This window comes from Kitasatospora arboriphila, from assembly GCF_039528095.1.
Lineage (GTDB): Bacteria > Actinomycetota > Actinomycetes > Streptomycetales > Streptomycetaceae > Kitasatospora > Kitasatospora arboriphila.
Genome location: NZ_BAAALD010000046.1, coordinates 8,841 through 64,704, shown reverse-complemented (window position 1 = coordinate 64,704; position 55,864 = coordinate 8,841). Strand labels below are relative to the sequence as shown.

The window sequence follows — 55,864 nt, the reverse complement described above, 5'->3', positions numbered from 1 at the left end:
ACCACGGGGGCGGCGCCCGCCCGGTCCGCGTCCGGCGGCAGGGCGGCCCGCATCGCCCCGGCGATCGCCGCCGCGTCGACGGCGGCCTCGACCCGCAGGTAGCGGGCGACCCGCCCGGCGCCGTACTGCAGCACCGCCTCGGTGATCAGCGCGCCGATGTGGTTGCAGAACGAGCCGCGGGCGCCGCCGCAGGGCCGGTTGTTGTTGGTGCTGCAGGCGAACGCGAAGTCGCCGGCGGCGACCGAGGACACGTAGACCCGCTCGATGTCGGAGCCGCTGGACACCACGCCCTGCAGCCGGCCGTCGGCCAGTTCGACGAACGGGACCTTGGCGAGCTTGCGCGGCCGCGCGGGCGGCACCACGCGTGCCGTGCTCGACTCCTCCCAGGCAGACAATGCACCTTCTCCTTGCGTCCGGGGGTGTGCCGCGCCGGATCGGCGGGACGCTGAGAAAGCTAGTGGCGATCACTGACAGCCCCCGGTGCGCCGGCCGGGCGCACCGGGGGCCGCCGGTGTCAGCCGGCCAGGTGGACGAGTTCCCCGCCGACGTAGGTGCGTTCGACCCGGGCGTCGGCGATCTCCGCGGGCGGTGCGGTGAGGATGTCGCGGTCCAGGACGACCAGGTCGGCGAGGTGGCCGGGGCGCAGGCTGCCGGCGTCGTCGTGGCCGTTCACGTGGGCCGAGCCGGCGGTGTACGCGGCGAGGGCGGTGGCCGGGTCGAGGCGCTGCTCGGGCAGGAAGACCCGGCCGTCGGTGGCGCCGGGCTCGGACCGGTTCACGGCGACGTGCAGCCCGGCGATCGGGTCGGGGCTGCTGACCGGCCAGTCGCTGCCCGCGGCGAGCGTGGCGCCGGCGCGCAGCAGCGAGCCGAACGGGTACTGCCAGGAGGCGCGTTCGGGGCCGAGGAAGGGGATGGTGAGTTCGTCCATCTGCGGCTCGTGGGCGGCCCACAGCGGCTGGACGTTGGCGATCGCGCCGAGCCGGGCGAAGCGCGGCAGGTCGTCGGGGTGGACGACCTGGAGGTGGGCGAGGTGGTGCCGGTTGCCGCGCCGGCCGTTGGCGGCGACGGCGGCCTCGACCGCGTCCAGCGCCTCGCGCACGGCGCGGTCGCCGAGGGCGTGGAAGTGCACCTGGAAGTCGAGGGCGTCGAGGGCGGTGACGTGCTCGCGCAGCCGCAGCGGGTCGACGAAGCTGATCCCGCTGTTGGCGGTGGCGCAGCCGCAGCGGTCGAGGTAGGGGCTGGTCATGGCGGCCGTGAAGTTCTCCGCGATGCCGTCCTGCATGATCTTCACCGCTCCGGCGCGGAACCGGCCGCGGCTCAACTCCTTGCGCCGCGCCTCCAGTTCGGGGATCTGCTCGGCGCCGCGACCGCGGTCCCACCAGAGGGCGCCGGTGACCCGGGCGGTGAGCGTGCCGTCGAGGGCGGCCGTCCGGTAGGCGTCCGAGACGTCGGGCTGGCCGTTGAAGACGCCGAGCAGGGCGTCCTGCCAGCCGGTGATGCCGAGCGAGTGCAGCAGCTTCTGGGCGCGCAGCAGGCCGGCCAGCCGGTCGGCGGCGGTGCTCGGCGGGACGTGCCGCGAGACCAGGCCGGTCGCGCCCTCCTGCAGCACGCCGCTGGGGGTGCCGTCGGCCTCGCGCTCGATCCGGCCGTCGGCCGGGTCCGGGGTGTCGGCGGTGAGCCCGGCGAGCTCCAGGGCGCGGGTGTTGGCCCAGGCGCCGTGGTGGTCCCGGTTCAGCAGGAACACCGGGCGGTCGGCGCAGACGGAGTCGAGCAGCTGCCGGCTCGGCAGGCCGCCCTCGAAGCTCTCCATCGACCAGCCGCTGCCGGTGATCCACTCCCGCTCCGGGCGGGCCGCCCCGTAGTCGCGGACGCGGCGCAGGTACTCGTCGACGCCGGTGGTGCCGGACAGGTCGCACTCGGCGAGCTCCGTCCCGCCGTACACCGCGTGGACGTGCGCGTCCTGGAAGCCGGGGATCAGCAACCGGCCGTGCAGGTCCACGACTCGGGTGCGCGGCCCGATCAGTTCGCGGACCTCGTCGTGGCCGACGGCGGTGATCCGCCCGGCGGTGACGGCGAGGCCGGTGGCCCGGCTGCGGGCCGGGTCGTTGGTGTGGACGGGGCCGTTCGTGAAGACCAGATCGGCCTGGGCCATGGGTGGTGCTCCAGTGCTCGGGCGGCGGCGCCGCGGGTGGAGAGGGGGTGGTGCGGTCCGGGCCTGCGGCGGGCAGGCCCGGACCGGGATCAGACGGTCGGTTCGAGGAGCGGCTCGGCGGCGGGGTCCGGCGAGCGGCGGTCGAAGTACGGGGAGCGGCGCACCCAGCGCGCCCACGCGGCCGCCAGCAGGCCGGTGCCGACCATCAGGCCGGGCACCAGCAGCTGGAACCAGCCGTTGTCGGCGCTGAGTTCGAGGTGGTCGGCGGAGGACCAGAAGGTCCACACCAGGTAGCCGCCGACGGCGAGCAGCACGACCGCACCCAGCAGCGGCGCCACCACCGCCCGCAGCCCCTCCCACGGCGCCGTGCGCAGCAGGCCGCGGAAGCGCACCGCGGCGGCGAGCGCGGTGAGCGCGTAGTACAGGGCGACCAGGATGCCGCTGGCGTTGACCGCGGCCGAGATCAGGTCGCTGACGGTGGGGATGGCCGGCGAGAGCAGGGCGAGGACGGTCGCGACCGCCGCGATCAGCACGGTGCCGACGGCCGGGGTGCCGTGCCGGGGGTGCAGCCGCGTCCACACCGGGCCGAGGGTGCCGTCGCGGCCCATCGCGAACATGCCGCGGGCGGTGGGGATGATGCCGGCCTGCAGCGAGGCCGCGGCGGAGAACAGCAGCGCCACCAGCGGCAGCGCGGCCAGCGGCTGGTCGGCGAGCTTCGCCCCGAAGTACGTCAGCCCCTGGGCGCCGTTGTCGGCCAGTTCGGAGAGCGGCAGCACCCGCTGGAAGGCCGTCCCCGCGAGCAGGAAGAGCAGCATGACGACGGTCAGCGCGACGAAGCCGCCGCGCGAGGCGTCCCGCGGGTCGCGGACCTCCTCGCCGATGCTGAACACCGACTCGAAGCCCCAGTAGCAGAACACCGCGAGCACCATGCCCTGGGCCAGCGCGGAGAGCGAGGGGATCGTGAACGGGTTGTACCAGTCGAGCGAGAACGGCTGGTCGCCGGCGAAGAGGCCGTATCCGCAGAAGACCAGCAGCACCGCGTACTCGAAGATCAGCAGGTACTTCTGCAGCCGGGCGGAGAGGTCCAGCCCGCGGACGGCGACGGCGGTGGCCGCGGCGAGCACGGTCAGCCCGATGACGGTGGTCTGCAGCGTGGAGTCCGGGTCCAGGGCGAGACCGCCGATCCGGTGCAGCCCGGCGAGACCGAGCAGTTGCAGCACCGCGGAGCCGGTCACGGCGGTGGTGTAGGCGAGGAAGACGACCGTGCCCACGATGTTGACCCAGCCGGAGAGGAAGCCCAGCCACGGGTTGAGGGTGCGGCCGATCCAGCTGTAGCTGTTGCCCGCGTTCGGCTCGACCCGGTTGAGGCGGCCGTAGCCGCCCGCGATGGCGAGCACCGGCAGGAAGGCCAGCAGCATCAGCGCCGGCAGGTGCAGGCCGACCACGCCCGCCATCAGGCCGAGGCCGATGCCGATGCTGGTGGTCGCCGCGGTCGTCGAAGCGGCGATGACGACGCCGCCCTCGATGCCGACCGACCTGCGCATCGTCGTACGGGGGGCGGCCGCGGTGGGGGAGCCCGCGGTGCGGCCGGAGGGCTTGAGCGGTGATGCCAAGGGAGTACCGCCTCAACTGTGGGGGTGTGACCGGCGGGGAGGGAGGACGCCGGAGGCCCGGCAGAGCCGGTGACCGGTGGCGCTGTGCCGGTGGCCGGAATGAAACCGGCCGGGCACTTCACACGTCAATGCTGTTGTCATAAGCTCCCCGGCCATGACCGAACGCGTGGTACCGGAAGACCGCCGCCGGCGCAGGCGCCCCACCCGCCAGGGCACCGTGCTCTCCGAGCGGACGATCGTCGAGACGGCCCTGCACCTCGTCGACCAGCAGGGCGCCCAGGCCCTCACCGTGCGCAAACTCGGCGCCGCCCTCGGCGCCGACCCCAGCGCGATCTACCGCTACTTCCACAGCTCCGACGCCCTGATGCTCGCCCTCACCGACGAGATGATCGGCCGCGCCCAGCAGGGCTACCGGGCCACCGGGGACTGGCGTGCCGACCTGCGGGAGATCGGCCGCCGGATCCACGCCTGCTACCAGGCCCACCCGCAGGCCGCCGTGCTCGCCGCGCACCGCACCACCGGCCGCGAGCACGAAGTCCGGGTGGTCGAGGCGATCCTCGGCGTGCTGCGCGCCGCCGGACTCCCGGACGGCGAGGCGGTGCGGATCTACCACGCCTTCGTCGACCAGGCGCTCGGCTTCGCCGCCCTGGACGCCGCCGCCCTCGCCCTCCCCGCGGCCGCCCAGGCCGCCGACCTCGCCGTCTGGCACGCCAACTACGGCACCCTCTCCGCCGACACGCACCCCAACATCGCGGCGACCGCGCCCCTGCTCGCCGTCGACATGCGGCGCAGCGGCTACCCCACCGCGCTCGAACTCCTCCTCGACGCGATCGCCGCCCGCCTCGACACCGCCGCCGGCTGAGGCCGGCCCTCGGGGTGCGCCGGTGCGTCGCGGCGGAACAGCGCCGTCCACAGGAACGCCTCGCCGAACAGCGGCGAGTCGGCCGGTTCGTCGTTCATCCGGCGCAGCTCGACCTCCGTCAGGTCCGCGAAGATCCGGCGCAGCGACTCCGCGGTGTACGCGAGGCCGCCGCCCAGCCGGCCCTCCCGGTAGAGGTCCGCGTCGGAGAGTTCCGAGCCCATCGCGCCGGCGGCGAAGCAGGTCAGCGCGAGGTGGCCGCCGGGCGCCAACACCCCGGCGAGGAGCGCCAGATAACTCACGCGGCGGTGCGGCGGCAGATGGTGGAAGCACCCCGAGTCCACCACCAGCTCGTACGGGCCGGTCAGTTCCGTTCCCGCGAGCCGGAAGGCGTCGCCGCAGAGGAGGCGGACCTCGACGCCGGCCTCCCGCGCCCGGTCCCCGGCCCACGCCAGAGCGGCGGGGGAGAAGTCGACCGCGTCCACCTCGAACCCCCGGGACGCCAGGAACACCGCGTTGCGCCCCGGCCCGCACCCGAGGTCCAGGGCCCGGCCGGGAGCGATCGGCCCCCGGTCGACGTGGGCGGCCAGGCTCTCGTCCGGCTTGTCCGCGAAGAACGGGACGGGCTTCGACCGGTCGGCGTAGAAGCGGTCCCAGTAGCCCGCGCCGTCCCCGGTGGCCAACCGGCCGTCCCGGCTGGCGAACAGCCCGTCCAGGAGAGCGAGAACGTCATCCACAGTACGTACGGTCCGGTCCATCCGGCCCCCTTCCGACAGGTCGTCAGATTACTCCCGCGGGCGAAGAAAGGCCAGGTCAGGGCAGGTGCGGTGGGGTCGCGTAGGGCTCGTGGCGGGCCCGCGGAAGGGCCGGCCGGGGCGGCACCCCGCCGCGCCCGCCCGCTGCCGTTCACGCCCCCGCGAGGGGCCTCGAAGGGGGCGTTCGGGGCCGGGCCGGGCGGACTTTTTGAACGGATTTTCCGGTGCTGCCGTGCCGCGGCGGCGGGTCGGGAGAACGGCGGATTCCGGGCCGAGCTTCCCGGCCGGCCCGCGGTCGCCGCGCCCGGCGCCTCAGCGGCAGATCCAGTGGCTGTCCCGGGTCGGGTGCCTGCGTTGCTCCCCGCAGGGGCGGGTCACCGCGAGGTCGCCGTCCTCGTGGGCGAGCCGGTCGCCCGCCGCGACGAACACCGCCCGGTCCAGTACGACCCGGAAGTCGGCGTGGAGCAGGAACTCGCTGATCAGCATCATGCGCGGTACCGGGGTGACCCCGTCGAGTTTCAGGTGCACGGGCCGAGCTCCCCGGCCGGTCCGCGGTCGCCGCGACCGGTATTCACGTTCCGGCCGGGTGGGGCGGGTCAGCCGAGGGGGATGTCCTTCTCGCGGAGGGCGGCCAGGGCGGGGCCGTACATCCGGGTCTTGATGGTGCCGACGGTGGGGCCGGCCTTGGTGGTGTGGGTGGCGGCGAGGTCGAGGGCGGTGCGGCGGAGGGAGTCCTCGTCGGCGGTGCGGTCGACGATGCCGGCGGCGAGGGCGTCGTGGCCGCCGTAGCGGCGGGCGGTGACCATCGCCTCGTGGGCCGTCCCCGGGTGGAGGCGGGCCTGGATCAGGGCCGACATGCCGGCCGTGAAGGGGATGTTGATCTCGGCCTCGGGCAGGCACCAGTACCCCCGGTCGCCGCGCATCACCCGGAAGTCGTGCGCCAGCGAGAACATCGCCCCGGCCGCGAAGGTGTGCCCCTGCAGCGCGGCGACGGTGACCACGGGCAGGGTCAGCATCCGGGCCAGCAGTTCCTGGACGGAGGACACGTACTCGAGCGCCCGGTCGGTGTTGGCGAACAGCCAGTCCAGGTCGAGGCCGTTGGAGTAGAACTTGCCGGTGGCCGTGGTCGCCAGGGCGCGCGGGCCCTCGGCCTTCTCCACCTCGTCCAGCAGGCCGTCGACGGTGGCGACCCAGTCGGGGTGGAAGCGGTTCTCGCCGTCGCCGAGGTCGAGGACGAAGACGTCGTCCTGGCGGTCGAGTACGGGCATGGCAACTCCTTCGGGCAGTCGCGGTGGACCGAGCCGCAAGGGGACCGGGCCGGAAGCTACTGACTGGTAACTACGGTGTCCGGGATCGTACCCGGCGGTAGGCGCGCTGTCTGCCCCCGTGCCCGCGGTGATCGGATGACGATCCGTGAGAACCCGGCCCGGGGCACGTCCGCGAAGGTCGCGGGTGCACCACGAGGGGTGCAGGTCAGGCCGGCCCCGCGGCGAACGCCCGGCGGCACGCGCGGACGGCCTCGCGGACGGCCGGGCCGTGCGCGGGCCGCCAGACCAGCGCGAGCAGGGCCGGTTCGGTGGCGTCCTCGATCGCCAGGGCGGTCAGCCGGTCCGCGTGCGCGGCGGCCATCGAGGCGCTGAGCACGGCCACCCCGAGGCCCCGCGCGGCCAGGTCGGCGACGGCGTCCGCCGCCCCGGCCTCCAGCGCGATCGCCGGCCGGACGCCGGCGGCGGCGCACGCCCCGTCCAGCACCGTGCGGATCCCGGTGCCCCGTGGCATGCAGATCACCGCGTGCTCCGCCATGTCGGCCAGCGCGAGGCGGCCGAGCCCGGCCAGCGGGTGGTCCGCGGGGACGGCCGCGACCAGCGGTTCGCTGACGATCGTCAGGGCCTCCAGGCCCTCCGGCGCGGCGGTCGCCGTGCCGACCAGGGCGAGGTCGACGGTGCCGCTGCGCACGGCGTCGGCGAGCCGCTCCGAGTTGTCCTCCTGCAGCGTGATCTCCACCCCCGGGTGGGCCCGGTGGAAGGCGGCGAGCGCGTCGAACAGCGGGGTGACCGTGCAGCCGACGACCATGCCCACCGTGAGCCGCCCCCGGATCAGGCCGGTCACCTCGCCCACCGCCTGCCGGACGGCCGCCGCCGACGCCAGCGCGGCACGGGCGTGGTCGAGGGCCGCCTTGCCCGCCACGGTGAGCGTCGCGGCCCGCGCCGACCGGTCGAAGAGTTCCGCGCCGAGCGCCCGCTCCAGCTGTCGGATCTGGGCGCTGACCCCGGACTGGCTGATGTGCACCCGTTCCGCCGCCCGGGTGAAACTCTGCTCCTCCGCCACCGCGACGAAGTACTCCAGCTGCCGCAATTCCATGACTGCTGATTCTAGCTTCCAGCAGGTCCAGCTGTTGGACTTCTGATCACTGCGGGGCGAGGCTGGAAGCACCGGGCCGGAGGGCGGCCGCGGAACCCAGGAACGGATCAATCACCGGGAGGGCGTCATGCCGGAGACCGAGCAGCAGCGGACCGACCACGAGGGCTGCGAGGGCTACGAGAAGGCCGCGCGGCCCGAGGACATCACCCGTCTGTTCGTCGAGCGCTCCAACGCCGGCGACGCCGCCGGGGTCGCCGCGCTGTACACGGAGGATGCCGTGCTGGCCTATCCTCCGGGGTCGTTCACGGTTGGCCGGGAGGCGATCCGGGCACTCTGGGAGAGGGTGCTGGCGAACCGCCCGCACTTCGAGCCGGAGGCGCCGCTGCCGACCCTGGTCAGCGGGGACGTCGCCCTGACCTCGACCCCGCCGCGGGACGGCGCCGGGGCGCGCGCCCAGGTGGTGCGCCGCCAGCCCGACGGGAGCTGGCTGCGCGTCCTCGACCAGCCGGAGTTCGTCGACCCGGCCGGCTGAGCGGCCGCCGCGGCGGTCTGTTCCGGTGATCGGCCGCGACCCTCTGTCAGAAGTGTTGACCGTCCGTCACAGTAGTGCTCTGATCGGCGCAACACTCCCGGGAGGATGCACATGGACCTGAAGGACACCTGGTGGGCCTGGGCGCTGGCGCTCATCGGACTCGTCGTACTGGCGATTCTCGGTTCGACGAGCTGACCCGCCGGACCGGCGCCGAGCGGGGCGGCGCCGGCCCCCGACCGCACCCGCCGGACCGATCCGGGCCGGCGGGAGGGCAGCGTCGCTCCCCGGAATGTCCGGTTCGCGCGCCTATGTTGGGTCGGGTGACCAGTACTCCCGCCCCGACCGGGCGGCCCGTGCACGAGGAACGGCCCCACGCCGGACGGACGGACTATGCCGGTGCGGTGTACGGCTCGCTGCTCGCCGCGTCCGTCGTCGCGACCGCCGGCACGGCCGGGGACTTCCCGCGGCTGCAACTGATCGGACTGCTGCTGGTCACCGGCGTGGTCTTCTGGGCGGCCCACGTCTACGCACAGGTCGCCGGCGAGCGGATCGTCGGCAAGGCCATCGACCGCCGGGAGCTGCGGAGGGTGGCCGGGCACGAGTGGTCCATCGCGGAGGCCGCCGTACTGCCGGCCGTGGCGGTGGCGGTCAGCCCGCTGCTCGGCCTCGACCTCGCCGGAACGGCCTGGCTCGCGCTCGCGGTAGCGGTGGCGCAGCAGGTCACCTGGGCGACCCTCGGCGCCGTCCGGGCCGGCGCGTCCCGCCGGATGGCCGTCGGCGAGGGCGTGGCCAACCTGCTGCTCGGCCTGATCATCGTCGCGGCCAAGGCCGCCCTCGGGCACTGAACCCGGGCACTGAACCCGGGCACTGAACCCGGGCACTGAACCCGGGCACTGGACCCGGGCACTGGACCCGGGCACCGGACCCGGGCGGGAGCCCCGCGCGGTCTGCGGGGAGCCGGGGCGTCAGCCGGCGGACTCGCGCGGCGGGAAGGCGATCTCCCGCAGCCGCCGCCAGTCCAGCGGCGGCCGCGCGCTCGGCACGCCGGGCCGGTGCCGCGGCACCCGCACCCGCAGCGCGGCCGGACGGATCCGGCAGACCACCGGGGTCGGCAGGACGAGCGCCTCGCCGTCCACCCCGACCGGGATCTCGGGGGCGTCGGCGTCGACCACCACCTCGCGGGCGGCGAGCGCCGTCAGCCCGGTCGCGCTGCCGCCCCGCAGCAGGCCGACCGCCTGGGCCGCGTTGTCGACCTTGACCCCGAGCACCCCGAGCGCCCCGGTGTCCAGCCGCGGACGCCGCCCCAGCCCGCCCGCGTCGCCGGGCGCGTACGGGTTGTTGCTGACCAGGACGGCCTGCGGGGCGTCCACCGCGGTGCCGCCGGCGCGCAGCACCAGCCGGGGCCCGCTCTGGTGGGTCAGCAGGTCGGGCAGCATGTCGAGGACGGTGCGCACCTTGTCGTCCCGGTAGGCCGGGCTCTGCACCACGGCCGCGTAGGTGCCGAAGGACGCGTTGTTGACGAAGACCCGGTCGCCGATCAGGCCGAGGTCGATGCGCACCTCCACGCCGTCGGTGAGGGCGTCCAGGCAGGTGCCCGGGTCGGTGCGGTCGAGGCCGAGGTCCATCGCGAAGTGGTTGCGCGTCCCGGCGGAGATCACCAGGAAGGGCACGCCGTGCTCGGCGGCGACGCCCGCGACCAGCGCCTGGGTGCCGTCGCCGCCGGCGACCCCGAGCAGGTCGGCCCCGCGGGCCACCGCGGCCCGGGCCAGCTCGGCGACGTCCTGGTGGTGCCCGGGGTCGAGCAGGACGACCTCCGCGCCGAGCGCCCGGGCCCGCTCGGCGAGCCCGAACCGTTCGACCTTGCCGCCGCCGGAGCGCGGATTCATGATCAGGAACGGTCGGGCGGGCGCCGGCGTGCGGTGCTCGACCGGCTTGCTGGTGCCGCGGGACAGGGCGGACCTCCCGGCCGCCACCGCGACCGCCCACAGCGCCAGCACCAGCAGCACGGCCCACAGCAGGTCGACCAGCGCGTACCCGACCAGGACGGCGGCCACCGCGCCGGCGGCCAGACCGAGCGCCAGCAGGCGCCGGGTGCCGCGGTGGGTGAGCGCCCACCAGAGGCCGGCGACGGCCACGGCCAGCGCGGCCACTCCGGCGATCATCAGTGCCAGCGACTTCAGCCCGCCGACGATCAGCAGCACCACCGCCGCGCTGCCCACGGCGGCGAAGGCCAGGCGTGCCGCCCAGCGCCGCCGGGTGCCGTCCCCGTGCCCGAACGCGTCCGGTGATCCCGTCATGACCCGATGATGGCACCGCCGGGCGCCGGAGGGGGGCACTCCGCAGCAGTGTCCGGGCCCCGGCGCGGCCGCGGCGCGGTGGCCGCGGAACGGTCATAGGGTGGCGGCGGACTCCTCGTGCGGCGGGCCGCCTCCGGTGCCGCGGGAGAACTCGATCCGGGGGGCGGTGTCGGAAAGGGTCCCGGACGAGATATCTTGACGTCGAGACGTTGTACACGTGAAGCGGAGTACCCGGTGACTGACTCGACCATCATCTACACGCACACTGACGAGGCCCCGGCCCTGGCAACGTATTCCTTCCTGCCCGTGGTCCAGGCGTACGCCTCGACGGCGGGCGTCAAGGTGGAGACGCGCGACATCTCCCTCGCCGGGCGCATCATCGCGAGCTTCCCGGAGCGTCTCGAGGAGGGGCAGCGCATCGACGACGCCCTCGCCGAGCTCGGCGAGCTGGCCAAGACCCCCGGCGCCAACATCATCAAGCTGCCGAACATCTCGGCCTCCATCCCGCAGCTCAAGGCCGCCGTCGCCGAGCTGCAGGCCCAGGGCTACGCCCTGCCGGACTACCCGGACGACCCGAAGACCGACGAGGAGCGCGAGACCCGCGCCCGCTACGACAAGGTCAAGGGCAGCGCGGTCAACCCCGTCCTGCGCGAGGGCAACTCGGACCGCCGCGCCCCCGCCTCGGTGAAGAACTACGCCAAGGCCCACCCGCACCGCATGGGTGCCTGGAGCGCCGACTCCAAGACCAACGTCGCCACCATGGGCGTCGACGACTTCCGCTCCACCGAGAAGTCCGCGGTCGTCGCCGAGGCCGGCGACCTCCGCATCGAGCTGCACGGCGACGACGGCTCCACCACCGTGCTCCGCGAGAAGGTGCCGGTGCTCGCCGGCGAGGTCGTCGACGCCTCGGTGATGCGCGTCGCCGCCCTGCGCGAGTTCCTGACCGCCCAGGTCGCCCGCGCCAAGGCCGAGGACGTGCTGTTCTCGGTGCACCTCAAGGCCACCATGATGAAGGTCTCCGACCCGATCGTCTTCGGCCACGTCGTGCGCGCGTTCTTCCCGAACACCTTCGCCACCTACGGTGCCGACCTCGCCGCCGCGGGCCTCAGCCCGAACGACGGCCTCGGCGGCATCTTCAAGGGCCTGGAGGCGCTCGCCAACGGCGCCGAGATCAAGGCGTCCTTCGACGCCGAGATCGCCGCCGGCCCCGCCCTGGCGATGGTCGACTCCGACCGCGGCATCACCAACCTGCACGTGCCGAGCGACGTCATCGTCGACGCCTCCATGCCGGCCATGATCCGCACCTCCGGCCACATGTGGGGCCCGGACGGCCAGGAGGCCGACACCCTCGCCGTCCTCCCGGACAGCAGCTACGCCGGCGTGTACCAGGCCGTCATCGAGGACTGCCGCGCCCACGGCGCCTTCGACCCGGCGACCATGGGCTCCGTCCCGAACGTCGGCCTGATGGCGCAGAAGGCCGAGGAGTACGGCAGCCACGACAAGACCTTCGAGATCGCCACCACCGGCACCGTGCGCGTCGTCGACGCCTCCGGCGCCGTCGTGCTGGAGCAGGTCGTGGGCGCCGGCGACATCTTCCGGATGTGCCAGACCAAGGACCTCCCGATCCGCGACTGGGTCAAGCTCGCCGTCACCCGCGCCCGCGCCACCGGCGACCCGGCCGTCTTCTGGCTGGACGAGGGCCGCGCGCACGACGCCCAGCTGATCGCCAAGGTGAAGGCGTACCTGCCGGAGCACGACACCGAGGGCCTGCAGATCGAGATCCTCTCCCCGGTCGAGGCGACCACGTTCTCGCTGGAGCGCATCCGCCGCGGCGAGAACACCATCTCGGTCACCGGCAACGTGCTGCGCGACTACCTGACCGACCTCTTCCCGATCCTGGAGCTGGGCACCAGCGCCAAGATGCTGTCGGTCGTCCCGCTGATGAACGGCGGCGGCCTCTTCGAGACCGGCGCCGGCGGCTCCGCCCCGAAGCACGTCCAGCAGCTGGTCAAGGAGAACTACCTGCGCTGGGACAGCCTCGGCGAGTTCCTCGCCCTGGCCGTCAGCTTCGAGCACCTCGCCACCACCACCGGCAACGCCCGCGCCCAGGTGCTGGCCGACACCCTGGACCGCGCCACCGGCAGCTTCCTCAACGAGGACAAGTCGCCGAGCCGCCGCCTCGGTGGCATCGACAACCGCGGCAGCCACTTCTACCTGGCCCTGTACTGGGCCCAGGAGCTGGCGCAGCAGACCGCCGACGCCGAGCTCGCCCAGGCGTTCGCCGGTCTCGCGAAGGCGCTGTCCGAGCAGGAGCAGACGATCGTCGACGAGCTGATCGCCGTCCAGGGCTCGGCGGCCGACATCGGCGGCTACTACCAGCCCGACACCACCAAGGCTGCGGCCGTGATGCGCCCGTCGAAGACCTTCAACGACGCCATCGCCTCCCTCGGCTGAACCACCCCGCACTCCCCGGAGTGACCGAAGGCCCCGCCGTCCCCGGCGGGGCCCTCGCCGTCCCCGCGGCGCCGCCGACGGCCCGGGAGCCGGCCGGGAGGTGCCCCCGACGCGGCGCCCCCGGGGTGACCTCCCGAGTGCCCTCGACGCCCTACGGGCTCAGGAAGCCGGCGTCGGTGAGGACCCGGCGGCCCTCGGGGGATTCGGCGAGGGCGACGAAGGCGTGGGCGCCGGCGGTGTTGGGGGCGTGGGCGAGGACGGCGATCGGGTAGTCGTTGATCGCGCGGGCGGCCTCGGGGAAGGGCACGCCGTCCGCCTTGCCCGCGGCGGCCTTCACGTCCGTCTGGTAGACCAGCGAGGCGTCGGCCTCGCGCAGTTCGACCTTGGTCAGGGCGGCCTTCACGTCCTGCTCCCAGCTGACCGGGGTGAGCTGGACGTTGCCGGCGGCGAGGGCCTTCTGGGCGGCGGCGCCGCAGGGCACCTGCTGGGCGCAGAGCACCACCTTGAGGCCCGGCTGGGCGAGGTCCTGCAGGGTGGTGATCTGCTGCGGGTTGTCCGGTGCGACGGCGATCTCCAGCTGGTTGCGGGCGAAGGTGACGGGATCGCCGGCCGTCCCGCCCTCGTCGCTGACGGTCTTCATGGTGGCCGGGCTCGCCGCGGCGAAGACGTCCGCGGGGGCGCCGGCGACGATGCTCGCCGCGAGGGCGTCGCTGCCCGCGAAGTTCAGCACCACGTGGCTGCCGGGGTGGGCCGCCTCGAACCTCCGCCCCAGTTCGGTGAAGGCCTCCTTCAGCGAGGCGGCCGCGAAGACGGTGACCGTGCCCGAGACGGACGCGGAGGCCGCCGGACCGGTGGACCCGGCGGACGGGGCCGGGTCCGAACCGCAGCCTGCGAGGGCGAGCAGGACGGCCGCACCGGCCGCGGCCAGGCGCAGGGCGGGACGGCCCGGGATTCGCTTCACGCGGCGAGCCTAGGGCCGCATCTGCCAGCCGCAGAGGCGCCTCTCCCTGGATTTCGCCCGTCTGCAGGAGTGCGGGCGCTCGGCGCCGTCCGTTGGTCGATCGCCCCGGCCGGGGCCGTGGCGGCCGTGGGTCGCACCAGTCGTGGCGGCCCGTCCCGGTTGGCTTCAATCGCCGTGTCGGCTTTCGAGGACGGTGGGGCAACGTGGACCTGAACACGGTGGTGGAGGTGCGTGACGCGCGGCGGCGCGACACCTGGCGGCCGGGCGACGCCTGGCTGGCCGGCGGGACGTACCTGTTCTCCGAGCCGCAGCCGCACCTGCGCCGGCTGATCGACCTCGGCCGCACGGGCTGGCCTCCGCTGCTCCCCGCCCCGGACGGCGCCCTGGAGATCGCCGCGACCTGCACCGTCGCCGAGCTCTCGGCGTACCCGAAGCCGGCGCAGTGGCCGTCCGCGCCGCTGTTCGAGCAGTGCTGCAGGGCCTTCCTGGCGTCCTGGAAGATCTGGCACCTGGCCACCGTCGGCGGCAACCTCTGCAACGCGCTGCCGGCCGGGCCGATGATCTCGCTGACCGCCGCACTGGACGGCGTCTGCCGGCTGGTGGCGCAGACCGGCGCCGTCCGGGAGGTCCCGGTGAAGGACTTCGTCACCGGGGCGGGGCGCAACGTCCTGCAGCCGGGCGAGCTGCTCCGCGCGGTGACCCTGCCCGCCCGGGCGCTGGCCCGCCGAACGGCCTTCCGGCAGGCCTCGCTCTACGGGCTGGGCCGTTCCGGCGCGCTGCTGATCGGCACCCTGGACGCCTCCGACGGTTCCTTCGCGCTGACCGTCACCGCCTCCACGGTGCGGCCGGTCCGGCTGGACTTCCCGCTGCTGCCGAACGCCGAGGCGCTGCGCGAGGGCATCGCGCACGCGGTCGGGCCGGGGGAGTACCACGACGACATCCACGGACTGCCCGCCTGGCGGCGGCACATGACCTTCCGTCTCGCGGAGGAGATCCGCCGCGAGCTCGCGGAGGAGGAGACCCGATGAGCTTCCACGTCCAGGTCAACGGACAGCCGTCCGGGGCCGAGCCGCGACCGGGCCAGTGCCTGCGGACCTACCTGCGCGAACAGGGCTGGTTCGGGGTGAAGAAGGGCTGCGACGCCGGGGACTGCGGCGCCTGCACCGTGCAGGTCGACGGCCGGCCGGTGCACAGCTGCCTCTACCCCGTGGTCCGCGCCGACGGCCGCGAGGTGACCACCGTGGAGGGCCTCGCCCGGGACGGCGAACTCCACCCGGTGCAGCAGCGGTTCCTCGACGCGCAGGGCTTCCAGTGCGGCTTCTGCACGGCCGGCATGCTGATGACGGCCGCCGCCTTCACCGAGGACCACCTCGCCGACCTGCCGAGGGCGCTGAAGGGCAACCTCTGCCGCTGCACCGGCTACCGGGCGATCGAGGACGCCGTCCGCGGCGTCCGGCACGTCGAACGGCCGTGCGCGGGCCAGGCGGTCGGACGCAGCCCCGGGGCGCCCGCCGGCCCGCAGGTGGTCACCGGCACCGCCCGCTACACCTTCGACCTGGAGGTCGAGGGCCTGCTGCACATGAAGCTGCTGCGCTCCCCGCACCCGCACGCCCGGATCGTCTCGATCGACACCTCCGCCGCGCTGCGCGTCCCCGGTGTGGTCGCGGTGTTCACCCACGAGGACGCGCCCGCCGCGCTGTACTCCTCCGCCCGGCACGAGCACCCCACCGAGGACCCGGACGACACCCGGGTGCTGGACGACACCGTCCGCTTCGTCGGCCAGCGGGTGGCCGCGGTGGTGGCCGAGAGCGAGGCGGCCGCCGAGGAGGGCTGCCGGAGGGTCGTGGTCGGGTACGAGGAACTCCCGTACGTGCTCGATCCGGAGGAGGCGATGGCGCCCGGCGCGCCGGTGCTCCACCCCAAGGGGCCCGAGTCGCGGATCGCCCGGCCGGAGGACAACGTCTGCGGCGAGGCCCACGGCGAGACGGGCGACGTGGAGCAGGGCTTCGCCGAGGCCGACCTGGTGTACGAGGAGACCTTCCGGACCCAGCGGGTGCAGCACGCCAGCCTGGAGACGCACGGCTGCGTGGCCTACTTCGAGGAGGTCGAGGACACGGGGGAGGAGCGGATCGTGGTGCGCTCCTCCACCCAGGTGCCGTTCCTCACCCGGCGGGCGCTGTGCGCGCTGTACGACCTGCCGACGGAGAAGGTCCGGGTGGTCGCGGGCCGGGTCGGCGGCGGGTTCGGCGGCAAGCAGGAGATGCTCACCGAGGACGTCGCGGTGCTCGCGGCGATGCGGCTGCACCGCCCGGTGAAGCTGGAGTTCACCCGCGCCGAGCAGTTCCACGGAGCCACCACCCGGCACCCCTTCACCATCACGGTGAAGGTCGGCGCCAGGGCGGACGGCACCCTGACGGCACTTCAGCTCCGGGTGGTCGCCAACACCGGCGCGTACGGCAACCACGGGCCGGCGGTGATGTACCACAGCATCGGCGAGTCGATGGGCGTGTACCGGGCGCCGCACAAGAAGGTCGACGCGTACTCCGTCTACACCAACGGCGTGCCCGCCGGCGCCTTCCGCGGCTACGGACTGGGCCAGGTGACCTTCGCCCTGGAATCGGCCATGGACGAACTCGCCCGGCGCCTGGGCCTCGACCCGCTGGTGCTGCGGGAGAAGAACGTCATCGGCCCCGGCGAGCCGATGGAGGGCCCGCTCGGCGAGGAGGACCTCCACATCGCCTCCTACGGCCTCGACCAGTGCCTCCAGGTGGTCCGGGACGCCCTCGCCGACGACACCAGCGCAGAACTCGCCCCCGAGGGCTGGCTGGTGGGCCAGGGCTTCGCCATGTCGGCGATCGCCTGCGGCCCGCCGGGCGGCCACATCGCCGACGCCACCGTGAAGCTCCTGGAGGACGGCACCTACGACATCGCCGTCGGCACCGCCGAGTTCGGCAACGGCACCACCACCGTCCACCAGCAGATCACCGCGGGCGCCCTGGGCACCACCGTCGACCGGACGACCGTCCGGCAGTCCGACACCGACCTCGTCCGGCACGACACCGGCGCCTTCGGCTCGGCCGGTACGGTCGTCGCCGGCAAGGCCGTGATGAAGGCCGCCAACGCCCTCGCCGAGCGGATCCTCACCTTCACCGCGGAGTACGCCCGCACCCCGCGCAGCCTGCTGCGGCTCACCGCCGACGCGGTGGACTGCGACGGGCGGCCGGTGCCGCTGAAGGAGCTCTTCGAGGCCGCCCGCGGCCGGGGCGTCGAGCTCCGGGCCGACGGGCACTTCGGCGGCTCGCCGCGCTCGGTGGCCTTCAACTCGCAGTGGTTCCGGATCGCCGTGGACCCGGACACCGGCGAGATCCGCATCCTGCGCAGCGTCCACGGCGCCGACGCCGGCAAGGTGATGAACCCGCTGCAGTGCCGCGGCCAGGTCGAGGGCGGCGTCGCCCAGGCACTCGGCGCCACCCTCTTCGAACAGGTGCTGCTCGACGAGCGCGGCGAGGTCACCACCGCCGCCTTCCGCCGCTACCGGCTGCCCGCCTTCGCCGACGTCCCGCGCACCGAGGTGCACTTCTCGCAGACCTCGGACGCCATCGGCCCGCTCGGCGCCAAGTCGATGTCCGAGAGCCCCTTCAACCCGGTGCCGCCCGCCTTCGCCAACGCCCTGCGCGACGCCACCGGCATCCGGTTCACCGAGGCGCCGTTCCTGCGCGACCGGGTCTGGCAGGCGATCGACGCCCACCGCCGGCAGGGCGGGCCGAGGCCGTAGAGTCGTCGTCGCAGGCCGCGCCGGTGGCAGCGGCGCCGAACCCACCCGCGGAGGCCCCCGGTGAGCACCCCACGGACGCCGCAGCGCACCCGCTCGTCGCACGACCGGGCGGCGACCGAGGAGGCCCTGCGCAGCGCGGCCCTGGACCTGCTGCAGAAGCAGGGCGTGCTCGCCGGACTCAACCTCCGCGAAGTGGCGGACGAGGCCGGCGTCAACCGCGGCCTCGTCTACCAGTACTTCGGCTCCCGCCGCGACCTGCTGCGCTCCGCCCTGTGGTCGCAGGGCCAGGAGAGCGTGCAGGACGCGGCGGCCGCCGCCTCCGAGGAGCTCCCGCTCCGCAAGCGGCTCTCCCGGTTCTTCTGGACGGCGCTGCGCCGCCCCGGCCCGATCCGGCTGATGGCCCTGCTCGTCCTCGACGGCGACGAGCGGCCCCGGCCGATGCCCGGCCGGGCCCACGAGCACCGGCTGCTGGAGGCCGAGGCCGCCCGCGGCGAACTGCCCGTCGACGACACCGACGCCCTGCAGGCGGCCGTGGCCTCCGCCGTGTACGGCTACGCGCTGTTCCGCGAGCACCTCGCCCGGGAGATCGACGTGCCGGTGGAGGAACTGGACGGCCGGGTGGCCCGCTGCCTGGACGCCATGGTGTCCCGGCCGCCCCGCCCCTGAGGCCGGCGCCACCCGGATTTCTAGCAGAACGCTGAAAGCCATCCGGGAGTGCGCGACACCGGAATCGCCGGGGCCGGAGACAAGCGGCCCGGCGTGGTTTATCGTTCCGCTAAAACCCTGCGGGAGCGGTGGCGAGAACCCGCGGCGATGGGAGTCGGCATGACCGAGAAGGCGTACCGCGTCTGCCCGCTGTGCGAGGCGACCTGCGGACTCGAACTCACCCTGGACACCGGCCGGATCACCGCCGCCCGCGGCGACCGGGCCGACGTCTTCAGCCGCGGGTTCGTCTGCCCCAAGGGCGCCGCCCTCGGCCAGCTCGACAACGACCCCGACCGGATCCGCCGCCCGCTGCTGCGCACCGCCACCGGCCACCGCGAGGTCGGCTGGGAGGAGGCCTTCGCCGCCGTCGAGGCCGGCCTCACCTCCGTCATCGACCGGCACGGCCGGCAGGCCGTCGCCACCTACCTCGGCAACCCCAACGTCCACACCCTGGCCGGCGGCCTCTACGCCGGCGCCCTCGCCAAGGCCGTCGGCAGCACCCAGGTCTACAGCGCCAGCACCGTCGACCAGATGCCCAAGCACGTCTCCTCCGGCCTGCTCTTCGGCGACCCGCTGGCGATCCCCGTCCCCGACCTCGACCGCACCGACTACCTGCTGATGCTCGGCGCCAACCCCGTCGAGTCCAACGGCAGCCTGTGCACCGCCGCCGACTTCCCCGGCAAGCTCAAGGCCCTGCGCCGGCGCGGCGGCCGCCTCGTCGTCGTCGACCCGCGGCGCACCCGCACCGCCGCCCTCGCCGACCGCCACCTGCCGATCCGCCCCGGCGCCGACGCCTACCTGCTGGCCGCCCTGGTGCACACCCTCTTCGCCGAGGAGCTCACCGCACCCGGCCCGCACCTCACCGGCGCCGAGGACGTCCGCCGGCTCGTCGAGCCCTTCCCGCCCGAGGCCGTCGCCGACGCCTGCGGCATCCCCGCCGAGTCGATCAAGGACCTCGCCCGCGAACTCGCCGCCGCCCCCACCGCCGCCGTCTACGCCCGGATCGGCACCAGCACCGTCGAGTTCGGCACCCTCGCGAGCTGGCTGGTCGACGTGCTCAACGCCCTCACCGGCAACCTCGACCGCCCGGGCGGCGCGATGTTCCCGCTCGCCGCCCGGCGCCGCCGCGGTACCGGCCGGGGCCGGGGGTTCACCACCGGCCGCTGGCACAGCAGGGTCCGCGGCCTGCCCGAGATCAAGGGCGAACTGCCCGCCGTCACCCTCGCCGAGGAGATCACCACCCCGGGCGAGGGGCAGGTCCGCGCCCTGATCACCGTGGCCGGCAACCCGGTGCTCTCCACCCCCGGCGGCCACCGCCTCGACGAGGCCCTCACCGGCCTCGACTTCATGGTCAGCGTCGACCCCTACCTCAACGAGACCACCCGGCACGCCCACGTCGTCCTGCCGCCCCCGCCGCCCGGCCGCTCCCCGCACTTCGACCTCGCCTTCGGCGACCTCGCGATCCGCAACACCGCCCGCTGGTCGCCGGCGCCCCTCCCGCCGGAGGACGGCGAACCCGACGAGTGCCGCATCCTCTCCCGGCTCACCATGATCGCCGCCGGCCACGGCGCCGCGGCCGCCGCGAACCCGTACGCCCTCGACGACACGGTGATCGCCGGCGTCCTCGCCAAGGCCGTCGCCGACCCGTCCTCGCCCGTCCACGGCCGCGACCCGGCCGAACTCGCCGCCGCCCTGCACGGCGACAGCGGCAGCGAACGCCAGGTCGACCTGATGCTCCGCCTCGGCGCCTACGGCGACGGCTTCGGCGCCGACCCGGACGGCCTCACCCTGGCCCGGCTGATCGCCGCACCGCACGGCATCGACCTCGGCCCGCTCGAACCCCGGCTGCCCGAGGTGCTGCGCACCCCCTCCGGCACCGTCGAACTCTGCCCCGCACCGCTCGCCGCCGACCTCGACCGGCTGCGCGCCGCCCTCGCCGAGCGCCGTGACGGCCTCGTCCTGGTCGGCCGCCGCCACCTGCGCTCCAACAACAGTTGGCTGCACAACCTGCCCGCACTGACCCGCGGCAGCAACCGGTGCACCCTGCATGTCCACCCCGCGGACGCTGCCGCCCTCGGCCTCGCCGACGGCGGCAGCGCCCTCGTCAGCAGCCGCACCGGCGAACTCACCGCCCCCGTCGAGATCACCGAGGACGTCATGCCCGGCGTCGTCAGCCTGCCGCACGGCTGGGGCCACGACCGGCCCGGCACCCGGCTGCGCACCGCCGCCGACGATCCCGGCGTCAACGTCAACCGGCTCACCGACCCCGACGCCCTCGACCCGCTCTCCGGCACCGCCGTCCTCAACGGCGTCCCGGTCCGGGTCCGCCCGGCCCCCGGATCCGCCCCTGCGACCGTCCCCGTGAGCGCCGTCGAAGCGGCCGCCGAACCCGCCCTGACGTCCGCTCAGGCGGGGTAGCGGATCAGCTCACCGGTCGCCAGCTCGAACGAGAAGGGTGCGGGAACGGGCACGGAGTCGCCGAACTTCCCGCGCCGCTGCCGGTGGTAGACGCCGTTGTCCGGCTCCGAGAACAGCACGATCGTGCCCTCGCGCGGATCGATCAGCAGGTACAGCGGGATCCGCATGAGCGGGTAGTCGCGGACCTTGCCGACCAGGTCGTTCTCGGGGTTGGAGGGAGAGACCACCTCCACCGCGATTTCGGCGAGCTCCGCGGGTACCTCGCTGCCGCCCAGCTCCACCACGGAGAACGGGATGCAGGTGAGGTCCGGATTGCGCAGCTTGCCGACGTTCGGCGAGGCGAGGTCGGTGTTCTCGCTCGGCATCAGCCCGGTCGGGCGGTGGGCGTCGAACTGCTCGCGGACGGCCAGGAGATTGCGCTGACGGATCACCGACGGGCCGGCCATGACGATGATCTCGTCCCCGGACACTTCGACCTTCCAGCCGGAGGGCGCGGTCAGGCTCTGTGCGTACCGGAGCAGCCGGGCGTGGCACCCGGCGATCTCGGAGTCCGACATGCCGTCATCCTTCCATCCCCTGTGGTGTGCCCGCCGGAGCGCGGGGCCGGATGACGACGCCCGGGCGGGGTGGGTGGCCCGGTAGAGTGCCGAGGCGGTGGGGGGTGTCCGGACGAGTCGAGCCCCTGGGCACCTGACGGGGGTGGGGATGCAGGGCGAGCGGCTGGACGGCCGGTACCGGCTGGAGACGGTGCTCGGCGCCGGGGGCATGGGCCAGGTGTGGCGGGCGTACGACGAGCGGGTCGGCCGGCCGGTGGCGGTGAAGCTGCTCACGGGCGCCGACACCTCCTCCTCGGGCGTCGAGCGGTTCGCCGCCGAGGCCCGGGCCGCCGGTAACCTCAGCAGCCCGCACATCGTCACCGTCCACGACTTCGGCCGGGCCGGCCCGGAACACGGCGGCGCACCCTTCCTGGTCATGGAGCACCTCGACGGGCGCGCCCTGGAGGACGTCCTCGACGAGGGGCCGCTGCCCGCGGTGCCGGACGCCCTCGGCTGGACGCAGCAGGTCTGCACCGGCCTGGCCGCCGCCCACCGGGCCGGCCTCGTCCACCGGGACATCAAACCGGCCAACGCCATGCTGCTGCCCGGCGGAACGGTCAAGATCCTCGACTTCGGGATCGTCAAGCACCTGTACGAGGACCACTCGTTCACCGGTACCGGCACCGCCATGGGCACCGCCGCCTACATGTCCCCCGAACAGGCCCGCGGCGACCGCAGCATCGGCCCGGCCGCCGATCTGTACGCCGTCGGCTGCCTGCTGCACACCCTCCTGACGGGCCGTCCGCCGTTCACCGGCGCACCGCTCGCCGTCCTCCACCAGCACCTCACCCGGCAGCCCGAGGCGCCCAGCGGCGTACGGCCCGGTGTCCCGGCAGGGGTCGACGCCCTCGTCCTCGCCCTGCTGGCCAAGGACCCGGGGGAGCGGCCCGGCAGTGCCGAACAGGTCGCCGAGCACATCGGCGCGCTGCTGACGGCGCCCGTACCCGCGCAGGCCGGTCCGAGCACCTGGGCCCCGCAGGCGGGAGCGCATCCCTCCGGAACCCTCGACGGTTCCCCGACCCGGGCCGACGCCCCCGGCATCCGGACCACCGGTGCGGGCGGCACCACCGGCGGGGCCGCGACCGCGGGCCCGGCCGGCACCACGGACCCGCGGAGCGTGCCCGCGCCCGCGCCCGGGGCAGACCCGCACCCCGCCCTGCCGGGCGGTGCACCCGCCGAGCCCGGACGGCTGATGACCGAGCCCGGACAGCTGATGACCGCCCGGGCCTCGCCGCTGCGCCGCAGCGCGCTCGCGGGCAGTGTGGCCGTCGCCGTTCAGCTGGCCGCCTTCGACTCCTGGACGCCGTGGGCCGCCGCGCTGGCCGGGGTCGGCGCCTTCCTCGTGGTCGCCGCCCTGCTGTGGATCGACAAGCCCTCGCCACAGCTCGGCCGGGGCACCGGCGGGCTCTTCGCCGCGGTGGCGGTGACCCTGGTCTCCGGTGTCCTGCTGCTGTTCTCCTCGAAGACGGCCTGGTGGGTGGCGCTCGTCCTGACGGTGGCGATGTGCCCCGTGGTGCTGGTGCTGCAGAAGCCGCTGGCCCGCGGCCTCGGCCAGCTGTTCGGCCGCCACGAGGCCGAGGCACAGATGGCGGTCAGCGCAGCCCTGGTGAACGCGGCGTTCGCGACCGGGTTCTACGTCGAGGCCGCGGGCCTCGGGATCCTGAAGGCCAACGGTCTCGGCCTGCTGACCTGGTGCGGCCTGGCCGCGGTGCTGACGCCACTGCTCCCCGGCCGCGCGGCCGGACCGGAACCGGCCCCCGATGCGCTGAACACGCCCGCCTGAACACGCCCGCCTGAACACGCCCGTCAGGGAACGCCGGTACGGCCGTGCCTCAGACCCGGCCGACGAGGGTGAAGCCGGCCTCGCCGACCGTGCTGCGCACCAGGGCGTCGTCGAGGTCGCCGGCCGACTCCACGATGACCCGGCCGGTGGCGGCGTGGGCGTTGACGTCGGTGACGCCGGGCAGGGCGGCGAGGCCCGCGGTGACGGTCCGCTCGCAGTGGCCGCAGCTCATGCCTTCGACACTGAAGACGGCGGTCGTGGACATCGGGGAACCTCCGGGTGGGGACGGGTCGGCGGCGGTGTGCCGCCCTCGGTGCCGACCAGGACAGCGCAGCCGGAGCCGGACGTGCCGGGGACACGCCGCGGATGTGCCCCCTTCGAGTGGTTCCGCCCCGAACGGAGTGTCGTGCGCCCCGCCGGCGCGCCGCAGGACGGCCACGGCCGGTACGCCGCGGGACGGCAACGGCCGGCGGGGCGCGTGCCGCGCTCCCACCGGCCGTTGCCGCGGGGTCAGTTCGCCGTGCCGAAGCCGTCCAGGATGCGCTGGGCGGCCAGGGTCGCGGTCAGGGTGCCCTGCCGGACCTGCTCCTCCACGACGGGGACGAGCCGCCGCACCTCGGGGTGCTCGCGGAGCCGGGCGAGCAGCTGGTCGTGGACCATCGCCCACGTCCAGTCGACCTGCTGGTCGCGCCGCTTGGCGTCCAGGGCGCCGGTGGCGTCGAGCAGGCTGCGGTGCTGCTGGAGGCGGTCCCAGAGGACGTCCAGCCCGAGGCCGCCGAGGCCGCTGCAGGTGAGCACCGGCGGTGTCCAGGCGGCGTCCGGCGGCTGGAGCAGCCGCAGGGCGCCGGCCAGTTCGCGGGCGGCGGCCTTGGCGTCCCGCTCGTGCGGGCCGTCCGCCTTGTTGACGGCGACCAGGTCGGCCAGCTCCAGGACGCCCTTCTTGATGCCCTGGAGCTGGTCGCCGGTACGGGCGAGGGTGAGCAGCAGGAAGGAGTCCACCATGCCCGCCACGGTGGTCTCCGACTGCCCGACGCCGACCGTCTCCACCAGGACGACGTCGTAGCCGGCGGCCTCCATCACCACCATGGACTCGCGGGTGGCGCGGGCCACCCCGCCGAGCGTCCCGGAGGTGGGGGAGGGCCGGACGAAGGCGTTCGGGTCGACGGAGAGCTTCTCCATCCGCGTCTTGTCGCCGAGGATGGAGCCGCCCGTCCGGCTGGACGTCGGGTCGACGGCGAGCACCGCGACCCTGTGCCCCATGCCGGTGAGCATGGTGCCGAGGGCCTCGATGAAGGTCGACTTGCCCACACCGGGGACACCGGTGATGCCGACCCGGACGGCCCGGCCGGAGTGCGGCAGCAGGTCGACCAGCAGCCGCTGGGCGAGCTCGCGGTGGTCGGGCCGGATGGACTCGACGAGGGTGATGGCCCGCGCGATCCAGGCGCGCGAGCCGTCCAGGACACCCTGCCGGTACTGGTCGAGGTCGATCGTCCGGGCCACGGCTCAGCGGCTCACAGCTCGTGGCCGAGGTCGGCGGCGAGCGAGGTGAGCAGGTCGTGGGCGGCGTCCGGGATCACGGTGCCGGGCGGGAAGACCGCGGCGGCGCCCATCTCCAGGAGCGTCGGGATGTCCTGCGGCGGGATCACGCCGCCGACCACGATGGTGATGTCCTCGCGTCCGGCCTCGGCGAGTTCGGCCTTCAGCGCCGGCACCAGGGTGAGGTGGCCGGCCGCCAGCGAGGAGACGCCGACGATGTGCACGTCGGCCTCGACGGCCTGCCGGGCGACCTCCGCCGGGGTCTGGAACAGCGGGCCGACGTCGACGGTGAAGCCGAGGTCGGCGAAGGCGGTGGCGATCACCTTCTGGCCGCGGTCGTGGCCGTCCTGGCCCATCTTGGCGACCAGGATGCGGGGGCGGCGGCCCTCGGCCTCCTCGAAGCGCTCGACGAGGTCGCGGGTGCGCTGCAGCGAGGTGGAGGGGCCTGCTTCGTCTCGGTACACACCGGAGATGGTACGGATCTGCCCGGAGTGCCGGCCGTACACCTTCTCGAGTGCGTCGGAGATCTCGCCGACGGTGGCCTTGGCACGGGCGGCGTTCACCGCGAGCGCCAGCAGGTTGCCGTCCAGCGAGGCGCCCTGCGGGCCGGCCTCGGCGGCCCGGGTGAGCGCGTGCAGGGCGTCCTGGCAGACCTGCTCGTCGCGCTCGGCGCGCAGCCGGCGGAGCTTCTCGATCTGCTGGGCGCGCACCGAGGAGTTGTCGACCTTGAGGACGTCGATCTGCTCGTCGTTGGCGACCCGGTACTTGTTGACGCCGATCACCGGCTGGCGGCCGGAGTCGATCCGCGCCTGGGTGCGGGCGGCGGCCTCCTCGACGCGAAGCTTGGGGATGCCCGCGTCGATCGCCTTGGCCATGCCGCCGGCCGCCTCGACCTCCTGGATGTGCTGCCAGGCGCGGCGGGCCAGGTCGTGGGTGAGCTTCTCGACGTACGCCGAGCCGCCCCACGGGTCGATGACCCGGCAGGTGCCGGACTCCTGCTGCAGCATCAGCTGGGTGTTGCGGGCGATCCGGGCCGAGAAGTCGGTCGGCAGGGCGAGCGCCTCGTCGAGGGCGTTGGTGTGCAGCGACTGGGTGTGGCCCTGGGTCGCCGCCATCGCCTCCACGCAGGTGCGGGTGACGTTGTTGAACACGTCCTGCGCGGTGAGCGACCAGCCGGAGGTCTGCGAATGGGTGCGCAGCGACAGCGACTTGGCGTTCTGCGGGTCGAACTGCTTGACCAGCTTGGCCCACAGCAGCCGGGCCGCGCGCAGCTTGGCGACCTCCATGAAGAAGTTCATGCCGATCGCCCAGAAGAACGACAGCCGCGGCGCGAAGGCGTCCACGTCCAGTCCGGCGCCGAGGCCGGCCCGCAGGTACTCCACACCGTCCGCGAGGGTGTACGCCAGCTCCAGGTCGGCCGTGGCTCCGGCCTCCTGGATGTGGTAGCCCGAGATGGAGATCGAGTTGTACCGCGGCATCTTCTGCGAGGTGTACGCGAAGATGTCCGAGATGATCCGCATCGAGGGCTGCGGCGGGTAGATGTACGTGTTGCGGACCATGAACTCCTTGAGGATGTCGTTCTGGATGGTCCCCGCCAGCTTCTCCGGCGGCACCCCCTGCTCCTCGGCGGCCACGATGTACAGCGCCAGCACGGGCAGCACCGCGCCGTTCATGGTCATCGACACGGACATCTTGTCCAGCGGGATGCCGTCGAAGAGCTGGCGCATGTCGTAGATGGAGTCGATGGCCACGCCGGCCATGCCGACGTCGCCGGTGACCCGCGGGTGGTCGCTGTCGTAGCCGCGGTGGGTCGGCAGGTCGAAGGCGACCGAGAGGCCCTTCTGGCCGGCCGCGAGGTTGCGGCGGTAGAAGGCGTTGGACTCCTCGGCGGTGGAGAAGCCCGCGTACTGGCGGACCGTCCACGGCTGGTTGACGTACATGGTCGGGTAGGGGCCGCGCAGGAACGGCGCCACGCCCGGGTAGGTGCCGAGGAAGTCCAGGCCGGCCAGGTCCTCCGCGGTGTACAGCGGCTTGACGCCGATGCCCTCCGGGGTCTCCCAGACCTGCTCGTCGACGTCCTTGCCGGTCGCCTGCTGCCAGGCGTCGCGCCACTGGCCGCCGTCGCCGGCGGGCGTGCCGGAGCCCAGCCCGATGGTGGTGAAGTCGGGGATCATCGGGCCACTCCGATCTCGTCCAGGAGGGAGGTCAGGACCTCGACGGCGTTGCAGCCGGCGAACACGTAGGAGTCCACGCCGGCGCGCTCCAGCGCCTCGCGCAGCTCTCCGGGGCGTCCGGCCAGCAGCACCTTCGCGGCGCCCGCGGTCTTCAGCGCCTTCGCGACGGCCTCGCCGTGCTCGGCGTACTGCGCGTCGCCGGAGCACAGACAGGCGACGGTGGCGCCGCTCGCCGCGAACGCCTCGGCCAGTGCGGCCGGGTCGCCCGGGTCCGTCATCGCAGTCTCGACGGAGGCGGTCTCGATGCCGCCGGCCTGGAAGAGGTTGGCGGCGAAGGTGGTGCGCGCGGTGTGCGCGGCGGCGGTGCCGATCGAGGCCAGGAACAGCTTCGGCCGGGCGCCGGTGGCGGCCAGGTGCGCGTCCGAGCGGTCGCGCAGTGCCTCGTACGCCTCGGCGCGGCGGACCTGCGGCAGGCCGCCGCCGCGGCGGGCGGGCGCGGGCTCGCGGACGAGCGGCTGCTCGCCCAGGTTCGGGAACTCGCTGACGCCGGTGACCGGCTCGCGCCGCTTGGCGATCTTCGCGGTGCGCTCCGCCCAGGTCGCGGCGATCCGCTCGCCGACCAGGCCGGAGACCAGGGCCGCGCGCAGGCCGCCGGCCCGCTCGATCTCCTGGAAGAAGGACCAGGCGGCCTGGGCGAGCTCGTCGGTGAGCGCCTCGACGTACCAGGAGCCGCCGGCCGGGTCGACGACCTTCGCCAGGTTGGACTCCTCCAGCAGGATCGCCTGGGTGTTGCGGGCGATCCGGCGGGCGAAGGCGTCGGACAGGCCGGCCTCGGCGTCGAAGGGCTGCACGGTGACGGCGTCGGCCCCGCCGACACCGGCGGCCAGGCAGGCGACGGTGGTGCGCAGCATGTTCACCCACGGGTCGCGGGCGGTCATCATCACCGAGGAGGTGACGGCGTGCTGGCGCTGCGCGGCGGCCGGGCCGGTCACCCCGGAGACCTCGGCGACGCGGGCCCACAGGCGCCGGGCGGCGCGGAACTTGGCGATGCCGAGGAACTGGTCCTCGGTGGCCGCGTAGCGGAACTCCAGCTGGCCGGCGGCCTCGTCGGCGGTGAGCCCGGCGCCGGTCAGGGCGCGCAGGTAGGCGACGCCGGCGGCCAGCGAGCAGCCGAGCTCCTGGGCGGCCGAGGCGCCGGCGTCGTGGAAGACGAGGGCGTCGACGGCCAGGGCGCGGACGTTCGGGTAGGTGCGGCCGCAGTGCGCGGCCAGGTCGGCGGCCTCGGCGAGCTGCGCGGTGGTGGCGGAGTCGTCGCCGGTGCGGGCGAGCAGGCCCAGCGGGTCGGCGCCGAGGTTGCCGGAGGCGACGTCGGCGGGCACCGCGCGCTCGGCCAGCAGCGCGAACAACTGCTCGGCGGCGGGCCGGAATTCGGCGCCCGCGTCCAGGACGACGGCAGCGAAGTCGAGGTACACGCCCTGCAGCACGGCGGGCAGCGCGGCCACCGGCAGGCCGCCGTCGCCGACGGTCAGCCAGAGCGAGGTCACGCCGTTCTCGAGGTCGGCGAGGACCGCCTCGTTGGCGCGTGCCGCGTCCGGGTCGGCGTGGCGCTGCCGTACGTCCCAGCCGGACACGGCGGAGCCGTGCGGCCGGCCGCCCCGGAGGTACGGGGCGAAGCCGGGGAGGCCGGCGTCGGCCGGCGCGTCCTCAGCGGTGTACAGCGGGCGGGCGCTGAGCCCGTCCTGGAGCTTGGTGGTGAGCGCTTCCTCCGCCTGCACGCCGCTCGCGTCCTGCACACCCGACTTGCGCAGCACGCCTTCGACGAGGCGCTGCCACTGCTCGCGGGTCGCATCCGGGAACTCGGCGGCCAGGGGAAGCCCTTCGGGCTGGACCGTCATGAGTGCAGGTTAGTGCCCGTTAGCAGGCCGGCAGCAGATCAATCCAGTGTGACCTTTCCCTCGCTGCACTCCAGGTGACGGGGAGTGCAGCGGCCCCGGGCGGCGGGCCGGGAACGGGCCTCCGGGGGCCGGCCCGGGGCGGCTGCCGGCCCGTCAACTCGCCCCGGGACGCGTCCGGCAACGGATTCGACAGGGCGTGCCGTGACTCTTGTCGGCCCTGCAACGCCGGTTGTATAACGTTGTAAACGCCCGATGGAGAGCGCGATCTCCCCGCCGGGCCGCTCGTCCTGCACGTCAGCGAAGCCTTCCCCTGCCTCCCCGAACCGGCCCGCCACCGGTGCGTCCCGGGCTGCCCCGGCACGCCCGGAACCCCCCGGCCGGCGCCGTCCCACCCGTCAAGGAGCGTCCTCGCATGACCAGCATCCGCAGATCCCGCAGCCTGCTCGCCTCCGCCGCGCTGCTCGCCTCCGCCGCACTCGTCCTCACCGGCTGCGCCAAGGAGGAGACCCCGTCCGCCGGCTCCGGCGACGGCCAGGCCGCCCAGGCCGCCACCAGTGCGGCCGCCTCCGCCCCGGCCGCCGGCGCGGGCTGCACCCTGCAGAGCACCGGCACCCCCAAGATCGACCTGAAGGACGCGATCGTCGGCTTCTCCCAGTCGGAGAAGGAGGCCAACCCCTTCCGCATCGCCGAGACCCAGTCGATCAAGGACGAGGCGGCCAAGCTCGGCGTCAAGAAGCTGCTCACCACCAACGCGCAGTCCCAGCTCTCGAAGCAGATCAGCGACATCCAGGACATGCTCAACCAGGGCGCGCAGCTGCTCGTCGTCGCGCCGCTGAACTCCGACGGCCTGCAGCCGGCGCTCGCCGCCGCGGCCGCCAAGCACGTCCCGGTGATCACCATCGACCGCAAGGTCAACGCCACCGCCTGCAAGGACTACCTGACCTTCATCGGCTCCAACTTCGTCGAGCAGGGCAAGCGGGCCGCCGACGCGCTCATCCAGGCCACCGGCGGCACCGGCAAGGTCGCCATCCTGCTCGGCTCCTCCGGCAACAACGTCACCACCGACCGCACCAACGGCTTCGTCGAGCAGCTGAAGGCCAAGGCGCCCGGCATGGAGATCGTCGCCCAGCAGACCGGCGAGTTCGCCCGGGACAAGGGCCAGCAGGTGATGGAGCAGCTGATCCAGTCCAAGCCGGAGATCACCGCGGTGTACGCGGAGAACGACGAGATGGGCCTCGGCGCCGTCACCGCCCTCAAGAGCGCCGGCCGCAAGCCCGGCAAGGACGTCAAGATCGTCTCCATCGACGGCACCCGCAACGCCGTGCAGGCGCTCGCCGCCGGCGACTACAACGGCGTCATCGAGTCCAACCCGAGGTTCGGCCCGCTGGCCTTCGAGACCCTGCAGAAGTTCCTCGCCGGGGAGTCCATCGCCGACAGCGTGATCATCACCGACCGCGCCTACGAGCCGGGCAACGCCGCGGCCTCGGTCGCCGGCGCGTACTGAGCCGACTCGCCCCGCGCGCCGCTGACCCGGGGCGCCCGGCCGGCCATCCCGGCCGCGCGCCCCGGACCAGCCCTCCCGCCCTTCCCCCCTCCCCGCACCTGTGCGCCCCCGTACACCCCGTATGCCCCGGAGGTCCCACCCATGGCCCCACCCGCCCAGGCGGCCGCCCCGCCCGAGGACGGAGCCGCCGCGCCGCCCGCGCTGGAGGCCGTCGGCGTGGCCAAGCGCTTCCCCGGCGTCGTCGCCCTCGACGACGTCTCGCTCACCCTGCGACCCGGCGAGATCCACGCCCTGGTGGGGGAGAACGGCGCAGGCAAGTCCACCCTGATCAAGGTGCTCACCGGCGTGCACCGCCCCGACGCAGGCGAGCTGCGGATCGCCGGCCGCCCGGTCACCCTGCACCGGCCGTTCGACGCCCAGCAGGCCGGAGTGTCGACGATCTACCAGGAGGTCAACCTCGTCCCGCTGATGAGCGTGGCCCGCAACGTCTTCCTCGGCCGCGAGCCCCGCACCCGCTTCGGCCTGATCGACTTCGCCCGGATGCACGCGGAGAGCGCCGAACTGCTGGCCGGCCTCGGCGTCACCGTCGACCCGCGCCGCCCGCTGCACACCCTCGGCATCGGCGCCCAGCAGATGGTCGCCCTCGCCCGTGCGGTCTCCGTCGACGCCCGGGTGGTCGTGATGGACGAGCCCACCTCCGCCCTGGAGCCACGCGAGGTGGAGACGCTCTTCCGGGTGGTCGGCGACCTGCACGCGCAGGGCATCGCGATCCTCTACGTCAGCCACCGGATGGACGAGCTGTACCGGCTCTGCGACCGGGCCACCGTGCTGCGCGACGGCCGCCTGGTGCACACCGGCGAACTGGCCGGACTGGACCGGCTCGACCTGGTCTCGATGATGCTCGGCCGGGACGTCGCCGAGGTCCGCCGGCACGGCGTCACCGGCTTCGGCGACGGCCACCGCGCCGACCGCGAACCCGTCCTCACCGCCCGCGGCCTGACCAGGCGCCACCAGCTGCACGGGGTCGGCCTGGAACTGCGCCCCGGCGAGGTGCTCGGCCTCGGCGGACTGCTGGGCTCCGGCCGCAGCGAGACCGCCAAGGCGCTCGCCGGCGCGCTGCCGCTGGACTCCGGTGCCGTCGAGGTGGCCGGCCGCCCGCTCGCCCGGCGCTCCCCGGCCGCCGCGATCCGGGCCGGCATCAGCCTGCTGCCGGAGGACCGCAAGGCCGAGGGGATCGTCCCGGAGCTGTCCGTCCGGGAGAACATCGTGCTCGCCGCGATGCCCCGGCTCTCCCGCTTCGGCCTGGTCTCCCGGCGCCGCCAGGACCGGCTGGTCGAGGTCTTCATGAAGCGGCTGCGGATCAAGGCGTCCAGCCCCGAGCAGAAGGTCGGCGAACTCTCCGGCGGCAACCAGCAGAAGGTGCTGCTCGCCCGCTGGCTCTGCCTGGAGCCCCGGGTGCTGCTGCTCGACGAGCCCACCCGCGGCATCGACGTCGGCGCCAAGGCCGAGGTGCAGGCGCTGATCGACGAGCTCGCCCGCGAAGGGCTGGCGGTGCTGCTGATCTCCTCCGACATCGAGGAGCTCGTCGAGGGCGCCGACCGGATCACCGTGCTGCACGCCGGCGCCGTCGCGGGCGAACTCACCGGCGAACACGTCACCGAGTCCGACCTGCTGGCCCTGCTCGCCGACCGAGCCGACAACGCCGACCGAGCCGACAGCGCCGACCGAGCCGAGCCCGCCGGGCCCGTTGCGGCCGACGGCCCGGCCGCGGAGCCCGCCCCCGAGGAGAAGCGATGACCCAGCCCGCCCTCGCCGGGCGCCCGGCCGCGCTGCGGCTGCCCGACGCCGCCTGGCTGCAGAAGTACGGCGTGTACCTCGCCGTCGCCGTCCTGCTGCTGTTCAACGCCCTGTTCACCGAGCACTTCCTGACCGCCGACAACCTGCGCACCCAGCTCGTCCAGGTCGCCCCCGTGGTGATCGTCGCGCTCGGCATGGCCCTGGTCATCGGCACCGAGGGCGTCGACCTGTCGGTCGGCTCCACCATGGCCCTCGCCAGTGCACTGCTGCCGCTCTACCTCGGCTACGGGCTCGTCCCGGCCCTGCTGATCGCCCTGCTCGCCGGAATCGCCGTCGGCCTGGTCAACGGCACCCTGGTGTCCGTCGTCGGACTGCAGCCGATCGTCGCCACGCTCGCCCTGTTCGTCGGCGGCCGCGGCCTCGCCCTGGTCGTCGCCGACGGCCAGCTCAAGCAGATCGTCAACCCCGACCTGCTCGCCCTCGGCTCCGGCAGCCTGCTCGGCGTGCCGTGGACGGTGCTGATCGCCGGGGCGCTCGCGCTGCTCGTCGCCGGGCTCGTCCACCGCACCACCTTCGGCCGCCGGCTGGTCGCCGTCGGCGGCAACCGCACCGCCGCCGGACTGGCCGGCCTGCCCGTCCGCCGGATCCTGTGCGGGGTGTACGTGATCTGCGGGGTGTTCGCCGCCCTCGCCGGTGTGCTGGCCACCGCCCGGCTCACCGCCAGCGACCCGTCCGCCCTGGGCACCCTGATGGAGCTGTCCGCCATCACCGCGGTGGTGGTCGGCGGCACCCCGCTCACCGGCGGCTCGGTCCGCGTCCTCGGCACCGTCACCGGCGCCCTGCTGATGCAGCTGCTGCGCGCCACCCTCGTCAAGCACGACCTGCCCGACTCCACCGCCCAGATCGCCCAGGCGGCCATCATCCTGGCCGCCGTCTACGCCGCCCGGGAGCGCCGGTCGCGATGAAGAAGCCCGCCCTGCTCACACCCGTGCCGGCCGCCGCGCCCGCCGGGCCCCGTTCCGCACCCGCCGCCACCCGCCCCGCCGCCGAGGGCGGTGCCCTCGCCGCCCGGTTGCTCGGCCGGCTCCAGCGCCAGGCCGTGCCCGCCGTGCTCGTCCTGCTGGTGCTGGTCTCCTCGGTGCTGTTCCCGTCCTTCGGGACGCTCGACAACGCCCGCAGCATCACCGTGCAGACCTCCTTCCTCGCGATCGTCGCCCTCGGCATGACCCTGGTGATCCTCACCGGCGGCATCGACCTGTCGGTGGGCTCGGTCTTCGCGCTCGGCGGCGTCCTGGCCGCCTGGGCCTCCCAGTGGGGGATCGTCCCGGCGCTGCTGCTGCCGCTCGCGGTCTGCGGCACGATCGGCGCGATCAACGGACTGTTGGTCGCCCGGGCCGGGATGGCGCCGTTCATCGTCACCCTGGCCACCCTGCTCGCCGCCCGCGGCCTGCTGCTCGCCGTCACCCACGAGGGCGCCACCACCTACCTGGTGCCCCGCGGCTCCGCCTTCGCCGAACTCGGCCAGGGCACGGTCCGGGGCTTCGGCTACCCGGTGCTGATCGCACTCGCCCTCTTCGGACTCGGCGGCGTGCTGCTCCAGCGCACCCCCTTCGGCCAGAGCGTCTTCGCGATCGGCGGCAGCAGCGACGCCGCCACCCTGATGGGCCTGCCGGTCGCCCGCACCCGGGTCCTGGTCTACCTGCTGAGCAGCCTGCTCGCCGGGCTGGCCGGCGCGCTCAGCGCGGCCCGGCTCTCCTCCGGCGTCACCATCGTCGGCGTCGGCATGGAGCTCGACGCGATCGCCGCGGTGGTGATCGGCGGCACCCTGCTGACCGGCGGCGCCGGCACCGTCGGCGGCACCCTGTGGGGCGTCCTGCTGCTCGCCGTCATCCAGAACCTCATCAACCAGATCGGCTCGCTGAACTCCTCCTACCAGTCCGTGGTGAGCGGCGGTTTCCTGATCGTGGTCGTCCTCGCGCAGCGGTACCTCTTCCGCGCGCGTCCAACCCCGTAGAAATGACCCGAGAAACCGTCGGCCGAGAGGGAACACCGTGGTCAGTCTGAAGGACGTCGCACAGCGCGCCGGAGTGTCGATCAAGACAGTCTCCAACGTGGTGAACGGCTACCAGCACGTCACCCCGGCGATGCGCGAACGCGTCCAGCGCGCCATCGACGAGCTGGGCTACCGGCCCAACCTGACGGCGCGCCACCTGCGCAAGGGCCGCACCGGCATCATCGCGCTGGCCGTCCCCGAGCTCGGCAACCCGTACTTCGCCGAGCTCGCCGGGGCGGTGATCGACGCCGCCGCCCGGCACGACTACACCGTCCTGCTCGACCACACCGGCGGCCGGCGCGACCAGGAGCTGCTCGTCTGCCAGGGCTTCCGGGCGCACGTCATGGACGGGCTCATCCTCAGCCCCATCGAGCTGGAGTCCGAGGACCTGCTCGCCCGCACCGACACCTCCCCGCTCGTGCTGCTCGGCGAGCGGGAGTACGACGCGCCGTACGACCACATCGCGATCGACAACGTCGCCGCGGCGAGACTCGCCGTCCGCCACCTCGTCGACACCGGCCGCCGCCGGATCGCCTTCCTCGGCGCCCGCGAGGAGAGCGCCCGGCGCCCCGCCCACCTGCGCCTGCGCGGCTGGAGGGAGGAGCTCGACGCGGCCGGACTGCCGGCCGGCGACGACCTGGTCGTCGCCACCGAGGCGTACGGGCGGGAGGACGGCGCCCGGGCGATGGCCGCCCTGCTCGACCGCGGCCCCCGCCCGGACGCCGTGTTCGCCTACAACGACACCATGGCGGTCGGCGCACTGCGCACCCTCGCCGACCGCGGGCTGCGGGTGCCCGAGGACGTCGCCGTCGTCGGCTTCGACGACATCGACGAGAGCCGGTTCGCCCACACCCCGCTCACCACCATCGCCCCCGACAAGGAGGCGATCGCCCGGCTCGCCGTCGACTGCCTGGTCGACCGGCTGGCCGGCACCGCCGCGACCGAACCACGCCGCGCCCGGCCCGGCCACCGCCTGGTCGTGCGCGACTCCACCGTCGGGCGGAGGTGAGTCCAGGGGCGCGTGGGGGCACCTCCCGGCCGAAGGCTGGGGGAGAACCGCGCAATTCGGATGCGGGCCACCTGACGAACCAGGGGTCGACCGAATCCGCGCAGGACCCGCTCCCGGACTGCGCAGTTCCCCCCGCCCCCGGGCGAACACCTCCCGAACCGCCCGGCCGATCCGTTGCAGGAGCGAGGCAATGTCACCCACCGTCCGGCAGGACGCGCACGGCACCACCCCCGACGGCCGGGCGGTGCACGCCTGGACGCTGGAGGCCACCGGCGGCCTGCGGGCCACCGTCCTCACCCTCGGCGCCTCGCTGGCCGCACTGACCGCCCCCGCCCCGCGCGCGTCGCCGGGCCCGGTGGTGCTCGGCCTGCCCTCGTTGAGCGTCCGGGCCGGGGACCACCCGTACCTCGGCCCGGTGGTCGGCCGGTACGCCAACCGCATCGCGCACGGCCGCTTCACCCTGGACGGGACGGAGCACCGCGTCCCGGTGAACGACCGCGGCCACGCCCTGCACGGCGGGCCGGACGGCTTCCACCGCCGCGTCTGGCGGGCCGCACCGACCGCCGACGGCACCGGGGTCGAGCTGAGCCTGCACAGCCCGCACGGCGACATGGGATTCCCCGGCGCGCTCGACCTCACCGCCACCTACCGGCTGGCCGGCCCGGGCACGCTGGCGGTCGACTACCGGGCCGTCACCGACCGCCCGACGGTGGTCAATCCGACCAACCACGCGTACTTCAACCTGGCCGGGCACGGCACCGTCCACGACCACCTGCTGGAGGTGTCCGCCGACCACTACCTGCCGGTCACCACCGAGGGCATCCCGTACGGCCCGCCCGAACCGGTGGCGGGCACGCCCTTCGACTTCGGGCGGCCCGCCCGGCTCGGCGGGCGGATCGCCGACGGGCACCCGCAGGTCCGGGCCGCGGGCGGGCTCGACCACTGCTGGGTGCTGCGGGCCGCCGAACCGGGGGAGCTGCGGCACGCCGCGACCCTCGCCGAGCCCTCGGCCGGCCGCCGGATGGAGGTCTGGACGACCGAGCCCGGTGTGCAGGTCTACACCGGCAACAACCTCGACGGCACCCTGCCGGGCGCGGACGGCCGGCCGCTGCCGCAGCACGCCGGGATCTGCCTGGAGACCCAGCACCTGCCGGACTCGCCCAACCGCCCCGAGTACCCGAGCACGGTGCTGCGACCCGGTCGGGTCTTCCGCAGCCGCACCGAGTTCCGCTTCAGCACGAAGAATTGACGAGTCGTCAGATCCTGTCGGAGGTCTGGACAAGGATCTGACGGCGTGCTGTCATTCCGCTTGGCGCAGCGATTTCCAACGTTGCAATCCGGAGTCGTCCGCACCGCTCCACCGGTGCGGAGCCCCGCCCCGCCCCCCCCCCCCCCCCCCCACCCCCCCCCCCCCCGCGCCCCCCCCCCCCCCCCCGACTCCCGCACGCCCTGCGCCGCCCCGCACACGCACACGCACGGACCAGCCCAGCACCGCCGACCGCCGCCGCCGTCACGGCGCCACCCCCGCCGGAGTGCCCATGCCGTCCCTGTCCCGCCGCAGCCTGCTGACCGCCATCGGTGCGTCCGCCGGCGCCCACGCCCTCGGCCTCGGGCTCGCCCCCGTCGCCGCCGGCCTGCCGCCCGCCCCCGGCGGCCTCTACGCGCCCAACGCCGCGCCCCTGCACCCCACCGCGCTGCTGCGGCTGCCGCCCGACGCGATCCGCCCGGCCGGCTGGCTCGCCGGCCAGCTCTCCCTGCAACTCGCCGGCCTGTGCGGCCGGTACGCCGAGACCTCGCACTTCCTCGACCTCGCCACCACCGGCTGGGCGCAGCCCGAGCGCGGCGGCTGGGAGGAGGTCCCGTACTGGCTGCGCGGCTACGTCGACCTCGCGATCACCACCCGCGACGCCACCGCGCTCGCCACCGCCCGCCGCTGGGTCGACGCGATCCTCGCCACCGCGCAGCCCGACGGCTTCTTCGGCCCGACCGCGCTGCGCACCTCGCTCGGCGGCGGCCCCGACTTCTGGCCCTTCCTGCCGCTGCTCCAGGCGCTGCGCTCCTGGCAGGAGTACTCGGGCGACAGCCGCATCCTGCCCTTCCTCACCGCCTTCCTGCGGTTCATGAACGCCCAGGGCCCCGGTGCGTTCAACCAGAGCTGGGTCTCCGTCCGCTGGGGCGACGGCCTGGACACCGTGGTCTGGCTCTACAACCGCACCCGGGACGCCTTCCTGCTCGACCTGATGGACCGCATCCACCGCAACGGCGCCGACTGGACGAACACCGTCCCCAGCTGGCACAACGTCAACATCGCGCAGGGATTCCGGGAGCCCGCCCAGTACGCCCAGCGCTCCGGCCTCGCCGGCGACACCACCGCCGCCTACCGCACCTACGACACCGTGATGGGCCGCTACGGGCAGTTCCCCGGCGGCGGCTTCGCCGGCGACGAGAACGCCCGCCCCGGCTTCGGCGACCCCCGGCAGGGCTTCGAGACCTGCGGCGTCGTCGAGTTCATGGCCAGCCACGAACTGCTCAACCGGCTCACCGGCGACCCGGTCTGGGCCGACCGCTGCGAGGAACTGGCCTTCAACTCCCTGCCGCCCGCCCTCGACCCGCAGGGCAAGGCGGTGCACTACGTCACCAGCGCCAACAGCGTCGACCTGGACGACGCGCCCAAGACCCAGGGCCAGTTCCAGAACGGCTTCGCCATGCAGTCCTACATGGCCGGCGTCGACCAGTACCGCTGCTGCCCGCACAACTACGGGATGGGCTGGCCCTGGTTCACCCAGGAGCTCTGGCTCGCCACCCCCGACGGCGGCCTCGCCGCCGCCATGTACGCCCCCTGCACGGTCGCCGCCAGGGTCGGTGACGGCAGCACCACCGTCACCGTCCGGGAGGACACCGAGTACCCCTTCGGCGACACCGTCACGCTCACCGTCACCACCCCGCGGCCGGTCGCCTTCCCGCTCGTGCTGCGCGTCCCGGGCTGGTGCCCGGACCCGCAACTCACCGTCAACGGGCAGGCGGTGGCCGCCCCCGCCGGCCCCGCGTACACCACCGTCCGACGCACCTGGAACAACGGCGACCGGGTCACCCTGCGCCTGCCGCAGCGGGTCGCGGTGCGCACGTGGACGGACAACCACCGCTGCGTCTCGGTCGCCCGCGGCCCGCTGGGCTACGCCCTGCAGATCGGCGAGAACTGGGTCCGCACCGGCGGCAGCGACGCCTTCCCGCAGTACGACGTGCACGCCACCACCCCCTGGAACTACGGCCTCGGCCTCGACCCGGCCGCGCCCACCGCCGCGCTCGCCTTCACCACCCGCGGCGGGGCGCTGCCCGCCAACCCCTTCACCCAGGCCGACAACCCCCACCGGATCACCGCCCCGGCCCGCCGGATCGCCGAGTGGCAGGCAGACTCCCAGCACGTCGTCACCCCGCTGCAGGACAGCCCGGCCCGCAGTGCCGCCCCCGTCGAGACGGTCACCCTGATCCCGATGGCAGCGGCCCGGCTGCGCATCTCCTCCTTCCCGACCGCCGGCCCCGACGGCACGCCCTGGTCCGCCCCCGGCGCCGCCTTCCGGATCCGCAACCGGCATTCGGGCAAGGTGCTGGGGGTGGACGGCATGTCGACGTCGGACTCGGCGCGGGTGGTGCAGTTCGCGGACAGCGGCACCGACGACCACCTGTGGCAGCCGGTCGACAACGGCGACGGCTGGTACCGGATCCGCAACGTCCACTCGGGCAAGGTGCTGGGGGTGGACGGCATGTCGACGTCGGACTCGGCGCGGGTGGTGCAGTTCGCGGACAGCGGCACCGACGACCACCTGTGGCAGCTCGTCGACAACGGCGACGGCTGGTACCGGATCCGCAACCGGCACTCCGGCAAGGTGCTGGGGGTGGACGGCATGTCGACGGCCGACTCCGCCCAGGTGGTGCAGTTCGCGGACAGCGGCACCGACGACCACCTCTGGCTGCTGCACCCCGACGGGCAGCTGCGGATCGAGAACCTCAACTCCGGCAAGGTGCTGGGCGTGGACCGGATGTCCACCGCGGACAGCGCCCAGGTCGTGCAGTTCGCCGACAACGGCACCGACGACCACCTGTGGAGCTTCCTCGCCGACGCGGACGGCTGGTTCCGGATCCGCAACCTGCACTCCGGCAAGGTGCTCGGCGTCGACCAGATGTCGACGGCCGACTCCGCCCGGGTGGTGCAGTTCGCCGACAACGGCTCCGACGACCACCGGTGGCGCCTGGTGCACGACGGCGCCGGCCGGTTCCGGATCCGCAACGCCCGCTCCGGCAAGGTGCTGGGCGTGGACCGGATGTCCACCGCGGACAGCGCCCCGGTGGTGCAGTTCGCGGACAACGGCACGGCCGACCACCTGTGGCGGCTGCACTGACGCACCCTCCGCCCCACCCCCACCCGTACGGAGGAGACCCGCATGTCCGCACCGCCGCAGCCCGCACTCCCGGCACCACCACCGTCCGCACCGCCCGGCGTCCTGTACCGGCTGACCACCCTGCTCGCCGCGCTCGCCCTCGCCGTCACCGGGCTGCTCGCCGCCGGTGTGCCGCAGGCCCGGGCCGCCTCCTGGGCGCCCAAGACCCCGCCGATGACCACCCCGTGGACCTCGCAGGTCCCCGTGGACCGTCCGCTGCCGGAGTACCCCCGCCCGCAGCTGACCCGCCCCGACTGGGCCAACCTCAACGGCATCTGGGACTTCGCGGTGACCGCCGCCGACGCCGGCCGGCCCGCCGTGTTCGGCGAGCAGATCCGGGTGCCGTTCGTCGCCGAGTCCGCCCTGTCCGGCATCCAGCGCCGGATCACCGAGAACGACCGGCTCTGGTACAAGCGCACCTTCACCGTCCCGGCGAACTGGAACGGCCGCCGGGTGAAGCTCAACTTCGGCGCCTCCGACTGGCAGACCACCGTCCAGGTCAACGGCAGCCAGGTCGGCGCCGTGCACAGCGGCGGCTACGACGCCTTCTCGTACGACATCACCCCGTACCTGAACGGCGGCACCAACGAGATCGTGGTCTCGGTCTGGGACCCGACCCAGACCGGTGGCGGCGCCGTCGGCAAGCAGCGCAACACCAACGGCGTGCAGCCGCACTCCGGCGGCGGCATCTTCTACACCGCCGCGTCCGGCATCTGGCAGACCGTCTGGCTGGAGCCGGTGGCCGCCGCCAACGTCACCCGGCTCGACCTGGTGCCCGACCTCGCCGCCAACGCCCTGCGGGTGACCGTGCTCGGCGAGAACGCGGGCGGCCGCACCGCCCGGATCACCGTCTCCACCGGCGGCACCACCGTCGCCACCGCCACCGGCCCGGTCGGCAGCGCCTTCTCGGTGGCCGTCCCGAACCCGCACCTGTGGACGCCGGAGGACCCGTTCCTCTACGACGTCCGCGCCGACCTGCTCTCCGGCTCCGCCACCGAGGACTCGGTCGGCAGCTACACCGGCATGCGCTCGATCGCCGTCGCCACCGTCAACGGCGTCGAGCGGCCGGTGCTGAACGGCCGGTTCGTCTTCCAGACCGGCACCCTCGACCAGGGCTACTGGCCGGACGGCATCTACACCGCGCCCACCGACGACGCGCTCAGGTCCGACCTGCAGAAGCACAAGGACCTCGGCTTCAACATGGTCCGCAAGCACATCAAGGTCGAGCCGCAGCGCTGGTTCTACTGGGCCGACCGGCTCGGCCTGCTGGTCTGGCAGGACATGCCGGCGATGGACACCCGCACCCCGGACTCCGCCGCCCGCACCCAGTGGGAGGCCGAGTACCACCGGATCATCGACCAGCACCGCAGCTCGCCGGCGCTGATCCAGTGGGTGGACGAGAACGAGGGCTGGGGCCAGTACGACCAGGCCCGGATCGCCGACGACGTGAAGGCCTACGACCCGTCCCGGCTGGTCGACAACATGAGCGGCGTCAACTGCTGCGGCTCGGTCGACGGCGGCAACGGCGACGTGGTCGACAACCACGTCTACGTCGGCCCCGGCGCGACCCGGCCCACCGCCACCCGCGCCGCCGTCCTCGGCGAGTACGGCGGCCTCGGCCGGCGGGTGCCCGGCCACGAGTGGTACCCCGGCGGCGGGTTCAGCTACGAGGACCAGCCGAGCACCGCGGCGCTGAACGACCGCTTCACCGGCCTGCTCGACTCGATCCGGCTCAACCAGATGCCGGCCGGCCTCTCGGCCTCGGTCTACACCGAGATCACCGACGTGGAGAACGAGGCCAACGGCCTGCTCAGCTACGACCGCCAGGTGGTCAAGGTCGACCAGAACCGCGTCCGCAGCGCCAACCTGGCGCTGATCGAGGCGTCCCGGACGACCCCCGGCAATCCGGTGCTGCAGACCGGCGCCTACGAGTCGCTGCGGGTCACCACCCCGTGCTGCACCACCCGCTACCTGCGGCACTACGACGGCCTCGCCAACACCGACCCGGTCGACGCGGGCAGCACCGCCCTGCTGAAGGCCGACGCCACCTGGAAGGTCGTCCCGGGCCTGGCCGACGGCAGCTGCTACTCCTTCGAGTCGCGCAACTACCCGGGGGAGTACCTGCGGCACCGCGACAGCCGGGTGTACCGGGAGGCCGGCAGCGGCGCGCTCTTCCAGGCCGACGCGACCTTCTGCGCCCGGCCCGGCAGCGGCGGCGTCCGGTTCACCGCCTACAACTACCCGGACCGCTACCTGCGGCACATCGACTCGCAGGTCTGGATCGCCACCTACGGCGGGCCGAACGCCTGGGACGGCAACACGCCCGGCTTCGTCGCCGACACCACCTGGTCCGTCGACGCGCCCTGGGCGCCCTGACCGGAGGCACGACCGCACGGAAGCCGGCCGGCGGACCCACCCACCCGTGGGCACCCGCCGGGCGGCGGGGCCGGGGGGGGGGGGCCCCGCCCCCCGGTGGCCCCCCCCCGCCCGCCGGCTCCGGGGCGTGTGCTCCCGGGCGCACGCCGTGACGCGGGGTCGGCCGCGTCCCGGCAGGCGCCGGTTGGGAAGACGATCGTTGGTCAGGAAGGACGCACGGCGCCCCGGACGGCCGACCGGCCGACCTCGCACTCAACATGCTGAAGCAAAGGATTCGCTCTTGCAAGTCATGGGCAATAGTGTGGCCCCGGCACGATCACCACCGTCCGTCGAAAGGGGCCGCGTCCCGCCATGGGCACCTACTCGCTTCCCGACCTGCCGTACGACTACTCCGCCCTCGAGCGCGCGATGTCCGCCGAGATCCTGGAGCTGCACCACTCCAAGCACCACGCCGCCTACGTCAAGGGCGCCAACGACACCCTCGAACAGCTCGCCGAGGCGCGCGACCAGGAGCAGTACGGCGGCCTCGTCGGCCTGCAGAAGACGCTCGCCTTCCACCTCTCCGGCCACGTCCTGCACTCGCTGTTCTGGCAGAACCTCTCCCCGGAGGGCGGCGACCGCCCCGACGGCGCCCTCGGCGACGCGATCACCGAGCACTTCGGCTCCTTCGAGGCCCTCCGCAAGCAGCTGACCACCGCCACCGTCGGCGTCCAGGGCAGCGGCTGGGGCATCCTCTCCTGGGAGCCGCTCGGCCGGCGCCTGATCGTCGAGCAGGTCTACGACCACCACGGCAACGTCGGCCAGGGCACCACCCCGCTGCTCGCCTTCGACGCCTGGGAGCACGCCTACTACCTGCAGTACCGCAACGTCCGCCCCGACTACGTCGAGCGGCTGTGGGAGGTCGTGAACTGGCAGGACGTCACCGCCCGGTTCGCCGCCGCGCAGGCTGACCCGCGGCGCGGGGGCACTCGTGACGCGTACGGCGGCATGCCGCCGTACGCGTCAAGAAAACGCCAGGATCCACCCGGCGAACCGGACAAACCGGGTGCTGCGCCCACCGGTGGACCTAGGCTCGGAGGCGCGAACAGGCGTCCGGACCACCGGCGGGCGCCGCGGCGGAACGAGAATGGTGCACATGGCGCGCGGCAGGCTTCGGATCTACCTCGGGGCGGCCCCCGGGGTCGGGAAGACGTACGCCATGCTCGGCGAGGCCCACCGCAGGGCCGCCCGCGGCACCGACGTCGTCGTCGCCCTCGTCGAGGACCACGGCCGCGCCCGCACCGCCGAACTCGTCACCGGCCTGGAGACCGTCCCCCGCCGCACCGTCGAACACCGCGGCGCCCGCTTCACCGAGATGGACCTCGACGCGGTGCTCGCCCGCCGCCCCGACGTCGCCCTGGTCGACGAACTCGCCCACACCAACGTCCCCGGCAGCCGCCACGCCAAGCGCTGGGAGGACGTCGAGGCACTCCTCGCCGCCGGCATCGACGTCGTCTCCACCGTCAACATCCAGCACCTCGAATCCCTCGGCGACGTGGTCGAGGGCATCACCGGCGTCCGCCAGCGCGAGACCGTGCCCGACGAGACCGTCCGCCGCGCCGACCAGATCGAACTGGTCGACATGTCCCCCGAAGCGCTCCGGCGCCGCCTCGCCCACGGCAACGTCTACCCGCCCGACCGCGTCGACGCCGCCCTCTCGCACTACTTCCGCCCCGGCAACCTCACCGCCCTGCGCGAACTCGCGCTGCTCTGGACGGCCGACCGGGTCGACGAGTACCTCCAGCGCTACCGCACCGAACAGGGCATCGCCGCCACCTGGCCCGCCCGCGAACGCATCGTCGTCGGCCTCACCGGCGGCCCCGAGGGCGGCACCCTGATCCGCCGCGCCGCCCGGATCGCCGCCCGCGGCTCCGGCAGCGAACTGCTCGCCGTGCACATCGTCCGCCCCGAAGGCCCCGCCGCCCCCGCCGCCCCCGGCGAACTCGCCGCCCAGCGCCGCCTCGTGGAGGAACTCGGCGGCAGCTACCACGCCGTGCTCGCCGAGGACGTCCCCGCCGGCCTGCTCGACTTCGCCCGCGGCGTCAACGCCACCCAGGTCGTCGTCGGCACCAGCCGCCGCCGCGCCTGGCGCTCCCTGCTCTACCCCGGCGTCGGCGCCACCGTCATCCGAGAGTCCGGCGACGTCGACGTGCACGTCGTCACCCACGAACACGCCGCCCGCGGCCGACCCGGCCTGCCCGGCCGACTCCCCGTCAAACTCGGCCGGCTGCGCACCGTCGCGGGCTGGCTGCTCGGCTGCCTCGGCCCCGTCCTGCTCACCCTGCTGCTGCTCGCCCTCGGCCCCGGCGTCGGCCTGCCCACCGCCGTCCTGCTCTTCCTCACCCTCACCGTCGGTGCCGCGCTGGCCGGCGGCGTCTTCCCGGCGATCGCCTCCGCCCTGGTCGGCTCGGCGCTGCTGAACTACTACTTCGCCCCGCCCACCCACACCTTCACCATCACCGACCGGGCCAACATCCTCGCCCTCGGCGTCTTCGTCGGCGTCGGCATCGCCGTCGCCTCGGTGGTCGACCTCGCCGCCCGCCGCTCCCAGCAGGCCGCCCGCAGCCGGGCCGAGGCAGAGACCCTCGCCTTCCTCGCCGGCAGCGCGCTGCGCGGCCAGGACGGACCCGAGGACCTGCTCGAACGCGTCCGGGAGACCTTCCAGATGGAGTCCGTCGCCCTGCTGGAACGCCCCGGCGACCGCGGCTCCTGGCAGACCCGCGCCGCCGTCGGCCACCGCCCGGCCGCCCGCCCCGAGGACGCCACCGTCGACGTCCCCGTCGGCGACCGGCTCGCCCTCGTCCTCACCGGCCGGGTGCTGCCCGCCGGCGACCGCCGGATGCTCGGCGCCTTCGCCGCCCAGGCCGTCGCCGTCCTCGAACGGCAACGGCTCGCCGAGGAGGCCGCCGAGGCCCGCCGGCTCGCCGACAGCAACCGGATCCGCACCGCGCTGCTCGCCGCCGTCTCGCACGACCTGCGCACCCCGCTCGCCGGCATCAAGGCCGCCGTCACCTCACTGCGCTCCGAGGACGTCGCCTGGAGCCCCGAGGACGAGGCCGAACTCCTCGCCGGCATCGAGGAGGGCGCCGACCGGCTCAACCAGCTGATCAACAACCTGCTCGACATGAGCCGGCTGCAGACCGGCAGCGTCACCCCGCTGCAGCGCGACGTCGACCTGGACGAGGTCGTCCCGCTCGCCCTCGTCGGAGTGCCCGCCGGCGCCGTCCGGCTCGACGTCGCGGAGGACCTGCCGCTGGTGCGCGCCGACTCCGGACTGCTGGAACGGGTCGTCGCCAACCTGGTCGAGAACGCCGTCAAGTACAGCCCGCCCGACCTGCCCGTCACCGTCCGGGCCGACGCCCTCCGGCTGCCCGGCGGCGACCGCGTCGAGCTGCGCGTCGTCGACCGCGGCCCCGGCGTCCCCGAAGAGGCCCGGGAACGGATCTTCGCGCCCTTCCAGCGGCACGGCGACGCCCCGCGCGGCAACGGCGTCGGACTCGGCCTCGCCGTCGCCCGCGGCTTCGCCGAAGCCATGGGCGGCAGCCTCACCGCCGAGGACACCCCCGGCGGCGGACTCACCATGGTGGTCTCGCTGGCCGCCGCCGCCCGCACCGCCCGCGAACCCACCCCCAGCACCTCCTGAACCACCCGTGCCCCGGCCACCGCCGGGGCGCAGCACAGCCAACCGCAGAAAGGCGGCGCACACCCCATGACCCGGGTCCTCGTGGTGGACGACGAACCCCAGCTCGTCCGCGCCCTGGTGATCAACCTCAAGGCACGGAAGTACGAGGTGGACGCCGCCCACGACGGCGCCTCCGCCCTCGCCGCGGCCGCCGCCAGGCCCCCGGACGTCGTCGTCCTCGACCTCGGCCTGCCCGACATGGACGGCACCGAGGTGATCCGCGGCCTGCGCGGCTGGACGCGCGTTCCGATCATCGTGCTCTCCGCCCGGCAGGCCTCCGACGAGAAGGTCGAGGCACTCGACGCCGGAGCCGACGACTACGTCACCAAGCCCTTCGGCATGGACGAGTTCCTGGCCCGGCTGCGGGCCGCCGTCCGCCGCGCCGAACCGGTGACCGCCGGCGGCACCGAGGCCGTGCTCACCACCGGGTCCTTCACCGTCGACCTCGCCGCCAAGAAGGTCCACCGCGGCGGCACCGACGTCCGCCTGACGCCCACCGAGTGGCACCTGCTGGAGGTGCTCGCGCGCAACGCCGGCCGCCTCGTCAGCCAGAAGCAACTGCTGCAGGAGGTGTGGGGGCCGGCCTACCGCACCGAGACCAACTACCTGCGGGTCTACATGGCCCAACTCCGCCGCAAACTCGAGGACGACCCCTCCAACCCCCGCCACTTCGTCACCGAACCCGGCATGGGCTACCGCTTCGAGCCGTGAAGCCCCCAGGGGCAGTGGTCGGGTGCAGGCAGACCAGGTGCCCCCACGCGCCCCTGATCTGCCTTCCGTCCGGTGGGTCTTCACAGCATCTGCGCGGACTCCCGGGGGAATCCCGTTGCCCGGGAGGGGGCCGATGGGACAGGCTGCCGATCGTGACCGATGATCGCCGCCCGCTGGGCCTGCCCGTTTTCTCCGCCCCGCACACCGACGCGCCGGGCGTCCCCGACCGGCGGGCGCTGCCGCCGATCGACCGTGCCCTCTTCCTGCCCCCGCCCGGCCAGGAGGCCCCGACCGCCGCGGACCGCCGCCCCCTCGCCGCCGGCGGCCTCACCTTCTCCGAGCCGACCGCCTGATCCCCACCCGCCCTCACCCCGCCGCAGGCCCACCCGCCGCCGGGGCGAGGTGCCGCACCGACGGCCCTTCCAGCGCAAGGGCGGTGAGCCCGGTCGTGCTGCCGGAGCCGTGTTGCTCGCCGGTGGCCCAGTGCACGGCGTCCCCGGCGGAGACGGGCACCCGGGTCCCGTCCGGGCCGGCGACCCAGCCCTCGCCGGCCACGACCAGGAACAGTTGCTCCACCGGGGCCGGATGGGCGCCGAGGACGCCGCCGGGTGTGATCGTCAGGCAGGTCAGCCGCACCGCCCCCTCGCCCGCCGCGACGCCGGTGGCTGCGGTGCCCGTGCTGCCGAACCGGTCGACGACCGTCTCCGCGCGGTCGAACCGGAACATCTCCACGACGGCCTCCTGAGCGTCTGACAGCGGACGGGCCGATGCTACGCGGTGGCCGGGCCGGGGCGCGGGCCGTCGATCAGGGCGGCGATGCCGTCGAGGAGGCGTTGCAGGCCGAACTCGAAGAGGCGGTCGAGGTCGAAGTCGTAGCCGTCGGTGACGTGTCGTTGCAGGAGGGGGAAGCGGCCGGTGTCCATCAGGGTCTGCAGGGCCGGTTCCTGGGTGGCCATCCACTCGTCGGCGTCGAGGCCGCTGTCGGCCATGGCGGTGCTCTCCGCCTCGACGTTGACGGCGGTGCCGCGGACGTAGTTGAAGAGCGTGAGGTGGGTGGTGAAGGCCGTCCACGGGTCGAGGCCGTGGCCGTCGAGGGCGCCGAGCACCCATTCGGTGAACGGCATCGCGGCGGGGACGATCTGGGGCCGCGTCATGGAGAGCGCGGGTGCGAGCCAGGGGTGGCGGCGGCAGGCGTCCCAGAGCATCCGGGCGGCGAGGGCGAGCGGTCCGCGCCAGCCGTCGGGCCGTTCGTCGGGGAAGCCGAACTCGGTGAAGGCGGTGTCGAGCATCCGCAGCAGCAGGTCGTCCTTGTCGGTCACGTGCCGGTAGAGCGACATGGTGGCGACGCCGAGTTCGGCGGCGACGCGCCGCATGGAGAGTGCGGCGAGGCCCTCCGCGTCGGCGACCGCCGTTGCTGCGGCCACGATCCGGTCCGCCGTCAGGGCGGCGTCCCGGCTGCCTCGGGGGTCGGTGGCGGCGGTGCGGGCGGCGGCCTTCACGGGGGCCGGGGGAGGGGCCGCCGGGGGAGGACCGGCCGGGGGCGGTGTCTGCGGCGCGGCCACGACGGTGCCGATCCCCGGGACGGCGCGGACCAGCCCCGTCCGGCGGAGTTCGGTGAGCGCCTTGGTCGCGGTCGCCATGGCGACGCCCCACTGCCGGGTGATCTCCCGGGTGGAGGGCACCCGGTCGCCCGGGGCCAGTTCGCCCCGTTCGATCCTGGCCCGCAGCTCGTCGACGATCCTGCGGTACCGCGATCCGTCGGTCCGGTCCATGCCGTCCCCTCCGCACTAGTGCACCTTGCTCTGCCGGTCAGCCTAGCCACACCTGCGCCCGGACCGCCCGAGGGCAGTGCACCATCCGTCAGGAGCACTAGTGCACCAGGGGTAAAAGCCCTGCTGGGAAGGCGATTTCAGGCTTGCGCGGCTTGCTGCGTACAGCGTACATTCGACGGCATGGGGAACACAGACATCCTGATCTCCGGCGGCGGCATCGCCGGTCCGGCCCTCGCCCACTGGCTGCACGCGGCCGGCTTCACGGTGACCGTCGTGGAGCGCGCGCCCGCGCCGCGCCCGGGCGGCCAGACCGTCGACCTCCGCGGCGCCGGACGCACCGTCATCTCGCGGATGGGCCTGATGGAGCGGGCCCGCGAGCTGAGCCTCGACCAGAAGGGCATCGCCACCGTCGACTCGGCGGGCCGGATCACCTCCCGGCTGCCCGCCGACGCCTTCGGCGGCGAGGGCATCGTCTCCGAGATCGAGATCCTCCGCGGCGACCTCGCCGGCCTGCTGTACGAGGACACCGCGCCCTACACCGAGTACCTCTTCGACGACACCGTCACCGCGCTCGCCCAGGACGCCGACGGCGTCACCGTCGACTTCGAACGGGCCGGGACGCGGCGCTACGCCGCCGTCATCGGCGCCGACGGCATGCACTCGGTGGTCCGCGGCCTGGCCTTCGGCCCGGAGTCGCAGTGCGTGCGGCCGCTCGACCTCTACCTGGCCTGGTTCACCGCCGAGACCGAGCTCGACCTGGACGGCTGGTACCTGATGCACAACGCGCCGGGCGGCCTGGTCGCCTCGGTGCGCCCCGGCCGGCTGCCCGGCGAGGTCAAGGCGGGCTTCGGCTTCCGTTCGGGACCGCTGGAGTTCGACCGCCGGGACACCGCCGCCCAGCAGGAGCTCGTGGCACGGCGGTTCGCCGGCGTCGGCTGGGAGACGCCGAGGCTGCTGGACGCGATGCGCCGCTCCACCGACTTCCACCTGGACTCGCTCGGCCAGGTCCACCTGGACACCTGGTCCCGCGGCCGGGTCGCGCTGCTCGGCGACGCGGGCCACTGCCCCTCGCCGCTCACCGGCCTCGGCACCAGCCTCGCCCTGGTCGGCGCCTACGTCCTGGCCGGCGAGGCGGCCGCCGCCGACGGCGACCTCGCCGCCGCGTTCCGGCGCTACGACCGGGTGATGCGGCCGTACGTCACCAAGGCCCAGGAGCTGCCGCCCGGCGGCGCCGGCGGATTCGCCCCGAACAGCGCGCTGGCGATCCGGCTGCGCACGATGTCGATGCGGTCGATGAACCGCTGGCCGATGCGTCAGCTGCTGGCCGCCCAGTTCGCCAAGGCCGGCGACATCGCCCTGCCCGAGTACGGCCTCCCGGCCGCCCGCTAGGAGCCGTCCTCACGCGGCGTACGGGCACCTCCCCGGGGCGCGTGGGGGAGAAGGGCCGGGGGAGGGCTGCGCGATCCGGATGCGGGCCACCGTGCGGACCAGGGGGAGCCGGATTCGTCAGGAGCACCCCTCCCGGACTGCGCAGTTCTCCCCCGGCCCGGCGGCCGGGAGGTGCCCCCACGCGCCCCTGAAGCGACCTCTCCCGGCCCCGGCCGTGCCGCCGTTCGGGTGCGGGCGCCTACCATCGCGGCATGGTCGCCTTCCTGCTCGCCGCCGTTCTGCTGGTCCTCTTCGTGATCGGCGCCACGCGGGACCTGCGGCGGCTGAGCAACGCGGTGCTGCTCGGGCTGGCCGTGGCGGCCGGGGGCGCCGGGGCGCTGGGGCCGCCGGGCCGGCTGCCGCCGGGCACGGCCCGCGCCGTCGCCGACGCAATGCCGGTCGCGGCTCTGCTCGCCGCGCTGGCCGTGGCCGTGCTGCTGGTCGGCAACGGGGTGCTGATGGTGCGCCGGGCGGGCGGCAGCCCCGTCCACCTGCTGCCGCTGCTCGCCGGGTCGGCCGGGCTGGTGCTGATCGGGGTGCTGTGGACGGCGGCCCGGGTCGACTCCCGGCCGCTGCACGCGGCCGCCGCGGCCGCCCTGCTGGTCGCCGGCTACCTGGCGTTCCTGCTGCTGTGCTGCCTCGGGTACTCGGCGCTGTACGGCCGGATCCCGCCGCCCCGGCAGGTCGACTTCGTGGTGGCGCTCGGTGCCGGACTGGACGACGACGACCGGGTGTCGCCGCTGCTCGCCGCCCGGCTCGACCGTGCCCTCGGACTCCGCGCCGAGCAGGAGCGCAACGGGCCGCCGGCGCCCGTCCTGGTGGTCTCCGGCGGCAAGGGCACCGACGAGCAGCTCAGCGAGGCGGAGGCGATGGCCCGGTACGCCGCCGACCGGGGCGTGCCCGCCGCCGCGGTGCTGCGGGAGGACCGCTCCCGCAACACCGCGGAGAACCTGCGGTTCAGCGACCGGCTGATGCGCGAGAACCGGCCCGACTACCGGTGCACCGTGGTCACCAGCAACTTCCACGTGCTGCGCACCGCCGTCGAGGCCCGGCGGGCCGGCGTGTCCGGGCAGGTGGTCGGCGCACCGACGGCCGGAGTGCTCTGGCCCGGCGCCGTCCTGCGGGAGTTCGGCGCGCTGCTGCTCTGCTACCCGCGGACGAACGCGGGCGCGGTGCTGCTGCTCGCCGTCCTCGGCGCCACCGCCGGCTGGCGGCCCTGACGTCCGTCCCCGCCGCGCGCCGACCGGTCAGCGGCACCTGACCGGTCGGCCGCCGACCGGTCAGTTGCCGCCGACCGGCTCCAGCACGAAGACCGGGATCTCCCGCTCCGTCCGCTTCTGGTACGCCGCGTAGTCGGGGAAGGCCGCCACCGCGCGCTCCCACCACTCGGCCTTCTCCGCGCCGCCGAGCTCACGGGCGGACATCTCCTGCCGGACGGGCCCGTCCTGCAGCTCGACCAGCGGGTTCGCCACCACGTTGTGGTACCAGACCGGGTGGCGGGGTGACCCGCCCATCGAGGCGACGACCGCGTACCTGCCGTCGTGCTCGACCCGCATCAGCGGGGTCTTGCGGATCTTGCCGCTGCGTGCGCCGAGCGTGGTGAGGAGGACCACCGGCATGCCCCGCAGGGTGGTGCCCCGCGTGCCGCCCGAGCTCTCGTACAGCTCCACCTGGTCCCGCACCCACTGCTCCGGACTCGGCTCGTACTCGCCCTCCAGAGGCATGCCCGCCATCCCGTCTGCCGTCGCACCCGGGCGCCGTCGGACGCCGCCCGGCCGGGGAACGCCTCCCCGCACAGCCTCCGGCCTATCACCCGCCGCACGGCGAGTCACGCCCCGCCCACCCGCCGAGCGTGTCGCACCCCACCGGCGGACGGCCGGCCCGCGCCGCAGGCGTGTCGGGCGCCGGGGGCCCCGGAACAGCCGGATACTGCGCTGATGACGCACCCTCAGCAGCCGCCCCGGCGGCGGACGTTCCTCGCCGCGGGCGCCGCCCTCGCCCTCCCGTTCGCCCTCCCGCCCGGCAGCCCGGCGGACTTCCGGCGCCCCGCCGACCCGGGACCGGACCGGCCCCGGCCGGTCCCGGCCCGCCGCGGACCGGCCGACCTCTTCGGCGAGGAGATCCGGCTGATCCCCACCGACGACCCGGTGGTGGCCCTCACCTTCAACGCCGCCTGGAACGACGACGGCATCGACGCCGTCCTCGACGAGCTGCGCGGCCGCGGCGTCCCCGCCACCTTCTTCCTGACCGGGCGGTTCGCGGAGGCCAACCCGGAGGCGGCCGCAGCCCTCGCCGCCGAGCACGGCGTCGCCAGCCACTCCTACGACCACCCCGAACTCTCCGACCTCGACGCGGCCGGCCTGCGCGAGCAGGTGGAGCGCGCCGACGAGGCGATCCGCGGGGCCACCGGCACCGACCCGCTGCCCTTCTACCGCTTCCCCTACAGCGAGACCAGCCCGTCCGCGATCGCCCAGGTCAACGCGCTCGGCTACGCCGACATCGAGTTCACCGACGACACCCTCGGCTACCTCGGCGAGGGCGGCGGCGTGAGCGTCCAGGACGCGGTGGACCGCGCCGTCCGGGCGATCCGGCCCGGCACGATCCTCCAGATGCACCTCGGCTCCACCGAGACCTCGGGGCCGAACGTCGACTCCCGCGCCCTGCCCGCCGTCGTCGACGCCGTGGAGTCCCGCGGCTACACCGTCATCGACCTGGCCTCGCTCGTCTGACGCATCGTCGGTCCGCACCGGCGGCACGGGATCCGGCAGGTTGCCCGCCGTGGGCGGCCGGGGCGTGGCAGGGTGGACGCATGTGCGGTCGCTTCGTCTCCACCACCACCCCGGTCGACCTGGTCGGCCTGCTCGGCGAGATGCGCTGGGACCCGGCCGAGGCACTCGCCCCGAGCTGGAACGTGGCCCCCACCCACCCGGTGCCGGCGGTGCTGGAACGGCTCGACCGGGAGACCGGCGAGGTGGTGCGGCAGCTGCGGCCGCTGCGCTGGGGCCTCGTCCCGTCCTGGTCCAAGGACCCGGCCGGCGGGGCCCGGATGATCAACGCCAGGGCGGAGACCGTCCACGAGAAGCCGGCCTTCCGCAAGGCGTTCGCCGCCCGCCGCTGCGTGATCCCGGCCGACGGGTACTTCGAGTGGCGGCCGGTCGAGGCCGCCGCCGGCCGCAAGGCGTTCAAGCAGCCGTACTACCTCAGCACCGGCTCGGTGCTGCTGATGGCGGGCCTGTACGAGTTCTGGCGGGACCGCTCCGTCCCGGACGACGACCCCGCGGCCTGGCTCACCACGACGACGATCATCACCACCGACGCCACCGACCGCGCGGGCCGCATCCACGACCGGATGCCGCTGACCATCGCCCCCGCCGACCTGGACGCCTGGCTGGACCCGGACCGCTCCGACACCGCCGACCTGCACCACCTGCTGCACACCCCGGTCGGCGGCGAGCTGACCGTCCGGGCGGTGTCGACCGCGGTGAACAGCGTGCGCTCCAACGGCCCGGAGCTCCTCGACCGGGTGGACGACCCGCTGGGCCTCGCCGACCCGGTCGGCCAGCGCGCCGGCTGAGCGCGGCGGGTCGGGTCGGCCGGGCGCGGTCGGGCCGGGCGCGGTCGGGGGCGGTCAGGCGCCCACGTACGCGGCGAGGTGCTCGCCGGTGAGGGTCGAGCGGGCGGCGACCAGGTCGGCCGGCGTGCCCTCGAAGACGATCCGGCCGCCGTCGTGGCCGGCCCCCGGGCCGAGGTCGATGATCCAGTCGGCGTGCGCCATCACCGCCTGGTGGTGCTCGATGACGACGACGGACTTGCCGGATTCGACCAGCCGGTCGAGCAGCCCGAGCAGCTGCTCCACGTCGGCGAGGTGCAGGCCGGTGGTCGGCTCGTCGAGGACGTAGACGCCGCCCTTCTCCGCCATGTGGGTGGCCAGCTTCAGCCGCTGCCGCTCGCCGCCCGACAGCGTGGTCAGCGGCTGTCCGATGGCGAGGTAGCCGAGGCCGACGTCGGCGAGCCGCTGGAGGATCCGGTGCGCGGCCGGGGTGCGCGCCTCGCCCGCGCCGAAGAACTCCTCGGCCTCGGTCACCGGCATCGCCAGCACCTCGCTGATGTCCCGGCCGCCGAGCCGGTACTCCAGCACCGAGGCGTCGAACCGCCGGCCCTCGCAGTCCTCGCAGGTGCTGGACACGCCGGCCATCATCGCCAGGTCCGTGTAGACGACCCCGGCGCCGTTGCAGGTCGGGCAGGCGCCCTCGGAGTTGGCGCTGAACAGCGCCGGCTTCACGTCGTTCGCCTTGGCGAAGGCCTTGCGGATCGGGTCGAGCAGCCCGGTGTACGTCGCCGGGTTGCTCCGCCGGGAGCCGCGGATCGGCGTCTGGTCGACCGCGACCACCCCGTCCGCCCCGGGAGTCCGCCCCGAGAACAGGGACCCGCGGACCAGCGAGCTCTTGCCCGAACCCGCCACACCGGTGATCACCGTCAGCACCCCGAGCGGCACGTCCACGTCGACGTCGCGCAGGTTGTGCGTCGACGCGCCGCGGATCTCCAGCCGGCCGCCGGGCGTCCGGAAGTCCTTCTTGAGCGCGGCCCGGTCGTCGAAGTGCCGGCCGGTGACGGTGCCGCTCGCCCGCAGACCGTCCAGGGTGCCCTCGAAGCAGACGCTGCCGCCCGCCGTGCCGGCGCCCGGGCCGAGGTCCACGACGTGGTCGGCGATCGCGATCGTCTCCGGCTTGTGCTCGACGACGAGCACCGTGTTGCCCTTGTCCCGCAGCCGCAGCAGCAGCTCGTTCATCCGCTGGATGTCGTGCGGGTGCAGGCCCGCGGTGGGCTCGTCGAAGACGTAGGTGACGTCGGTCAGCGCCGAGCCGAGGTGGCGGATCATCTTGACCCGCTGCGCCTCGCCGCCGGACAGCGTGCCGGCCGCCCGGTCGAGCGAGAGGTAGCCGAGCCCGATCTCCACGAAGGAGTCGAGGGTCCGCTGCAGCGAGGCCAGCAGCGGCGCCACCGAGGGCTCGGCGAGGCCGCGGACCCACTCGGCGAGGTCGCGGATCTCCATCGCGCAGGCGTCGGCGATGCTGATCCGCCCGATCTTCGACGCCCGGGCGCCCTCGCTCAGCCGGGAGCCCCCGCACTCGGGACAGGTCGTGAAGGTGACCGCGCGGTCCACGAACTCCCGGATGTGCGGCTGCATCCCCTCCCGGTCCTTGGAGAGCATCGACTTCTGGATCCGCGGGATCAGGCCCTCGTAGGTCATGTTGATCCCGGCGATCTTCATCCTGACCGGCTCGTGGTGCAGGAAGTCGTGCAGCTCCTCCGCCGTGTAGTCGCGGATCGGCTTCCCGGGGTCGTAGAAGCCCGACTCGCTGTACAGCCGGTAGTTCCACCCGCCGGCCTTGTAACCGGGCACGGTGATCGCGCCCCCGGCGAGCGACTTGGCCTCGTCGTACAGCTCCGCGTGGTCGATGTCGGTGACCGAGCCGCGGCCCTCGCAGCCCGGACACATGCCACCGGTGCGGTTGAAGGTCGCCTTCACCGTCTTCCGGTCGCCCCGCTCGACGGTGATCGCCCCGCTCGCCCGGACGGACGGCACGTTGAAGGCGTACGCGCTGGGCGGGCCGATGTGCGGCTCGCCCAGCCGGCTGAACAGGATCCGCAGCATCGCGTTGGCGTCGGTGGCGGTGCCGACCGTGGAGCGGGGGTCGGCGCCCATCCGCTGCTGGTCGACGGTGATCACGGTGGTCAGCCCCTCGAGGACGTCGACCTCGGGCCGCGCCAGCGTCGGCATGAAACCCTGCACGAAGGCGCTGTAGGTCTCGTTGATCAGCCGCTGCGACTCGGCCGCGATGGTGTCGAACACCAGCGAGCTCTTGCCCGAGCCGGAGACGCCCGTGAACACCGTCAGCCGGCGCTTCGGGATCTCGATGCTGACGTCCTTGAGGTTGTTCTCGCGCGCGCCGTGCACGCGGATCACGTGGTGGCTGTCGGCACCGTGCATGGTGGGCGGCTGCCCGTCCGTCCCCGTGGCCCTGCTCATCGTCTCTCCGTCCGTCCGTCCGTCGGGCGGGCCGCGTCCGCGGTCACCGCCGGCCTTGCCCGGTCCGATCCAACCAGCCCGGGCGCTGCGCCCGGTGCACTTCCGCCGATACGGCCGCGGGCCCCCCCCCCCCCCCCCCCCGGGGGGGGGGGGGGGGGGG

General features: G+C 74.3%; 41 protein-coding genes and 2 pseudogenes. 25 read left to right on the top strand and 18 right to left on the bottom strand.

Features of this window, described 5'->3' with window-relative positions; genetic code table 11:
* The 3 genes and pseudogenes from ABD353_RS23030 to ABD353_RS23020 all read right to left on the bottom strand — a co-directional run.
* A pseudogene (locus tag ABD353_RS23030) lies at window positions 1-395 on the bottom strand (hypothetical protein); the annotation flags it as partial.
* A 119-nt stretch (window positions 396-514) separates the two neighbouring features.
* Window positions 515-2,152 carry an amidohydrolase gene (locus ABD353_RS23025; RefSeq protein WP_344625545.1) on the bottom strand — a complete coding sequence of 546 codons (1,638 nt, stop codon included), beginning with the start codon at window positions 2,150-2,152 and terminating at the stop codon, window positions 515-517.
* Window positions 2,153-2,241: 89 nt separating this feature from the next.
* Complete coding sequence (locus tag ABD353_RS23020) at window positions 2,242-3,696, bottom strand: APC family permease (protein ID WP_344625549.1); 1,455 nt, start codon at window positions 3,694-3,696, stop codon at window positions 2,242-2,244.
* Between the two features lie 223 nt (window positions 3,697-3,919).
* Between ABD353_RS23020 and ABD353_RS23015 the strand changes: the two genes are divergently transcribed.
* Window positions 3,920-4,627, top strand: a complete 708-nt coding sequence (locus ABD353_RS23015; protein WP_344625544.1) for a TetR/AcrR family transcriptional regulator — start codon at window positions 3,920-3,922, stop codon at window positions 4,625-4,627.
* On the opposite strand, the gene ABD353_RS23010 is transcribed toward ABD353_RS23015, so the two are convergent.
* The 4 genes from ABD353_RS23010 to ABD353_RS22995 form a co-directional block, all read right to left on the bottom strand.
* The gene (locus ABD353_RS23010; protein WP_344625543.1) at window positions 4,561-5,382 is read right to left on the bottom strand and encodes a class I SAM-dependent methyltransferase; all 822 of its coding nucleotides are present in this window, start codon (window positions 5,380-5,382) and stop codon (window positions 4,561-4,563) included. The genes ABD353_RS23015 and ABD353_RS23010 overlap by 67 nt on opposite strands.
* A 309-nt stretch (window positions 5,383-5,691) precedes the next feature.
* Window positions 5,692-5,907 carry a hypothetical protein gene (locus ABD353_RS23005; RefSeq protein ID WP_344625542.1) on the bottom strand — a complete coding sequence of 72 codons (216 nt, stop codon included), beginning with the start codon at window positions 5,905-5,907 and terminating at the stop codon, window positions 5,692-5,694.
* 68 nt (window positions 5,908-5,975) lie between these two features.
* Window positions 5,976-6,647 (bottom strand): enoyl-CoA hydratase-related protein, encoded by a 672-nt coding sequence (locus tag ABD353_RS23000; RefSeq protein ID WP_344625541.1) that lies wholly within the window; start codon window positions 6,645-6,647, stop codon window positions 5,976-5,978.
* A 205-nt stretch (window positions 6,648-6,852) separates the two neighbouring features.
* Window positions 6,853-7,740, bottom strand: a complete 888-nt coding sequence (locus ABD353_RS22995; RefSeq protein WP_344625540.1) for a LysR family transcriptional regulator — start codon at window positions 7,738-7,740, stop codon at window positions 6,853-6,855.
* A gap of 127 nt (window positions 7,741-7,867) precedes the next feature.
* Between ABD353_RS22995 and ABD353_RS22990 the strand changes: the two genes are divergently transcribed.
* Together ABD353_RS22990 and ABD353_RS22985 are read left to right on the top strand one after the other, a co-directional pair.
* Complete coding sequence (locus ABD353_RS22990; RefSeq protein ID WP_344625539.1) at window positions 7,868-8,272, top strand: YybH family protein; 405 nt, start codon at window positions 7,868-7,870, stop codon at window positions 8,270-8,272.
* Window positions 8,273-8,592: 320 nt separating this feature from the next.
* Complete coding sequence (locus ABD353_RS22985; protein ID WP_425555229.1) at window positions 8,593-9,117, top strand: hypothetical protein; 525 nt, start codon at window positions 8,593-8,595, stop codon at window positions 9,115-9,117.
* 120 nt (window positions 9,118-9,237) lie between these two features.
* On the opposite strand, the gene ABD353_RS22980 is transcribed toward ABD353_RS22985, so the two are convergent.
* The gene (locus ABD353_RS22980) at window positions 9,238-10,569 is read right to left on the bottom strand and encodes a diacylglycerol/lipid kinase family protein (RefSeq protein ID WP_344625538.1); all 1,332 of its coding nucleotides are present in this window, start codon (window positions 10,567-10,569) and stop codon (window positions 9,238-9,240) included.
* A gap of 234 nt (window positions 10,570-10,803) precedes the next feature.
* On the opposite strand from ABD353_RS22980, the gene ABD353_RS22975 reads away from it, so the two are divergent.
* Window positions 10,804-13,023: an NADP-dependent isocitrate dehydrogenase gene (locus ABD353_RS22975; RefSeq protein ID WP_344625537.1), complete on the top strand. Its 2,220-nt coding sequence runs from the start codon at window positions 10,804-10,806 to the stop codon at window positions 13,021-13,023.
* A 151-nt stretch (window positions 13,024-13,174) separates the two neighbouring features.
* Here ABD353_RS22975 and modA read toward each other — a convergent pair whose 3' ends face one another.
* Window positions 13,175-13,984, bottom strand: a complete 810-nt coding sequence (gene modA, locus ABD353_RS22970) for a molybdate ABC transporter substrate-binding protein (RefSeq protein WP_344625536.1) — start codon at window positions 13,982-13,984, stop codon at window positions 13,175-13,177.
* A 203-nt stretch (window positions 13,985-14,187) separates the two neighbouring features.
* Between modA and ABD353_RS22965 the strand changes: the two genes are divergently transcribed.
* The 4 genes from ABD353_RS22965 (at window position 14,188) to ABD353_RS22950 (ending at window position 20,882) form a co-directional block, all read left to right on the top strand.
* Window positions 14,188-15,012, top strand: coding sequence for an FAD binding domain-containing protein (locus tag ABD353_RS22965; protein ID WP_344625535.1), 825 nt, complete (start codon window positions 14,188-14,190; stop codon window positions 15,010-15,012).
* Window positions 15,009-17,759 (top strand): molybdopterin-dependent oxidoreductase, encoded by a 2,751-nt coding sequence (locus ABD353_RS22960; RefSeq protein ID WP_344625534.1) that lies wholly within the window; start codon window positions 15,009-15,011, stop codon window positions 17,757-17,759. The genes ABD353_RS22965 and ABD353_RS22960 overlap by 4 nt, the downstream gene beginning before the upstream one ends.
* 60 nt (window positions 17,760-17,819) lie before the next feature.
* Window positions 17,820-18,425 carry a TetR/AcrR family transcriptional regulator gene (locus tag ABD353_RS22955; protein ID WP_344625533.1) on the top strand — a complete coding sequence of 202 codons (606 nt, stop codon included), beginning with the start codon at window positions 17,820-17,822 and terminating at the stop codon, window positions 18,423-18,425.
* Window positions 18,426-18,584: 159 nt separating this feature from the next.
* The gene (locus ABD353_RS22950; RefSeq protein ID WP_344625532.1) at window positions 18,585-20,882 is read left to right on the top strand and encodes a molybdopterin-dependent oxidoreductase; all 2,298 of its coding nucleotides are present in this window, start codon (window positions 18,585-18,587) and stop codon (window positions 20,880-20,882) included.
* Here ABD353_RS22950 and ABD353_RS22945 read toward each other — a convergent pair.
* On the bottom strand, window positions 20,870-21,439 hold the full coding sequence (locus tag ABD353_RS22945) for a Uma2 family endonuclease (RefSeq protein ID WP_344625531.1): 570 nt from the start codon (window positions 21,437-21,439) through the stop codon (window positions 20,870-20,872). The two genes, ABD353_RS22950 and ABD353_RS22945, sit on opposite strands and share 13 nt — an antisense overlap.
* A gap of 148 nt (window positions 21,440-21,587) precedes the next feature.
* On the opposite strand from ABD353_RS22945, the gene ABD353_RS22940 reads away from it, so the two are divergent.
* On the top strand, window positions 21,588-23,261 hold the full coding sequence (locus ABD353_RS22940) for a serine/threonine-protein kinase (protein ID WP_344625530.1): 1,674 nt from the start codon (window positions 21,588-21,590) through the stop codon (window positions 23,259-23,261).
* Window positions 23,262-23,310: 49 nt separating this feature from the next.
* Here the strand turns inward: ABD353_RS22940 and ABD353_RS22935 are convergent, their stop codons facing one another.
* The 4 genes from ABD353_RS22935 to mutA form a co-directional block, all read right to left on the bottom strand.
* Window positions 23,311-23,526: a heavy-metal-associated domain-containing protein gene (locus tag ABD353_RS22935; protein WP_344625529.1), complete on the bottom strand. Its 216-nt coding sequence runs from the start codon at window positions 23,524-23,526 to the stop codon at window positions 23,311-23,313.
* A 245-nt stretch (window positions 23,527-23,771) separates the two neighbouring features.
* A complete protein-coding gene (gene meaB / locus ABD353_RS22930) occupies window positions 23,772-24,761 on the bottom strand; it encodes a methylmalonyl Co-A mutase-associated GTPase MeaB (RefSeq protein WP_344625528.1) in 990 nt (329 codons plus the stop codon).
* Window positions 24,762-24,772: 11 nt separating this feature from the next.
* Window positions 24,773-26,971, bottom strand: a complete 2,199-nt coding sequence (gene scpA / locus ABD353_RS22925) for a methylmalonyl-CoA mutase (RefSeq protein ID WP_344625527.1) — start codon at window positions 26,969-26,971, stop codon at window positions 24,773-24,775.
* Window positions 26,968-28,866, bottom strand: a complete 1,899-nt coding sequence (gene mutA / locus ABD353_RS22920) for a methylmalonyl-CoA mutase small subunit (RefSeq protein ID WP_344625526.1) — start codon at window positions 28,864-28,866, stop codon at window positions 26,968-26,970. The genes scpA and mutA overlap by 4 nt, the downstream gene beginning before the upstream one ends.
* A gap of 412 nt (window positions 28,867-29,278) precedes the next feature.
* On the opposite strand from mutA, the gene ABD353_RS22915 reads away from it, so the two are divergent.
* The 12 genes and pseudogenes from ABD353_RS22915 (at window position 29,279) to ABD353_RS22860 (ending at window position 46,826) form a co-directional block, all read left to right on the top strand.
* Window positions 29,279-30,370 carry an ABC transporter substrate-binding protein gene (locus ABD353_RS22915; RefSeq protein ID WP_344625525.1) on the top strand — a complete coding sequence of 364 codons (1,092 nt, stop codon included), beginning with the start codon at window positions 29,279-29,281 and terminating at the stop codon, window positions 30,368-30,370.
* A 141-nt stretch (window positions 30,371-30,511) separates the two neighbouring features.
* Window positions 30,512-32,167: a sugar ABC transporter ATP-binding protein gene (locus ABD353_RS22910; protein ID WP_344625524.1), complete on the top strand. Its 1,656-nt coding sequence runs from the start codon at window positions 30,512-30,514 to the stop codon at window positions 32,165-32,167.
* Window positions 32,164-33,132, top strand: a complete 969-nt coding sequence (locus ABD353_RS22905; RefSeq protein WP_344625523.1) for an ABC transporter permease — start codon at window positions 32,164-32,166, stop codon at window positions 33,130-33,132. Before ABD353_RS22910 ends, ABD353_RS22905 begins: the two co-directional genes overlap by 4 nt.
* Window positions 33,129-34,181 carry an ABC transporter permease gene (locus ABD353_RS22900; protein WP_344625522.1) on the top strand — a complete coding sequence of 351 codons (1,053 nt, stop codon included), beginning with the start codon at window positions 33,129-33,131 and terminating at the stop codon, window positions 34,179-34,181. The genes ABD353_RS22905 and ABD353_RS22900 overlap by 4 nt, the downstream gene beginning before the upstream one ends.
* Window positions 34,182-34,218: 37 nt before the next feature.
* Window positions 34,219-35,229, top strand: coding sequence for a LacI family DNA-binding transcriptional regulator (locus tag ABD353_RS22895; RefSeq protein WP_344625521.1), 1,011 nt, complete (start codon window positions 34,219-34,221; stop codon window positions 35,227-35,229).
* A 190-nt stretch (window positions 35,230-35,419) separates the two neighbouring features.
* Window positions 35,420-36,478, top strand: a complete 1,059-nt coding sequence (locus ABD353_RS22890) for an aldose epimerase family protein (RefSeq protein WP_344625520.1) — start codon at window positions 35,420-35,422, stop codon at window positions 36,476-36,478.
* A gap of 289 nt (window positions 36,479-36,767) precedes the next feature.
* Window positions 36,768-39,626, top strand: a complete 2,859-nt coding sequence (locus tag ABD353_RS22885; protein ID WP_344625519.1) for an RICIN domain-containing protein — start codon at window positions 36,768-36,770, stop codon at window positions 39,624-39,626.
* A 42-nt stretch (window positions 39,627-39,668) separates the two neighbouring features.
* The gene (locus tag ABD353_RS22880; protein ID WP_344625518.1) at window positions 39,669-42,041 is read left to right on the top strand and encodes an AbfB domain-containing protein; all 2,373 of its coding nucleotides are present in this window, start codon (window positions 39,669-39,671) and stop codon (window positions 42,039-42,041) included.
* Window positions 42,042-42,392: 351 nt separating this feature from the next.
* A pseudogene (locus ABD353_RS22875) lies at window positions 42,393-42,983 on the top strand (superoxide dismutase); the annotation flags it as partial.
* A 193-nt stretch (window positions 42,984-43,176) separates the two neighbouring features.
* Complete coding sequence (locus tag ABD353_RS22870) at window positions 43,177-45,723, top strand: ATP-binding protein (protein ID WP_344625517.1); 2,547 nt, start codon at window positions 43,177-43,179, stop codon at window positions 45,721-45,723.
* Window positions 45,724-45,789: 66 nt separating this feature from the next.
* Complete coding sequence (locus ABD353_RS22865) at window positions 45,790-46,473, top strand: response regulator (protein ID WP_344625516.1); 684 nt, start codon at window positions 45,790-45,792, stop codon at window positions 46,471-46,473.
* Between the two features lie 152 nt (window positions 46,474-46,625).
* Window positions 46,626-46,826 (top strand): hypothetical protein, encoded by a 201-nt coding sequence (locus ABD353_RS22860; RefSeq protein ID WP_344625550.1) that lies wholly within the window; start codon window positions 46,626-46,628, stop codon window positions 46,824-46,826.
* A 13-nt stretch (window positions 46,827-46,839) separates the two neighbouring features.
* Here the strand turns inward: ABD353_RS22860 and ABD353_RS22855 are convergent, their stop codons facing one another.
* Together ABD353_RS22855 and ABD353_RS22850 are read right to left on the bottom strand one after the other, a co-directional pair.
* Window positions 46,840-47,199, bottom strand: a complete 360-nt coding sequence (locus ABD353_RS22855) for a cupin domain-containing protein (protein ID WP_344625547.1) — start codon at window positions 47,197-47,199, stop codon at window positions 46,840-46,842.
* A 44-nt stretch (window positions 47,200-47,243) separates the two neighbouring features.
* Window positions 47,244-48,245 carry a TetR/AcrR family transcriptional regulator C-terminal domain-containing protein gene (locus ABD353_RS22850; RefSeq protein WP_344625515.1) on the bottom strand — a complete coding sequence of 334 codons (1,002 nt, stop codon included), beginning with the start codon at window positions 48,243-48,245 and terminating at the stop codon, window positions 47,244-47,246.
* A gap of 180 nt (window positions 48,246-48,425) precedes the next feature.
* On the opposite strand from ABD353_RS22850, the gene ABD353_RS22845 reads away from it, so the two are divergent.
* Both ABD353_RS22845 and ABD353_RS22840 read left to right on the top strand, forming a co-directional pair.
* Window positions 48,426-49,634 (top strand): FAD-dependent monooxygenase, encoded by a 1,209-nt coding sequence (locus ABD353_RS22845; protein ID WP_344625514.1) that lies wholly within the window; start codon window positions 48,426-48,428, stop codon window positions 49,632-49,634.
* A 251-nt stretch (window positions 49,635-49,885) separates the two neighbouring features.
* Window positions 49,886-50,893, top strand: coding sequence for a YdcF family protein (locus tag ABD353_RS22840; RefSeq protein ID WP_344625513.1), 1,008 nt, complete (start codon window positions 49,886-49,888; stop codon window positions 50,891-50,893).
* A 60-nt stretch (window positions 50,894-50,953) separates the two neighbouring features.
* Here the strand turns inward: ABD353_RS22840 and ABD353_RS22835 are convergent, their stop codons facing one another.
* Window positions 50,954-51,397, bottom strand: a complete 444-nt coding sequence (locus ABD353_RS22835) for a nitroreductase family deazaflavin-dependent oxidoreductase (protein ID WP_344625512.1) — start codon at window positions 51,395-51,397, stop codon at window positions 50,954-50,956.
* 213 nt (window positions 51,398-51,610) lie between these two features.
* On the opposite strand from ABD353_RS22835, the gene ABD353_RS22830 reads away from it, so the two are divergent.
* Complete coding sequence (locus tag ABD353_RS22830; RefSeq protein WP_344625511.1) at window positions 51,611-52,402, top strand: polysaccharide deacetylase family protein; 792 nt, start codon at window positions 51,611-51,613, stop codon at window positions 52,400-52,402.
* Window positions 52,403-52,482: 80 nt separating this feature from the next.
* Window positions 52,483-53,247, top strand: coding sequence for an SOS response-associated peptidase (locus ABD353_RS22825; RefSeq protein ID WP_344625510.1), 765 nt, complete (start codon window positions 52,483-52,485; stop codon window positions 53,245-53,247).
* 54 nt (window positions 53,248-53,301) lie between these two features.
* Here ABD353_RS22825 and ABD353_RS22820 read toward each other — a convergent pair whose 3' ends face one another.
* Window positions 53,302-55,704, bottom strand: a complete 2,403-nt coding sequence (locus ABD353_RS22820) for an ATP-binding cassette domain-containing protein (RefSeq protein WP_344625509.1) — start codon at window positions 55,702-55,704, stop codon at window positions 53,302-53,304.
* Window positions 55,705-55,864 lie beyond the last annotated feature (160 nt).

Coding starts and splice junctions, on each gene's coding strand:
- ABD353_RS23025 (WP_344625545.1), bottom strand. CDS start 2,152: ATGGCCCAGGCCGATCTGGTCTTCACGAACGGCCCCGTCCACACCAAC.
- ABD353_RS23020 (WP_344625549.1), bottom strand. CDS start 3,696: ATGCGCAGGTCGGTCGGCATCGAGGGCGGCGTCGTCATCGCCGCTTCG.
- ABD353_RS23015 (WP_344625544.1), top strand. CDS start 3,920: ATGACCGAACGCGTGGTACCGGAAGACCGCCGCCGGCGCAGGCGCCCC.
- ABD353_RS23010 (WP_344625543.1), bottom strand. CDS start 5,382: ATGGACCGGACCGTACGTACTGTGGATGACGTTCTCGCTCTCCTGGAC.
- ABD353_RS23000 (WP_344625541.1), bottom strand. CDS start 6,647: ATGCCCGTACTCGACCGCCAGGACGACGTCTTCGTCCTCGACCTCGGC.
- ABD353_RS22995 (WP_344625540.1), bottom strand. CDS start 7,740: ATGGAATTGCGGCAGCTGGAGTACTTCGTCGCGGTGGCGGAGGAGCAG.
- ABD353_RS22990 (WP_344625539.1), top strand. CDS start 7,868: ATGCCGGAGACCGAGCAGCAGCGGACCGACCACGAGGGCTGCGAGGGC.
- ABD353_RS22980 (WP_344625538.1), bottom strand. CDS start 10,569: ATGACGGGATCACCGGACGCGTTCGGGCACGGGGACGGCACCCGGCGG.
- ABD353_RS22960 (WP_344625534.1), top strand. CDS start 15,009: ATGAGCTTCCACGTCCAGGTCAACGGACAGCCGTCCGGGGCCGAGCCG.
- ABD353_RS22950 (WP_344625532.1), top strand. CDS start 18,585: ATGACCGAGAAGGCGTACCGCGTCTGCCCGCTGTGCGAGGCGACCTGC.
- ABD353_RS22945 (WP_344625531.1), bottom strand. CDS start 21,439: ATGTCGGACTCCGAGATCGCCGGGTGCCACGCCCGGCTGCTCCGGTAC.
- ABD353_RS22940 (WP_344625530.1), top strand. CDS start 21,588: ATGCAGGGCGAGCGGCTGGACGGCCGGTACCGGCTGGAGACGGTGCTC.
- ABD353_RS22935 (WP_344625529.1), bottom strand. CDS start 23,526: ATGTCCACGACCGCCGTCTTCAGTGTCGAAGGCATGAGCTGCGGCCAC.
- scpA (WP_344625527.1), bottom strand. CDS start 26,971: ATGATCCCCGACTTCACCACCATCGGGCTGGGCTCCGGCACGCCCGCC.
- mutA (WP_344625526.1), bottom strand. CDS start 28,866: ATGACGGTCCAGCCCGAAGGGCTTCCCCTGGCCGCCGAGTTCCCGGAT.
- ABD353_RS22915 (WP_344625525.1), top strand. CDS start 29,279: ATGACCAGCATCCGCAGATCCCGCAGCCTGCTCGCCTCCGCCGCGCTG.
- ABD353_RS22910 (WP_344625524.1), top strand. CDS start 30,512: ATGGCCCCACCCGCCCAGGCGGCCGCCCCGCCCGAGGACGGAGCCGCC.
- ABD353_RS22905 (WP_344625523.1), top strand. CDS start 32,164: ATGACCCAGCCCGCCCTCGCCGGGCGCCCGGCCGCGCTGCGGCTGCCC.
- ABD353_RS22900 (WP_344625522.1), top strand. CDS start 33,129: ATGAAGAAGCCCGCCCTGCTCACACCCGTGCCGGCCGCCGCGCCCGCC.
- ABD353_RS22890 (WP_344625520.1), top strand. CDS start 35,420: ATGTCACCCACCGTCCGGCAGGACGCGCACGGCACCACCCCCGACGGC.
- ABD353_RS22885 (WP_344625519.1), top strand. CDS start 36,768: ATGCCGTCCCTGTCCCGCCGCAGCCTGCTGACCGCCATCGGTGCGTCC.
- ABD353_RS22880 (WP_344625518.1), top strand. CDS start 39,669: ATGTCCGCACCGCCGCAGCCCGCACTCCCGGCACCACCACCGTCCGCA.
- ABD353_RS22870 (WP_344625517.1), top strand. CDS start 43,177: ATGGCGCGCGGCAGGCTTCGGATCTACCTCGGGGCGGCCCCCGGGGTC.
- ABD353_RS22865 (WP_344625516.1), top strand. CDS start 45,790: ATGACCCGGGTCCTCGTGGTGGACGACGAACCCCAGCTCGTCCGCGCC.
- ABD353_RS22855 (WP_344625547.1), bottom strand. CDS start 47,199: ATGTTCCGGTTCGACCGCGCGGAGACGGTCGTCGACCGGTTCGGCAGC.
- ABD353_RS22850 (WP_344625515.1), bottom strand. CDS start 48,245: ATGGACCGGACCGACGGATCGCGGTACCGCAGGATCGTCGACGAGCTG.
- ABD353_RS22845 (WP_344625514.1), top strand. CDS start 48,426: ATGGGGAACACAGACATCCTGATCTCCGGCGGCGGCATCGCCGGTCCG.
- ABD353_RS22840 (WP_344625513.1), top strand. CDS start 49,886: ATGGTCGCCTTCCTGCTCGCCGCCGTTCTGCTGGTCCTCTTCGTGATC.
- ABD353_RS22835 (WP_344625512.1), bottom strand. CDS start 51,397: ATGCCTCTGGAGGGCGAGTACGAGCCGAGTCCGGAGCAGTGGGTGCGG.
- ABD353_RS22830 (WP_344625511.1), top strand. CDS start 51,611: ATGACGCACCCTCAGCAGCCGCCCCGGCGGCGGACGTTCCTCGCCGCG.
- ABD353_RS22825 (WP_344625510.1), top strand. CDS start 52,483: ATGTGCGGTCGCTTCGTCTCCACCACCACCCCGGTCGACCTGGTCGGC.
- ABD353_RS22820 (WP_344625509.1), bottom strand. CDS start 55,704: ATGAGCAGGGCCACGGGGACGGACGGGCAGCCGCCCACCATGCACGGT.